Genomic DNA, 57671 nt, shown 5'->3' with positions numbered 1-57671 from the left:
CTGCACGCGCCCTCGATCGGGTCGCATACCTGCCGAGGTCGCGATGGTCTTCAGCACCGTCGACTTGCCCGATCCTGACGTTCCGTACACGACCAGCGAACCGTCGCGGTCAGGTACGAACACCGCCGACTCCTGCTGCTGCTTCTCCGGCACGTCCATCAGAGCGATCGGAATGCGGATGTCGCCGTCGTTCGGCAGACCCTTCAGATCGACGACCGCCGCCAGATCGTCGAGCCATGGCCGACGAGGACGCTGCAGGGATGCCACCTCGCTCGCGCGGATGAGCGTCGACACGATGCGCTTCTGGTCGTTCGGGCCGAGGTCCTCCTCGTGCGTCTCCGCTTCTGCAGACCGCTCGGGCTCCCATTCCGCGCTGGACCCGAATCGCAGCTCCCTCACCCGCACATCGGCCACGGCTGCGTCGTCGTCGTTCGTCCAGCCTCCCGCATAGGCCGACTGGAACGGCACCAGCCTGCCCGGCCCGGTCTTCGCGATGGCGCGGCCGGGGATGGCCGCCGAGAACGTGGCCGCGATCGGGTCGTCGACCACGTCGCGCGAATCGGCTTCATCCGCCATGCGGAGCGCGATTCGCAGATTCGTGTTCGCGCGCAGGTTGTCCTTGATGACTCCGGCGGGGCGCTGGGTGGCCATGATCAGGTGGATGCCGAGGGATCGACCGCGCTGCGCGATGTCGACGACCCCGTCGACGAAGTCCGGCATCTCGGATGCCAGCGCGGCGAACTCGTCGATCACGAGCACGAGCGCCGGAGGGCACTCCGGATCCTGGCGCTTCTCGAGCTCGAGGAGGTCCTTCGCCTTCTTCCGGTTCAGCAGATGCTCACGGTGCTGCAGCTCGGCCCGCAGGCTGGTCAGCGCACGACGCACGAGATGAGGGCTGAGGTCGGTGACCAGTCCCACGCAGTGCGGCAGCTCGACGCAGTCCGCGAAGGCGGATCCGCCCTTGTAGTCGACGAAGAGGAACGTGACGCGGTCGGGGCTGTGCGCTGCGGCCATACCGAGCACCCATGCCTGGAGGAACTCGGATTTTCCGGCGCCGGTCGTTCCGCCGACCAGTGCGTGCGGACCGTGCGTGCGCAGGTCGAGCGCCATCGCATCGCTCGCGCCCTGCCCGATGATGGCACGCAGATTGCCCGCCTTCTTGAGCCTCGGTCTCGATGCCTGCGACCTGTCGACGATGGTGTTGTTCTGGCGCCAGCGCTCGATCACGATCTGAGGGTCTTCAGCGATCGCGGGGTCCACGAGCTGCAGGAACATCACGGCGCCCGGGATGTCGGAGGCATCGTGCACGGCAGTGCTGGCATCCAGCACCGGCGACATACGTCGCGCCAGCATGTGCATGTACGCGTTCGAGACGCCCTCGACCTGCACGTGCTCGAAGTTGTCACCGGTGCGCACGAGCCCGACCTGGGCGTCTTCGAGACCTGCCGTGACGTCGATGTAGCTGCGGCAGACCGCCGGGAGCGATTCGACCGTGGGTGAGACGAACACCGCGTGGACACCGTGGTCGGCGCCGCGGTCGAGCACGTCCGTGAGGCGCCCTCGGTCGATCGGGGCATCGCTGCTGACGAAGACGATGACCGATACCGGCGAGGTGTTCTTGTGGTCGGTCGCGGCCCGCGCGACATCCGTGCCGTAGAGCAGCGGATTCCAGTCGTCCTTGAACGGACCCCGCGGCTCGCCACTGTTGGCAACCCCCGCTGCCGCGCGCTGCACGTAATCCTCGAGAGTGCTCAGCAGTGCGGCGCCGGTGGGTGCGGAGTCGGCGAGCGCGACATCCCGGAACGGGCTCTTCTCACTCGACGTGTGCGGCATCCATTTGAGCCAGTCGAGCTCGGCCGTCCACGCGGAATCCGAGAATGCGACGGCGACGACGTCGTTCGGCGCGTGCAGCCCGAAAAGCTGCACGGCGATGCCGCGCATCGCGTCGGCGGCGGCGGCCTGGGGCCCGGCGATACCGATCGAACCGGCGTCCGCGAGCAGTTCGAACACCGGGACATCGTCGACGAACGCGTACCGCTCCTGAAGTCGCTCGACGCGCTCGATGAACTCCGGCAGGCCATCGGGTGTGTCCGTCTCGGCGATGGTGTTGCGTGCCGGCAGTCGACAAGTACCCAGTCGCAGACCGAGGAAGTTCCAGTGCTCCGGTCGTCTGGTCCACAGCATCGGGCCCAGTCTCATGGCATGGTCGAAGACCTCGGCGACGGGAGGCGCCTCGGCATTGCGCGCCTGCTCCTCTTCCGGTTTGCCGCGGAAGAAGTCCTCTTCGAGTTCCTCGTACTGCCTCTCGAAGAGCATGAACTCATGGTTCGTGCTCTTCTTGGCCTGCACGGACTGATTGATGATGTTCCCGAGTGCCATGAGCGGCGTCATCACGATCATGAGCAGTGAACGCGGATTGCCGTTCAGCATGTACAGCGCGACGCCCATCAGGATCGGGGTGATCAGGATCGGCCACGGGAACATCTTCCCGATCTTCTCGGTCGGCAGCCGCGGCGGCTTGAACCCCGTTCCCGGATAGCGCACCTCGACCCGGGGACTGCGGTTGAAGAGCAGTCCCCCGCCGCGCTCGATGATCGGCTCCTCGGCCGCAGTGCCGTCGAATGAGCGGGCGAGGCGCAGGACGAGCGTCGTCGCGCCGATGATGAAGGGCTCTCCCTCTTCGAGGCGGACCCTCTGCACGGCGACGCCGTCGACGAGCACGCCGTTGGCCGAGTTGAGGTCGGCGACCTCGATGTGCTGGCCGGCTTCGATCCTCGCGTGGCGTTTGGAGACCATGGGGTCGGCGAGCACGACGTCGCTGTCGCTGTCGCGCCCGATGACCACCTGGCCGGATGAGATGGGGAACTCCTGGCCTGCGAGCGGTCCTGCGACCGCGCGGAGCACGCCCACGACCTCGCGCTGGCCGGTGGAGACGTAGTCCGGGCCGTAGTTCAGGATGGATGCCGCGAAGCCGGAGCCGATCGCCGCCTCTCCGATCGGGATGTCGGGCTGCAGCGGGACGAGACGCTCGGCCGTCGGAGGGGCGACGGCCAGAGTGAGCACATCGCCGTCGGCGACAGGCACCGAGCGGGTGGGATCGGCTTCGGCGACGTGGCGCGCCACGTCGCCTGCAGTCGCGGTCGAATCCGTGGTGATCACGATGTCGACCGGATCCCCCGCCTGCCGATGCAGGGTCAGTTTGAGTCTCATTCGTCTCCCTCAGTCACGCCCGGACCACGACCGCGCTGCGGTCGCCGAGACGAATCGTGTCTCCGTCGACCGACACGACCGGCACACCCGCTTCGATCACATACTCGATACCCGCCCGCATCAAACCGGATCCGTTCGTCGAACCGCAGTCGGTGATCTCCAGCCCGCCGTCGACCGGACGCACGAGCAGGTGGGTCTTCGAGAGCGATTTGCTCTCATCGTCGAGCGGCACCGGCCGCGCGGTCGGAAAGACTGCGGGGTCCGGATTGCGCCCGAAAAGGAGCGGCTCGGTGACCGCGACGCTTGCACCGGTGTCCAGGCGCAGACCGAAGTGCCAGGCCGGGGCGGGCTGCAGCGGCGCGGGCTGCAGGACGGCGGGCTGCGGCGGGGTGTGCTGCGATGGAGCAACAGGTGCCGCCTCAAACGAGGGCTGTGCTGCTCCGACGGGAGGGACGCCTTGCGCGGGATCGACGGGTCGCTCGTCATCGGATTGCCGGTAGCCGCCGAGCACGGGCTTGCCGAGCTCCGCCGGTGCCGGCAGGGACGGCGGCGCCGTCTGCGGCAGCCCGATCTCGGGCCGGGCATCCGGAGTGTGCGGGCGGGCGATGCCGATGACACCCGCGCTGACCCGGTTGCCTGGACGGTACGCCGGCTGCTGTGAAGGATCGGTCGGCGTGGCCAGCGACGGCAGCACAGATCGCTCGCGCGCTGGCTCCGCCTTCACGAGCTTCCGCGCGACGCGCAAGCGCTTCTGGTCGTAGGGGTTCAGCCCCTGCCTCACATCGATGAGCCAGACGTGCGTCGCCTTGTCATGCAGTCCGCGTCCGCGGCGCTCGGAATCGAACGTCGGCGACAGCAGGAGGATCACCGGTCCGAGCAGCGGGATGATGTTCGATGCGCACACCAGCAGGTAGCGCAGCAGCACCCAGCCGATACCAGGACGCTCCAGCGTGCGCACGTTCACGGTGCGGATGCCGACGATCGTCTTGCCGAGAGTGCGTCCGCTTCTGCCGTGCAGCACCAGCTGCAGCACGCTGAGCACCAGTGTCAGGAACGTCGTGACGGCGGCCATGACCACGGCCAGCACGAACCCGGGATGGTTCATGAAACCGTACGGCGATATCGACCCGTCCGCGAGTTTGAGCAGCAGGGGGACGGCGCCGATCCACAGCGGCAGCTGGACGACCACCCAGATGGCCACATCGCAGACCACCGCGAGGGCACGGCGTCCGAGCGGGGCACGGAGCAGCCCGAGCGCCGCGGCGTACGCGGGATCCGGTCGGCCGTTCTCGTCCAGCCCCTCGATCGTCTCCTTCTCCTCGTCGACCTCCCAGATCAGGCCGTCGGGCGTCTCGCGCCGCCCCTCGATACCGGGCGTCATTGCACGCACTCCCTGACGGGCTCAGACGCACGCCCGTCACTGCGTCGCAGCATGACGTCCACGCACACCTGTCCGGATGCCGCGCCTTCGAAGGTCACGGTCGTCTCATCCGTGGTCTCCGGGGTTCCCGTCTCGGTGAGGTCAACCGTGTTCCACAGGTAGAGGTCGCCGTCTTCGGGTGCCGGGTTGGTCCAGCTGAAGGTGATCGTCGTGCCGGTTCGGGTACCGGCGAGCTCGTCCACACGCGGCACGGCATCGGACACCGGATCCTGTGGGACGACCTCGTCCTGGGTCGCGACTGGATCCGGCTCGCCCGCGCCGGAGAGCAGGCTGATGCCGACTATCGTGCCGGTGACGAGCACCACGGCGACGGCGACCAACGTGACCCACAGCCCCACGCGACGTCTGCCGCTCTGCGCTGGCGCCCCGACCGGCGCGGCGGGAGCGGGAGCTGCGGCCGGCGGCAGCTGAGGCGAGACGGTCCTGGGCGGCCGCATCACCGTAGGCTCATCGTCGACGGGCGCGGATGCCGGGCCCGCAGACGTCGGACGCATGACGGTGTCCTCGACGGAAGACGCGGAGGACGTCTGCTCCGCCGGTGCGAACTGCGGACCGGGAGTGGATGGCGCGGCCTGTTGCGCGCCGCCGAACGGACGAGTGGTCGCGGACGGCCGGGTGTTTCCGGCATCCGGTTCGATGCTGACGATGTCGCGCACCCGGGTCAGGCCGTCCGCCTCGTCCTCGAGGTCTTCCGCGACAGGGTGATCGTCGATGATGTCGATCGGAGTGACCGAGTGTGTGAGCTCGATCTGCACCTTCTGCAAGGCACGCGCGAACGCGACGGCGCTGGGGTAGCGCGCGTCGGGACTCTTCGACATGGCGCGCTCGATCACTCGCTGCAGGCTCACCGGTGAGTCAGGGCGGGCCAACGGCTGCAGTGGTGCGCGTTCGATGCGCTCGATCAGGTCGGCTCCGGAGTTGCGCTCACCGGGGCGCTCGAAAGGCGACCGTCCTGCGAGCAGCGTGTAGAGCGTGGCACCGAGCGCGAAGACATCAGAGCGGGGTCCGCTCTGCGGCGGATCGGCGAAGAACTCCGGGGGCGACCACGGGATCGACATGCCGGTCGCCTCGGTCACCGCTCCTGACGTCGATGCGATGCCGAAGTCTGTCAGCGCCGGCCGGTTGTATTCGGTGACCAGGATGTTCGCCGGCTTGATGTCGCGGTGCAGCACGCCGGCGCGATGCGCGGTCTCGACCGCTCCCGCGACCTGGATGCCGACGCGCAGCGCCTCCGCGACGGAGAAGGGCTCCTTGCGTGCGCGGACCTGGAGGTTTGGCCTCGGGCAGTACTCCATCACCAGATACGGCCGGCCATCGGCGGCCACGCCGGCGTGGTAGATCGTCACGATAGCCGGATGCGTCGACAGCATCGCCATCACGTTGGCCTCGTCGGTGAACTCCTGCGCGGCGCTGCTCGAAATCCTCTCCGCGAGCAGCACCTTCACGGCGACCTTGCGCCGTGGCATCTGCTGTTCGTAGATGAAGACGTCGGCGAAGCCGCCGGTGCCCAGCGGTGCGACGTAGGTGAAACCGGGAAGCTCCGGCGGCGGTGAGGGGGGTCTGCTCACGGAAGATCCTCGAAGGCGACGGTGACGCCGTCACCGAGGTCCACGACGTCTCCTGAGAGTACGAGCGTCTGCTCGCCTGGGTGAAGGCGCAGCGGATCGGCACCGGATCGGAGGAGCGTCGAACCGTTCGTGGTGTGCAGGTCGACCACGACGACTGTGTCGCCCTCCGGGCGGATCTCCAGGTGACTGCGGGAGATGTCCTGCTGAGGGCTCTCCACGGCGATCAGATGCGGCAGGTCAGCACCGCTCGCGCGAGTGGAACGTGGACGGCGTCCGATGATGACGGTTCGATCGAGTGTGACGACCTGCCCCGTCGAGACACGTACGCGTCCGACTCCTCCTGAGACCACCGGAAGCACAGTGGTCGGCGCATCCGGCTCTGCTGTCGGAACGTTCTGGCGGAGCGCTCGCGCCTCGGCTGCGGAGATCGTCGCGCCGTCGTGGTCGCCATCGGCCGCCCCGACTACGGGCGTGCCGGACGGAGCGGGAGGCGCCGGCGGAATCGTGGCCGGGCGCACGATCGCATTCGACGATGCGATCGTCGCGCCGAACAGCTGCTCGAACTCGTCGATGTCACTCGTCTCCGAGATGTCGGTCGGCACCAGCGTCGCGCCGTCGACGTCGTCCTCGACGGATTCCTCGGCGGCGTCGCCGGATCCCTCGGCGGGCACCTCGGGGATCTGTTCGGTCGCCGGTTCCGGTTCGGACTGCGCGGAGGGCTCGTCTGCAGCGGGAGCCTCCTCGGCCACGGGCTCCGGTGCGGGCGCCTCAGGCGTCGGTTCGTCGGCCGCCTCGGCAACGGGTATCACTGCGGGCAGCACGACATCGGGGGCCGCGACGTCAGGCGATGCCGTGTCAGACCCAGCCACATCAGGCCCTGCCGTGTCAGGCACTGCCGTGGCAGGCACTGCCACATCAGAGGGCTCGACATCGGCGCTGACGTTCGTGGCCCGCACGACGCCGCCCATGATCGGAAGGGGCTCGCTGCCCACGCCGTCGCCCGCGTCGATCGCGATGCGGCTCGTGTTCGCGACGAATCGCTCACTCCACGTCGTGACGTTGGTACCGGTGAAGCTCTCACTGCCCTCGGGCCCGGTGAGCTGAACGGTGACGTCGCCGCGCACGGCGATCCTCGCATCCGGTCCTTCCAGCACCACGGCCGCGAACGGCAGAATCGCCGCGAACGAGCCCGCGGCGTGCTCCGTCACAGCATCGATCACCGCGGCGAGGTCGCCGCCGCTTCGCTGCCGCTGCCACAGTGACGCGATGAGCTGCTCCGGTGCATCGGGAGAAAGGGCGATGAGCGCGCCCGGTGCCACCAGCACGTACCAGTCCCCGGGTCGGTAGGTCGTCTGCATCAGCTGATCCCTCCTGCGGCGGCCTCGCGGGGCCGGGTGTTCTCATCGAAGTCGTCGTCTGCCTGCATCGGCATGCCCGGTCGCGATGCGACGAAGACCGCGTCGACGACCACGACCGTGATGTTGTCCCTGCCGCCGGCGCCGACCGCCTCGCCGACAAGGGTGGCCGCAGCCGTCTGCGGGTCGGACTCGACGGTCAGGATCTCTTGGATCCGCGCGTCCGGCACCTCAGAGGAGAGCCCGTCCGAGCAGATCAGGATGCGATCGCCGAGCTCCGCGGGGAACATCCAGAAATCGGCATCGCCGGTGCTGCCCGCCCCGATGGCTCGGGTGATGATGTTGCGTCGGTGATCGGAGACGGCATCGGCGATGCTGAGCTCCCCTGATTCGACGAGCTCCTGGACGACGGAGTGGTCGACGCTGATCTGCTCGAGCTCGCCCCGCGACAGACGGTACGTGCGCGAGTCGCCGATGTTGAAGCTCAGCCAATAGCCCGTGCCGTCGACGTCCGCGAGGACGACACCGCTGAGCGTCGTGCCAGCGCGCCCCGTGGCCATGACCGAGAGCCCGTCGACGGCCAGACGCGAGCGGCTGAGCGCATCGAGCACATCGTCGAGCTCCAGGCTCTCCCTGCCGGTGAATCGGGCGAACTCCTCGACCACCGCAGCGCTTGCGCGCTCGCCGGCCTCGTGTCCCCCCATCCCGTCGGCGACGATGAAGATCGGTGCGCTCGCGAGCATCGCATCCTCGTTCAAGGTGCGCCGCACCCCGGTGTGCGTCGACGACCCTGCCGACACGATCAGTGGAGCGGTCATGCGTACCCTCCGATCGTGACGATCCGGTCACCGATCTCGATCGCATCGCCCAGGCGGATGCGGACCGCTTCTCCTGGCGTGCACGGGATGCGCTCACCGTCGCGCACGATGACAGTGCCGTTCGTGGAATGCCGGTCCTTGACCCAGCCGCCGGAGACTTCGGCCGCCGCTTCGAAGTGCGTCTTCGACAGCGACAACGTCTCGTCGCGCACGATCACGGCCACGGCGCCCTCTTCGGGTGCGGGGTTGCGTCCGAACAGGGTGCGCTGCGAGACAGTCACTCTGGTGCCGTCGTCCCAGGTGAACACGAGACGGTGGCCGGGGATGCTGATGCGGGTGTCCTCGATGTCGCCGAGATCGTCGGACGGAGCCTGAGCGGCGACCGCGGGCTGGGAGGGCGCCGCTACCGGCTGCGCAGTCGGCGGCTCGGTCGGCGGCGCGGTCGGCGGCGTGGTCGCTGCGACCGGCGATACCACCGGTGCGGCCGCCGGAGGTGCGGCCGGCGCCTCGGCGCTGCGCTCCGGCGGGCCGTCCTGCGTGATGCCGGGCACGAATGCGATCAACGAGTTCTCGCCGCTCGTCGGCGCCGGTGGCTGCGCGATCGTCGGCCGACCTGCCGGCTGCTGCGGGGGCGCCTGCGGGATGAGCGGCGCTGGCTGAGAGGCAGGCTGAGCAGCCTGAGCGGCAGGTGGCGCAGCCTGCGGAGGACGCGGTGCAGGAATCGTCTCGTCGAGCGCGGGTGCCCCCGGTGTCGGAGTCTGCCCGACGAGAGCCGCGTATGCGATCGACTCCGGCGAAGAGTGATTCGGCGCGGGCGTGAGACCCGGCACTGGGGGCACGCCGCCTGGCATCGAAGCGAGGGTGTGCGAGGGGTAGGTGGGCTCCGGAGTTCGGCCGGGCAGCGGTGGCACGGCGTTCGGCGCCACCGGCCGCGGAGGGATGTTCATCGCCTGCGTCGCGGGTGCAGCCGCCGGCGCGCCGACCGTGCGGGCATCCAGCATCAGCGAGCGTGCGACCTTGTCATGCCAGCCCTGAAAGCGCCCTGAGCCGTCGAACAGCGGTGTGAAGTAACCGACGACGATGGACGCTGCCAGACCGAAGATGACGTTGCGCAGCAGCGCCCGACCGAAGCCGAGTGGGGCTCCGTCGGCCTCCTGGACGAGACGCAGCCCCTGTGCACGCATCCCGATGGAGCCGCCTGCGGCCTGCATGAAGGTGTAGAAGACGAGCCAGCCGACCAGCACGAGCCAGACCACCGGGCCTCCGACAGCCAGCACCCCCAGCATCCCATCCGGTCCGGCGAGCACCGCGAAGATCACGAGAAGGATGCCGAGAACGATGCCGATGCCGGCCGCGATCGCGGCGTCGATGATGTATGCCACGGCACGCCGCGACGTCGGGGCGACCGTGCCGAACGCCAGTTGTGTCATGGGGTCTCACTCTCGGGTACGTCAGAAGTACTGTTCTTGATGGTGCCAGGTTCTCGGCGAACGCGCGCGGCAGCCGCCGTCTTGAGTCCCTGTAAGCCGGTCGACAGGGCGGAGCCGACCAGCAGCGAACGCAGGCTCAGCCGCGCCTTGGTCCGCTTCCAGAATCCCGCTTCGCTGCCGAGGCCGACCACGATCTCATCGACCTCCCGCCAGAACGCCTCGACGTCCTCGGCGCTCGGGTCGGTCGGGCCGAAGACCTCGGCATCCGCCCTGTCGGCGAGCGCCGTCACGGTCGGCACGGCGAGCGAGTCGGAGACGAGCACCGCCTCTTCGCCGCGTGTGGCTCCTGGCGCGAGTCGCGCTCCGTAGTCCACGGCACGGTCTGTGAGCTCATCCCATCCGCCGGCGATCCGATCCGCCGTCCGCTCAGCTGTCCGGCGCGACCGACGTCTCGACGCCTTCCACGCACCGATGATGATGAACGGTGAGGCGAGCAGGGCCAAGATGGCGAGCGTTATCCCGCCGATCACGAGGATCGCGAGGATGATGCCGGCGATGTTCAGCGACTCGTCCTCCGCCTCGCGGTCGTCAGGCAGCGTCGGGGGAAGGTCGACCGGCTCCTGCGGCGGGGGCGGTGGCTGCAGAACCTGCGGCTTCGGATCCGCCCGTGGCTTGGTGTTCTGGTCGTTCGGGACCTGGTCCTCGGGAGGCGTGGCGTCGAAGGGAACCCAGCCGAACCCGTCGAAGTTGACCTCGACCCAGGCGTGGATGTTGTCACCGGTCGCCGCGAAGGTCGCCTCGCCTGCGTGTTCCTCATCGGGGTAGAAGCCCATCACGACGCGTGCCGGAATGCCGAGCTCGCCGGCGAGCAGCGCCATCGTGACGGCGTACTGCTCGTCGTCGCCGATCATCTGATCACCGGCGATCAGAGTCGACACGCGTTCGGAGGTGTGACCGGATCGCGAGGTCACCTCGCCCTCGAGGCCGTGGCTGAAGAACCCGTCCTCGGACAGGAATGACGCCAGCGCCTGCACCTGCTCGATGGGCGCCTCCGCGTCCGACACGACCTCGGCTGCGAGGGCGGTGAACTCCTCTGGCACATTGTCGTTCTTCGGCAGCCGCACCCCGCCGAACTCCGCTTCTGCAAGCTGTTCGTCGCTGTACTCGGCGGGAAGTGTCGCCTCGACTGTGTAGCTGTCGCCCTTGCGGAGGCCGGGGGTGGTCACGGCGGTGGCTGATCCCGTGCTGTAGTACGTGCCGCGGCGCAGCGCGTCAGCGTCGTCGCCTGCGAACCGGAACTCGGAGACGAGACCTGCCTGCGGCACCCAGACGTCGGAGTACTCGTCGATGTCGAACCGCAGCGTCACCGGCACGCCCTCGGCGTCGGGAGACATGTTCGAGCGAATCGGCGTGAACGCGCTCGACGAGCCAGGACCGCCGTCGACGACGTTGATGACCTGTCCGTCGAACTCGTCCATGGCAGCGAGGCGGACGCGGGCGCCTTCCGGCAGTCCGCGCACGGTGAACAACGTGCTTTCGACATCGTCGCGCACGTGGCCGCGGAACGACTGCAGCGCGCTGGGGTAATCGCGAACATCGAACGGCGGGATGATCGTGTCGCGCAGCACATGCCGCACCTGGGTCGGCGCGGTGAACGCGCTGGTGGACACGCCGACGCCCGCCGCGACGGCCAGCACGACCGCACCGGAGAGCAGCCTCCGCATCCGCATGTGGTTCGCCCGTGCCGGGTCGACCTCACCCACCGACACCGCAGCGTTCTGCGGGGCCCAGATCTGGCGCACCGCCAGCCAGGAGATGCTCACCAAGGCGAAGACGGTGCCCTGGATGACAGGAGCGGCCGGCTGCGGCGTGCCGAGCGCGATGACGACCGCGAGCAGCAGCCCTGCCGGGATCAGCGCCCATGTCGGCTGCGCGAAGCGCAGGGCGAGGGATGCCGTGACCACCGCGGCGACCAGCATGAGCAGGAACGGCACGATGAGGAACCCATCCGCACCGGAGACCGGAGCGACGGTCGTGAGCAGCTGCTTCCACGATGTGACGACTCCGACGGCGAGCTGCTGCAGCGTGTCGATCGACGGGATGACGCCGACGATCGCGGTGTGCGGCAACGCGAGGGCACCTCCGAAGAGGAAGTACGCCAGCATCGTGAGCCCGGCGATGATGAGGATGCCCCACCGTCGCCACGCCGCGATCGCGGCGATCGCGATACCGAGCAGGGCACCGCCGATCGCCGCGCCGAGATAACCGGGTCCGGCGAAGCTCGGCCAGAAGCCCGCAGCAGAGACGCCCAGCAGTACGAGGACGGCCGCGATGTCGAGGATCCAGCGGCGAACGGGGATGGTCGACGATGCGGGGATGGTCGACGCGGCGGACGCGCTCATGCGAGGACCTTCTGAAGTGCCAGGGGAATCTGCTGCAGGGCGCCGACGCTGACGACATCGGCCTCACCGATGCGGCGAAGGGCGGGCGACTCGGCTGTGCTGTCGGCGACGACGACCATCACGCGAGCGCCGAACGGAAGCCGCGCGCAGGCGAGTCGCAGTTCTTCATTCGAGACCCTGGTGCCGCACACGAGCACGACGACGCTCGCCAGCGGCATCGTGGCGGCGATCACGCCGCTGAGGTCGGAGATGCCGCCGTCGCGCGGCTTGCTGGCCTCGACGGCGGCGAGGGAGTCGAGCAGCTGCTTGCCGGTGCCGGCTCGCAGTTCCCGGCCCTGCACTCGCACGTCGACACGCTGCGAATCACGGATCGCACGCAGACCGACGGAGCCCGCGACCGAGATCCCGAGCTCGAAGTCCTCGGAGGTCGCGTATTCGCCGCTCGAGCGGGAGAGTCCGATGACGAAGTGCGAACGTCGGGTCTCCTCGTACTGCCGCACCATCATCACGCCGGTGCGTGCGGTGGAGCGCCAGTGCACGTGACGCAGGTCGTCGCCCGGCTGGTACTCGTTGAGCGCGTGGAATGACACGTCGTCGCGCGAGAGGTCGGCGGCGGGAAGCCCTTCGAGATCGCGCAAGAACCCGAGCGACTGGCCGTCGAACAGCACCGTCTGCGGGTGCACGAAGAGATCGACGGGATCATCACGCCGGTGCGCACGCTCGAACAGGCCGAACGGGTCGCCGCGGACCACGCTGACCGGCCCCACCTTCACGACGCCACGGCGCTGGGTGGGGATGGCGAACAGCTCCTCCGCCTTGTCGCCCGGTCCCAGGCGTTGGATGCCGAACTCACCGCGCCCGGCGCCGACGGGCAGCACGACACGGGAGGGGAGGATGGCGCGGCTGCCGGGGTTCGACAGCGTGAGTGCGCCGACGGCGCGTTCACCGACGACGACCCGTGTGCGGGCGAGGTCGAGGGTGACGTCGTACTCGGTGCGTCCGATGAGGAACATGGCGCACAGCATCAGAGTGAGCGCGACGATGACCGCAGTGAGGGTCAGTTCGCTCCAACCGAGGCTCGCGCCGACGATCCAGAACACGACGGCCAGCGCCATGAGCACCCAGGCCATCGGCCGGATGACGCTCGCGATCTTCTGCAGACGTGCGCCGATGCGCGCACCGATGACCGCCGCGATGTCTCGCCATCCGGCGTCACGGTCGGTCGTGGGTGGCGCCGCCAGCGTCTCTGCGGTCATCAAGCCGCCGTTCGCGCCTGAGGTGCCGCCACCGTCTCGAGAACGCGGCCGAGAACGACATCCGCAGTGGTGCCGGCGAACTCGGCCTCGGCGTCGAGCAGCAGACGATGCTGCCATGCAGGAGCGACGAGCGTCTTGATGTCATCCGGCAGAACATAGTGACGGCCGTGGACCGCAGCCCACACCTTCGCGAGACGGATGATCGCGATCGCTCCGCGCACCGACACTCCGAGCCTGACACCGCTGTCGTTGCGTGTGGCCTCGGCGAGTTCGGCGACGTAGCGCAGCACGGCCGGCTCGACGTGGGCCGTGGCTGCGAGGTCTGCCATGTCGGCGACGGCACTCGTGGTGATCACTGCGGACAGGCTCGACGAAGGGTTGCGATCGGAGGCGCCCGCGAGGATGCTCTCGGTCACCGCGAGGTCGGGGTAGCCGATCGACGTCTTGATGAGGAAGCGGTCGAGCTGCGCCTCTGGCAGCTTGTACGTTCCGGCCTGCTCGATGGGGTTCTGCGTCGCGATCACGAGGAACGGGCGGCCGGCCTCGTGGGTGACGCCGTCGACCGTGACCTTCGACTCCTCCATGACCTCCAGCAGAGCCGACTGCGTCTTCGGGGAGGCGCGGTTGATCTCGTCCGCGAGCACGATCGACGAGAAGATCGGCCCCTTGTGGAACTCGAACTTGTGCGCCTGCTGATCGTAGATGGTGACACCCGTGACGTCGGAGGGCAGCAGGTCGGGTGTGAACTGGATCCGCGAGCTGGTGCCCTGCACCGTCGCGGCCAGCGCCTTCGCGAGACTCGTCTTTCCTGTACCGGGTGCATCCTCGAGGAGCACGTGGCCTTCGGCCAGCATGGATGCCAGAACCAGGCTGACGATCTCGCGCTTGCCCTGCACAGCCTTGTCGATGTTGTCGACCAGGCGTGTGAAGGTGCCCTTGAACCAGGCGGCCTGTTCGGGGGTCATGGTCATTTCAGTTCGTTCCTCTGTGTTCGCGAAAGTTCATCGAAGCCGTCCTACGGTCTGGCCCAGAAGTTCTTCTCGGTGTCGACAGACCCACCCCAGCCGACGATGTCGACCCACACATTCAGACCATCCTGGCCCTGGTAGCAGCCGATCTCCTTCGAACCCGAGCCGTCGAAGTTCACTGTGTACGTGTGGCCTCCGATGTGGTTGTAATGGTCCGAATTGCACCAGACCTGAGCCGAGCCGATATCCATGTTCTGCCAGTTGACGACGAACTTCAGGCAGGGGCCGTTGTTGCAGCTCGCGCCATAGCTGCCCTTGGTGACCCATACTCTGGGGTCGGGCTTCTTGTCTGTCGTGGCGGAGGCGGATGCGACGCTCGACCAGCCCGCCTTGTTCTGGACCCGCACGTCAAGCACCCACGTCTGCGAGTACGGGTTGCCGACCTGTCGACTGCCGGTGTTGCCGACGTTCTCCCAGCCGCTCCAGTTGCCATTGTGATCGCGGATGCGAATCTGCGTGGCGGTGAGCGGTGCTCCGTTGTCGCCGTTGTTGCTCCAGCTCAGCGTGATGTTCGAGCCGTTGTTCTGGGCTCTCGCATTCGGCTGCGGCGGGAGGCCGTAGGGCCTCGCCGTATTGGACTGCGCCGATGCGACACCCGTGTAGCTTCCGGTGCCGGTGTTGGACAGTGCGCGGATCTGCAGCCGGTAGTCCGTGCCGTTGTTGAGCCCGCCGATCGTGTCACCACTGAGGCCCTGCCAGTTGCCGCCGTTCAACCGGTACTGGTAGCTGATCTCCGAGTCCCTGGCGCCGTTTCGCTGCTCCGCCGTCAACCTGTACGACGAGGTGATGACGATCGACCGATCTTCCGCTCTGATTGTCGGCGTGTTCGGGGCATCCGGCCTGATCGCGCCGCGACGCTCCGCCGACGGAGGACTCCACGGCCCCCAACCCGCCTTGTTCTCGGCGTGGACGATATACGTGTACCCGTCCTCGGACGTATCCACGACCACCGCCTGGCTGGTCTGCCCGGCACCGACGTCGATGGTCTTCACGGTCGATCCGCCCTTGAGCACCTGAATCTGGTAGCGATCGATCGCATCGCCGTTGTTGTTCGGCGCAGCCCAGGTCACCTGCATCTGCGCCTGATCCTCGACCGGCGCCAGCTCAGCCGTCGTCGGCGCTGCCGGCTGCATCGGCGGACCTGCCGGGATCTCCGCGAGCGACCAGCCGCTGTAAGTCGACGGCTCAGGAGCCCGGTTCACCGCCTGCACCCTGACCTGATACGACGTGCCGTTCTCCAGCCCTTCCCAGGTCAGCGAGTTGCCGGTCACGCCGGTCTTCTCAGTGATGCCGGAAGGCGGGGCCGGCGAGATCTGAAGGTTGTACGACTCGACGGGTGAGCCCGGTGTCGTCGGTGTGGTCCAGGCGACCTTGAGCGACTTGTCGCCGAAGACGAGAGTCGGCGCGACCGGGGTGTCGGGGCGCGCATCAGGGCGCGCGACCGACGATGCGCCCGACGGTTCTGAGTCACCGACGCGGTTCGTCGCGACCACCTGGAACGTGTACTCGACGTTGTTCGTCAGCCCGTCCAGCGTGCACGTCGTCGACGCGCACTGCTTGCTGTACGCGCTCCCCGAGGTGCTCGAGACGGTGTAATGCGTGATCTCGGCGCCGTTGTTCGATGGAGCCGAGAACGACACCACGACCGTGCGGTCCTGCACGCTCGTCACCTGCGGGCGTCCCGGTGCCTCCGGCACACCCTGCACCGTCAGCACGATGCGGCCGTCGACATGCCTGTCGGCATCCTCGGTGGCATCCTCGATCGTGTACCTGACCACGAGAGTGCCGACGAATTCCCTGTCAGGGGTGACCCGCACCTCATCGCCCTGGACGGTGGCGCTTCCGTTGCCGGATTCCGGAGCGACGGAGACGAGCTTCAGCGGGGTCTCGGGGAACGGGTTGAAGTCGTTGGCGAGCACGGGCACCGAGATCGTCTCGCCCTGATCCGCCTCGTCGATCGTGTCGGTGTTGGCCGTCGCCAGTGCGCGCGTCGATGCCGTGACGTTGACGATCACTGTGCCTTCGATCGGCTCCGTCTCGCCATCCGTGATCCTGACGGTCAGCGTCTGGCTGGTGCCCTTCTTCACATTGGATGCCGCTTCGACGTTGAGCATCGCGCCGTCGTCGATGCCGGCCGTGAGGCCGTTGCCGGGGTCGCCGACGAGAGAGAACTCGTGCTTGCCGGCATCCTCCGGATCGGGATCTGTTGTCAACGCCGCCAGATCGAGTGCCGTGGCCGCTTCGCCGGGCGCGACGTTGATCTCGGCGCGGGTGAACGTCGGCGGCTGGTTCTCCGGGGGCAGCACGGTGATCGGGATCGTCAGTGTGGCCTTGCGTCCTTCCGGATCATCGGGACCGGTGCCGTCGGTCACCTCGAATGTGATCCCGTCCTCGCCGTAGTACCCGGCCTTCGAGGTGTAGACGAGGGTGCTGGCGTCCTTGACCAGATCGGATCCGTCGGCGTTCGACGCACTCACCTTCGCGTGCTCGGTGATCTTGACCGATCCGCCACCTGCGACCATCACGTACTCGTCCAGTGGCAGCTCTTTGGTCTCACCGCTGACGACTTCGACGGGCTTCGTCGACGTGAGCGACGGTCGCAGATCCTTCACGGCCGGCACGAAGATGAACGCCGACGTCGACAGGTCGTCGCGGTCGGTGAGCGTGTACCGGATCAGCTGCATCTCGTCGCCGACCGTGATGCGCACCTTGCCGTCCTCGAGCAGAGTGCCTCCCGCGCCTACCTCGACGTCCAGCCCCTCGGTCGTGCCATCCGGGTCCTCATCGTTGGCGAGGATGTCCACGTCACTTGTGAGCTCGCCGTCGATGAGGTCCGACGGCAGCACTCGGTCATCGCGGGCGATCGGGGCGAGCAGTGGCACATCCTCGTCCACGGTGATCTGCAGCACCGCCTGAGCCGTCGCACCACGCGCGTCGCTGATCGTGTACTGCAGAGATGTCTCGACCGCGCGATCCGGTGCCTGCACGAGGACGCGATCCCCTGAGACGCGGGCTTCGAGCCCCGAATCCTCCGGCATCACGAGGCCGTCCTTGACGAGTGCGATCTTGTCGCCCTCAGGATCGGAGTCGTTCAGCATCACAGGAACCGCGATCTCGCGCCCCGGCCGCACCACGACAGCATCCTTCACCGCATATGGCGCCTGATTCATCTCCTCCGCGGGTGCGACACCGACGCGGATCGTGGCCGTTCCCTCCTTGCCGAGGCGGTCGCGCACTCGGTACGAGAACGTGTCTACTCCCGCCGAGTCGGCGTACGCCTCATAGACGAAGTAGTTCTGCGCGACCTCGGTGATTCGGCCCTTCTTGGGGTTCGAGGCGAGGCCGATCAGCTCGACGGAGTCGCCGTCGGCGTCGATGCCGTCCAACGGCACGGCGATGTTCGCGACATTGCCGCTCAAGACGCGCGTCGTGATGTCCTGCGGGCGCGGAGCGGCATTCTCGTCCTGCACTGGCACGATCTGGATCGTGATGTATCCGCCGACCTTGTTCCCGCGAGTGTCCGACACCTCGTACGTGGCGTAGACGGTCTTGGCTTCATCACCGGCCTTGAAGCGCACCGTATCCTGAGAGACGAAGATCTCGCCGTCCTCCGGGTCGACGAATGGTTCGACCAGCTCGGGCTCGAGCGACAGCGCATCGCCGATCGGACTCGTGTCGTTCTCGAGCACGGGGATGGTCACGACGTCGCCGACACGCACCACTGCCTGATCCGGCGTGGTGACCGGCGGGAGGATCTTGTCCGGCGCGGGGATCGGGATGACGACCACCTCGCCCTCGGCCGTCTTGGATCCGTTCGAGATCCGATAGCTGATGCGCACCTGTTCATCGAGAGCGCCCTGATCCCCGATGCGCAGCGACTCGTGGTTCAGCACCGAGACCGATATGCCGCTTCCGGGCTCCACCGTCACCGACTGGATCACGAGGATGCCGCCGGACGGGTCGGTGTCGTTGTTCAGGACGCCCAGCAGCACCTCACCACCGGTCGGCAGAAGCGCGACGTCGCGCACCGCGACCGGGGGCAGATCCTGCTCGCTCGCGTCGGCCACGTCGATGCGGACGATCCCTGGCACCCCGTTCGGCCCTGCCGCGACCTCGTACAGGACGTAGTACACACCGGGCGCCGGCGCACTGAAGGTGAAGGTCTTGTTCGGATAGTCCGGAAGGATCGTCGCCCCTGGCGTCTCGTCACCGTTCACCCTGGTCAGGCGAAGCGGCTCCTGACCGGAACTGGAGTCGTTCGCGAGAGGCGAGACCGTCACCTGCTCGCCGACACGGGTCATCACGTGATCTGCGTTCGTCTTCGGCAGCGTCGACCCCGCGGGACGCACATCGAGCACGAGCGTGCCCGTCGCGATCTCGCCGAGCGCATCGGCCACGGAGATCTCGACTTCTTTGCGGCCCTGCAGGCTCGCCGTGGCGCGATAGGTGATCTGTCCATCGGTGGTGAATTCGACTTCGTCACCTGGTGCGGCGATGACCTCCCGCAGGTAGATGTCGTCGCCCTCGGGGTCGATCCAGTCCGGCAGGATGTTGTAGGAGACGGTTCCGCCGGTCTCGATCGCCAGTGCCGTCGTGCGCTTCGGCTTGGGGGCGGTGTTCGTGTCCCAGTCCTTGACAGAGAGATTCACGTTCGCGGTGTCCGTACCGCCGCGACCGTCATTCACCTCATATGCGAAGGACGCCGCGCCCGAGGCATCCTCTCCCACGGCGATCTGAAGCGAGCCGCCGTCGTAGATCGGCTGCACCGTGCCGATCGAGGGCTGCTGCTCGGCGATCGAGGCGACCAGCACGTCGCCGTCGGGGTCGTTGTCGTTGTCGAGAACGGGCAGCGCCGTGGTCTGACCCGGCCGTACCCCGAATTCGTCGTCCTCTGCGACGGGCGGCGTGTTCACATCCGTGCGCACCGGGAGCGTGGTCTCCACGGTCTCCTGCGTGGTGTCCTCTTCGTTCTCGGTCTCGCCCTCCGGGGGCGTCAGGTCATCCCAGTTGTCGACCTGCTGAAGGCTCTCGTCGGTGAGCCACGCTGCGCCGCCGACGGTGTCGTTGAGGATGATGACGTCGCGGTTCACCCGGAAGGTCAAGGATGCCGAGGATTCGGCACCGGGTACCTCTTCATTGATGTCGTCGTCTTCGCCGGGGCACTCGCGGACGAATGTGCCGGTGCCCGACCATGCACCGTAGCGGCAGCCGAGCAGCGACACCGGAGTCGCCGGGGTGCCGTTGCTGCCGCCTGCCTTCGTCACGACCGGCTCGCCACCGTCGAGTGGCACGTCGATCAGCTGCGATGCAGTCGCCACGGTCACGGCATCCGTCGCCGCGGAGGCGTACTGCAGCACTGCGGAATCGGCTTCGGGGATCTCGGTTCGGAACCCGCCAGGAGTCATCAGGGCGCTATCGGCCGGGGACAGCACGACCGGGGTCGAGCCGACCGCTGTGATGGACGGAGCGACCGAGGTGTCGATCTCGCCCAGGTCGGCGGACTGAGGGTCGAGCGCTTCACCCTCGTTGTCGACCGGGATGGTGACTACTTCGGCGTTCTCGCCGGAGACGGCGTACACCGTGCCGTCCTGCCCCACCGTGACGTCGGAGTTCTTGCCCAGTTCGACGAGCGGGTCGGCTCCCTGCAGCTCGAATCCCGAGATGCCCTTCACGGGCACGACCCAGAGGTCGCCCGAGTCGGTGTCGAGGATCGCTGCCGTCTGCGCGCCGAGCGCGACCTTCGCCGATCCGGGGATCGTGGTGCTGTCGCCGAGTGAGACGCGGGCGGAGTCGACGGCGGTGAGCGTCGCGTTGCTGCGGTCGGTGACGAGCACGGTCGAGGCGTCCTGCAGGATGTCGAAGCCCTCGCCTGTGGTGCGCAGCCCGCCGTCGAGAAGAGTGGACTCGTTGTTGAAGTGGCCGACCATGAGGGCAGAGGACTTCGTGATCCAGACGCCGCCGTCGTTCAGATCGACCTTCGTGGTCGGATTGCCCTCATACGCGAAGGCGAGTGTGCCGATCGCGACCACCGCTGCCGTGAGACCCGCAACGGATGCGGCGGTCTTCGGCTTCGCGCGCAACCATGACAGCGCCTTCATCGTCAGTTATTCCCCCGGTTGACCTCTGCATACGTCGTCATCGTCGTTCTCTGGCCGCTTGCGGCAGGACGCACCGGTACATCCTAACCGCCGGATGCGAAGCATCCCACGGGCAGAAATACCCATCTGATCAGGCGACCCGCCAGCACCCCTCGACGTGATCGTCGACCATGCCCGTCGACTGCATCAGGGCGTACATCGTGGTGGCGCCGACGAAGCGGAATCCCCGTGCGCGAAGCGCCTTGCTCATCGTCGTGGATTCCGGCGTCACCGCCGGCACGTCATCGAAGGAGCGAGGGCGGGCGCCGGCGGGCGGCGCGAACGACCACATCAGCTCGTCGAGCTCGCCAGGAGCCATCTCGGTCACGAGGCGCGCGTTGCCGATCGTGGCGAGGATCTTGGCGCGGTTGCGGATGATTCCGGCATCCGCCATCAGACGCTCGACGTCATCGTCGTCGAAGGCGGCGACGCGCTCTGGATCGAACCCGGCGAACACCTCTCTGAACCGCGGACGCTTGCGCAGGATGGTGATCCAGCTGAGCCCTGCCTGGAAGCCCTCGAGCGCCATCTTCTCGAAGAGCGCGCGGTCGCCGTGCAGCGGTACTCCCCACTCCTCGTCGTGATACCTGGCGTATTCGGCATCCGTCCCTGTCCATGCGCAGCGAGCGCGTCCGTCAGCACCGGTGAGGAGGGAGGTCATGGCACCACGCTATCCGGCCGGTCGGACAGTGGTCGCCGGGCACACCTGCACGACCGGGGAACACTTGCACGCCCGATTCGCCGGATGCATCGTGCATCTGTATCCGGAGCGTGCAGGTGTGCCGGCGTCAGGACTTCTTCTGCTGCTTCCGCAGAGCCTTCTCCGAGATCGGCGCCTGTCCGGATGCCGCGAGCTCGGCGTAGAACGCGCGTGCCTCGTTCTGACGCTCCAGCTCCGCACCGCTGGCGATGGGGGCGCGCACGTGCTCGGGCTCGTAGCCGAAGGCACCCACCAGGTCGAGCGCATGCGGGCGCAGCCGCAGGCAGAGGCGGTCGATGTAACTCGACACCGCGGCAGCGCGCTGCGTCGACAGGCGACCGTTGATGATGTGCCAGGCGAGGTGCTTCTCGACCAGCTGCAGTCCGAACAGGTCGCGCAGCCAGGTGAGCACCTGCTTCGTCCCCTCGTCGGGGATGCTGTTGACGGCATCTGTGAACGCCTCCCACTGCAGCAGCTCCCCGTGCGCGCGGGCGGCTTCGATCAGGTCGGCCTGATTCTCGTTGAACAGCTTCTCGCCGAGCACCTTGTCCTTGCCCGCCGGGCGCAGACGACCGGCGATATCGGCGATCATCTGCTGCACGCGATCGGCCAGCAGCTCGTGCTGCTGCTCGGCCCGCAGGCCGTTCTCGACAGAGCGCGCGGTCGAGCCGAAGTCGGCGATGTTCTGACCGAACCGGCGGAGGCCGGCGCCGTGGAACACCTTGCCCGCGGTCTGTCCGACGGCGTACTTGGCGAGAGCCGCGGCATCCTTGTCCTTGAACTGCCCCGCGAAATCCGTCAGCAGGCGCTTGCCCACCAGCTGCAGCAGGACGTTGTTGTCGCCCTCGAACGTGACGTAGATGTCGAGATCCTGGCGGAGTCCGACCAGACGATTCTCGAACATGTAGCCGGCACCGCCGCAGGCCTCCCGGGCCTCCTGCAGAGTGTCGAGCGCGTGCCACGTCGACAACGGCTTGAGCGCTGCCGCGAGGGTCTCGAGATCTTCGCGGTCGTCTGGGGTGTCTGTGCGCCCGGAGAAGACCCCGTCGAACTTCTGCAGGAACTCGTCATGCGCGAAGATCTGCGCGTAAGTGGTGGACAGGCGTGGCAGCAGGCGCCGCTGGTGCTTGCCGTAGTCGAGCAGCACGACCTCCTGCCCGTCTGCGCCGTCGAACTGGCGGCGCTGGGTGGCGTAGGTGATCGCGATGTGCAGGCCGAGGGCGGAGGCCCAGGATGCTGCGCCGTCGAGTGACACGCGTCCCTGCACGAGGGTGCCGAGCATCGTGAAGAAGCGACGACCGGGGCTTTCGATGGGGCTCGTGTACGTGCCGTCCGGTGCGACGTCGCCGTACTTGTTCAGCAGGTTCGTGCGAGGGACGCGCACGTGATCGAACGAGAGTCGGCCGTTGTCTATGCCGTTCAGACCGCCCTTGAGCCCGTCGTCCTCACGGGTGATGCCCGGCAGGTCATCGCCGTCGTCGCCGCGCAGCGGTACATAGAAGCAGTGCACGCCGTGGCTGACGCCGTTCGTGATCAGCTGCGCGAACACAGTCGCCGCGATGCCGTGCAGCGCGGCGTTGCCGAGGTACTCCTTCGTCGCGCCGCGGAACGGTGTGTTGATGACGAACTCCTCGGTCTCGGGGTCGTACGTCGCGGTCGTGCCTGCTGCCGCGACGTCGGAACCGTGCCCGATCTCGGTCATCGCGAAGGCGCCGGGGATGGAGAGATCCATGACCCCCGGCAGCCATTTCCTGTGGTGCTCTTCGGTGCCCAGCTGCAGGATCGCCGAGCCGAACAGTCCCCACTGCACGCCGGCCTTGATCTGCAGACTCGGGTCGGCCGCGACGAGTTCTTCGAAGCCGGAGATGTTGGCTCCGTTGTTGTCCTCGCCGCCGAACTCCTTCGGGAAGGCCCGGTGCACGGCCTTGTTGTCGACGAGGAGGTGCAGCTGACTGAGCACGCGCTCGCGGTGCTCGTCCTTGCCGAGTTCGTCCATCCGCCAGAACGCCGGGTCCTTGATCATCGCGCGCGCGGTGCGGCGGGTGTCAGCCCAGGTTCCCAGCAGAAGGTCGTTGACCCGGTCGACATCGATGCGGGGCGCATCGTCGTCTCCGGGTGTCGTTGCGGTGCGGACGGCGGCGTCGACCATGAAAGTTCCCCTCAAAGAGAAGTAAGGATGCTCCAACCGTAGGAGTCCTCCAACGCGCAACCAAGCGATGTGTGCGCAATCTCCAAGACACCCGCGTCACGCAGTCCGGTCGAGTTGTCGCGAGGCCACAGCCGGGCTCCCGCGGGCGGCGGCGCGCCTTCAAAGGAGGAAAGTGTCGGTCTCGATCGATCGTGGCCGACACTTTCCTCCTTTCATCGGATGCGCTCCGCTCAGAACGCGACGTCGATCGTGCCGTTCGACTCAATGACCTCTCGCACTTCGTCGCTGGAGAACGCGGCCTTGAGCGCCTCGGTCGCCTCGCTGTCGGCATCCTCTTCCCGCACCGCGACGTGCAGCGCGAACCGGTCGTCGAGCTCGGTGATGAGGCCGTCGTCCGCGGGGTTGAGACCGAGCGCGGCGATGTGCGATGGCCATTGGAAGACCAGGTCGGCCTCCTCGTACGCCGAGTTCAGCGACGCGATCGGCACCTCGAGGAAGTCGACGTTCTTCGGGTTCTCGACGATGTCATCCAGCGTGGAGACGTAGAGGTCGACATCGGGGTCGAGGGCGATGACACCCTCCGCATCGAGGAGCTTGAGAGCGCGGCCGAGGTTCGACGAGTCGTTCGGCACGGCGACGGTGGCGCCTTCCGGCAGGTCGGCGATGTCGTCGAGCGTCTTCGAGTAGAACGCGATCACGAAGTTGTAGACCGGCTGCACGGCCACCAGAGCGGCGTCGTTCGCGACGTTGAACTCCTGCATGTACGGCTCGTGCTGCGAGAAGTTCCCGTAGGCATCGCCGTCGTTCACGATCGTGTTGGCTGTGATGTAGTCCGAGACCTCGACGAGCTCGATCTTGTAGCCGTCTTCGATCGCCTCGCCTGCAGCCTCGACGACATCTGTCATGGGCGCGGTGACGGCGGCGATCTTCAACACGACAGGTTCGGATGCCGCGGCATCCGTGCCTTCGGACGGCTGACCCGCCGCGCATCCGGCCAACATCAGGGTGGCTCCGATGCCGGCGGCGAGGATGCCGATACGTGCGGTTCTCATTGGTCCTTCTCTCTTCGTAGGTGTCTTCTCAGCGGTGATCGAGTCGTTCCGATGCACGGTGTCCGACCGCCTGGAGCATCAGCACGCAGACGACGATGATCGCGATCGTGATGTACATGAGCGCGTCGTTGTACTCCTGGTAGCCGTAGCGCATGCGAAGTCGCCGATGCCTCCGCCGCCCACGACACCGAGCACGGTCGAGTACGACAGCAGGCTGATCGCGGCGGAGGTGAGGGCGTAGACGAGTCCGGGGCGGGCCTCGGGCAGCAGGACGCGGAATACCGCCTGCGGGAGCGTGGTGCCCATAGCGACGGCGACACGGGAGATGCCGGGCGGGATCTCCCGCAGGATCTGCTCGACGAGCCTGGCGTAGATGGCCACGGCGACGAAGCACAGCGGCAGCGTCGAGGCCTGCGTACCGAAGCTCGTGCCGACCACGGCTCGAGTGAAGGGGATGAGGAAGACCACCAGAAGCAGGAACGGGAACGAGCGGACGATGTTGATGTACATGTTCGCGACGGTCCAGATCGGGCGGTTCTCGGCGATGCCGCCGCGCTGCGTGAGGAACACGACCATGCCGAGCGGCAGACCGATCAGCACGGCGGCAGCCAGGGACACGAGCATCATGTACCCGGTCTCGGCGAGGGCCTCTGCGATGTCGCCGCCGTATTCGGAGAGCAGGTCGGTGAGCCAGCTCATCACATCAGCTCTCGCTTGACCTGCTCGTGATAGCTGGGCATCGCACGCAGATCGGCCTTCTTCACGGTGAAGAGTTCGCGCATGCGCCCCTTCTCGAGCAGCAGCGCCCGATCGCAGATCGCCTTCACGACATCGAGGTCGTGCGAGATCACGACGATCGTGGTGCCGAACTTCTCGCGGGCGTCCAGCAGCACACGGAGCACCTCGGCCGTCGTACTGGCATCCAGTGACGACGTCGGCTCGTCGCAGAGCAGCAGGGGCGGGCGGGTGACGAGCGCTCTGGCGAGACCGACGCGCTGCTTCTCCCCTCCACTGAGTTCCGCGGGGTGATGGTCGGCGCGATGCGTGAGTCCGACGAACGCGAGCATCTCATCCACCGCAGCGCGCTCTTCGGCACGGGTTCGGCGGATGCCGGCCCGGCGGCTGATCTGGAGTCCGAGTGCGACGTTCTGACGCACCGTCCGGCTGCTGAGCAGGTGGATGCCCTGGAAGACCACGCCGATGTTCCGGCGCAGCATCCGCATCTCCCTGCGACTGCGTCCGGCCACCGGTGCCCCCTCGACGCGCACCTCGCCGCGGTCGGCGGTGGTGAGTCCGCTGATGAGTTCGAGGAGCGTCGTCTTGCCCGCGCCGCTCTCACCGATGACGCCGAAGATCTCACCGCGGTCGATGCTCAGATCGATGCCGTCGAGCGCCGGGGGCTGATCCGGGCGGTCGTCGTAGCGCTTGCTGACGTCGCTGAACTCGACGATCGTCGTGCTCGAGATATCCATCGATGCGTGCCGCTTCCTTCGTTCGCGGCTTCATCGCCCGGAGTTGGTGTACTGAGTCCAACTATAGTTGAGCTATGAGCATGAGGTACCGGACAGAGGCGATCAATCGTGACGGCGGAGACGGCATCGCCGGCGTTCCCGACGGCCTGAGCGTGACCGTCGCGTCACCGCTGAACCCCGACCGCGATCCGGCCGGGACGAACCCCGAGCAGTTGTTGGCGCTGGCATGGGCAACGTGCCTGAACGCGACGGCGCAGGCCATCGTGGCTCGCCGCAGCCGCACTGCCGTTCGCGTCGAGGTGGAGCTGCACGATGCCGCAGCAGGGCCCGGGTTCGAGTTCCATGTCGACGCCTATATGTCGGTCGAGGATGCCTCAGTCGAGGAGGCCCAGCGCGTGCTCGACGCCGCCCATACCCGCTGCCCTGTCTCGAAGCTCATCGGGGGCGCTGCCACGGTCGCCGTGCACGCCGAGGAATTCGCGGACGTGGTCGTATCGGGCCGTTGAGACGAGTGGAGCTCGCCGCGGGCCGTTGGGCGAGCGAAGCGAGACGAAACCGCCCCGTCTCACCCGGCCGTCAGTTGGCCGCGACCACCGCGAGCACGGCGTCGCCGTAGGCCTCGCGCTTCTTCTCGCCGATGCCGGTGATGCCGTCGAGGTCTGTCATGGATCCAGGACGGATCTCGGCGAGCGCACGCAGCGTCGCATCGCCGAACACGATGTACGCCGGCTTTCCGATCTCTCGCGCCGTCTCGGCGCGCCACACCCGCAGTGCCTCGAAGAGCGAGCGATCACCCTCGGCCACGGCATCCGCTGCCGCCGACGTCTTGCGCGCACGACTCGCGCTGACGCGCCCCATGGTGTCTTTGCGCAGCGGCACCTGGGTCTCGCCGCTGAGCACTCCGGCCGCCACCTCGCCGGGGGCGAGCGTGCCGTAGTCGCCTTGGGCGACGAGGATGCCGCGGGCCAGCAACTGCCGCACGACGCTTCGCCAGTCCTGGTCGGAGAGGTCGGCGCCGATGCCGTAGGTCGCGAGGCCGTCGTGCTTCTGCTGGCGGATGCGGTCGTTCGATGACCCGCGCAGGATGTCGATGAGATGGCCGGCGCCGAACGCCTGATTGCGCTCGCGCTTGAGCCGCACGATCGTCGACAGCAGCTTCTGCGCCGGCACGAGCCCGTCGAACGTCTCGGGCTTCTCCAGGCATGTGTCGCAGTTGCCGCAGGGCGCTGATTCCTGACCGAAGTAGTTCAGCAGGTTCTGCCGTCGGCACTCGACTGTCTCGCACAGCGCGAGCATGGCGTCGAGATGCTGACCCATCCGCATCTTGAAGGTGCGGTCGCCTGGGCTCTGGTCGATCATGCGGCGCTGCTGCACCACGTCGCCGAGGCCGTACGCCATCCACGCCACCGCCGGCTCGCCGTCGCGGCCGGCGCGACCCGTCTCCTGGTAGTAGCCCTCGACGGACTTCGGCAGGTCGATGTGGGCGACGAAGCGCACATCCGGTTTGTCGATGCCCATGCCGAATGCGATCGTCGCGACCATCACGACGCCGTCTTCGCGCAGGAACCGCGACTGGTTCGTCGCACGCACCTCGGCAGGAAGTCCTGCGTGATACGGCAGAGCGTCGAGCCCCTGGGCTGAGAGATACGTCGCGGTCTGCTCGACCGACTTACGGCTGAGCGCATAGACGATGCCCGCGGCGCCGTCCGGCATCGAGCGGATGAACTGCACCAGCTGCTTGCGCGGGTCGACCTTCGGGACGATCCGATACTGGATGTTCGGACGGTCGAAGCTCGCGACGAAATGCTGGGCGGTGTCCAGTTGCAGACGCTCGGTGAGCTCCTTGTGGGTGGCGCGGGTCGCTGTGGCGGTGAGCGCCATGCGCGGCACTCCGGGGAACCTGTCACCGAGGTCGCCGAGCGCGAGGTAGTCGGGGCGGAAGTCGTGGCCCCACTGCGACACGCAGTGGGCCTCGTCGATCGCGATGACGCTGAGCACGCCGCGCTGCAGCAGCGCCGTGGTCTGCCGGTTCGACAGCCGCTCGGGGGCGACGTAGATGAGGTCGAGTTCGCCGGCGACGTACGCCCGCTCCACTTCGGAACGTTCGGATGCCGACTGCGTCGAGTTCAGATAAGCGGCGTTGACGCCGTTGGCGCGCAGCGCATCGACCTGGTCATGCATGAGGGCGATCAGCGGGCTGATCACGAGTCCGGTGCCCTCGCGGACGAGCGCGGGCACCTGATAGGTGACGCTCTTTCCGGCGCCGGTCGGCATCAGCACGACAGCATCCCCGCCGGCGATCACCTGATCGACGATGGATTCCTGGTCACCGCGGAACGCGTCGTAGCCGAAGACGGTGTGCAGCGCTTCGCGCGCGGTCGCGTAGCGCGCGGGCGTCGCGCGACGGATGCCGGGGGTGGATGCTGTCGCGACAGGCGTCGTCGGGCTCTGACCCCAGTCGAGCGGCGGTTCGTAGCCGGCGCCCTGCGGTTCCCAGTCCATCTCTTCAGGCGGAGGAGCATCGTTCCACGGCTCGGGTTCGGTCGGATCCCACGGCAGATCCTCGTACGGGTCACGGGATGTCTGCGGCATCGCTCCAGCGTAACGACCCCTGCCGACGCCCGCCGTCCTAGGGTGGGGATAACCGGCGGCGACCCGAAGGAGCATTCATGACCGACGACACCACAGTCACCCGCAACGACGAAGCCTCTCGCTACGAGATCCGCGTCGGCGACACCCTCGCCGGTTTCGCGAAGTTCGATCAGCGACCCGGCGAGATACGCTTCATCCACACTGAGGTCGATCCCGCATTCCAGGGCAAGGGCCTGGCGAGCATCCTCGCTGCCGACGCGCTGGCGGATGCCGCGGCATCCGGCGACACGATCGTGCCGTACTGCCCGTACATCGCGAAGTACCTGAAGACGCACGAGGTCGATGGTGCGGAGATCCGCTGGCCGCAGCTTCCGACCGACCCGACGGATGCCGTCGGCCAATGATCGGCCGGCGCAGCATCTCGCTCGAGCCGCGCGAGGTGCCGCTCGGCGGTGTGCGGGGCATGAATGTGCTGCGCACACTCCCCAACCGCGACCTGCCGACGGTCGGAGCGTGGTGCTTCCTCGACCGCTTCGGGCCCGGACCGGTCAGGATGCGCGTCGAGCCGCACCCTCACATCGGGCTGCAGACGGTCACGTGGCCGCTCGTCGGCGATATGCGCCATCGCGATTCGGTGGACAGCGACGTGACGCTGAAGCGCGGGCAACTGAACCTCATGACTGCCGGGCACGGCGTCTCGCACTCCGAGTATTCGCTCGGCGAAGAGGCGATCCCGCTGGATGCGTTGCAGCTCTGGGTCGTGCTGCCGGAGTCAGCGCGACATGGTGCGGGTGGGTTCGAGCAGCACACGTCACTTCCCACGGTGGCGATCCCGGCTTCCTCAGGTTCCGATGCCACAGCGACGGTCGTGCTCGGTGAGTTCGCCGGCATCCGCTCGCCGGCGACCGTGCACACGCCGATCGTCGGGGCCGAGATCGCGCTGCCGGCAGGGAGCCGCGTCACCCTGCCGCTCGATGAAGCGTGGGAGCACGCGATCGTGCTGGTCGAGGGTGATGTCTCGATCGACTCACGCCCGGTGGTGCGTAACGAGATGTTGTACCTCGGGGACACGCGCTCGGAGGTCTCCGTTTCGAGCGCCGAGGGCGCGCTGCTCTTCGTCCTCGGCGGCGAGCCGTTCGAAGAGGACCTGGTGATGTGGTGGAACTTCGCCGGTCGCACGCACGAGGAGATCGCGCAGGCGCGTGCCGACTGGGAGACACCGGATGCCGCCACCGCACGCTTCGGACACGTGGTGACCCACGGCGCCGAGCGGATTCCCGCTCCCGAGTTGCCGAATGTGCGGCTGAAGGCGCGACGGCGGCGGATCTGAACGAACACCCCGCAGGGAGAGGCGCCGCGCACCTGCGCGCGGCGCCTCTCCCGTTTACTTCGCGTCGACCGAGACGATCGTCCGCACCGCAGAGTCGCCGTACTGCACGACGCCGAGGTACTTCGTGCCCGCCGCGAGGCCGCTCCAGCTGAGCTCGTAGCTCGTCGCCTCACCCTGCGTCACCGCGATCGGGTTCGGCGTCGCCGTGAGCGCGCCCTCGCCGCCCGGTGCCACGTTGGCGTAGGTCATGTCCCACGTCATCGGCGCGGTCGTCGAGTACACGTTCGCGACGATCAGGTACGTACCGGCCGTCGGGGTCGGGAGCGTCACCTGCTCGTCGGCCGAAGCCGTCGCCGACTGCCACCGCTGGTAGTAGCGCAGATCATCCGGCGCGACCACGCGGTATACCGTCAGGTCGAGGTCGCTGCCCTCGTCATCCGACGAATCCAGGTCGAACCGCGACAATGAGGTGCCCTCAGGCACGTCGACGATCCACGCGACGTCCTTGTTCACATCTCCCGAGTTCTCGTCACCCGAATGCCCCTCGACGGGATGGGCGGGATCGGTGAGCAGCTGGAACGGCGTGAGACCGGCGAGGTTCAGCGGCAGCTCACCATCCACACCCGGTGTGATCTCGACGACTGCGCTGCCGTCGACGCCGGTTCCGGTGACCTCCGCCGGCGCATCCGCCGTCACAGGGAACACCGCGATCGGCGAACGCACCGAATTCGACTCGCTCGACCAGGTGAGCGATCCGGTCGCCCACTGCTCGACCGGTGCGCTCTCGTTGTCGAACGTGACCGTGTAGGTGGCCGTCTCGCCGGCGCCGCCGAAGCTCAGCGTCGACGGCTCGACGGTGGCGTTAACTCCGGGCACGTCGACGCTCGCAGTGAACGTTCCCGCCTCGGTCGACGTCACCGTACGGGTGATCGTCTGAGCGCTGGCGAGCGTGCCGACCGAGATCGACGCGAGGTTGAGGTCGCTGCCGTCGATCGGTTCGACGCCGTCGAACTCTGCGAGTCCCTTGCCCTCGATGAACGCCGCCCAGTCTGTGACGTCGTTCAAGTACAGCATCCCCGGGTCGAAGAAGCGGGTCGGATCGACCTGACCCGCGCCCTGCGCGAACGGATCGGTGTTCGCCGAGCCATCTGCATTCACGGTGTCGTAGGCGGTGGTCATCATCGCCGACTTCACCTCTGCCGGCGTCGCGTTCGGACGCTCGCCGAGATACAGCGCGCCAAGACCCGCGATGTGCGGTGACGCCATCGACGTGCCGGACAGGATGCCGAAGGTCGGCGCATCCTTGCTGCCGCTGTTCGTCGCAGCGAGGATCGCCACGCCAGGAGCAGCGATATCCGGCTTCATCACGTCACTGCCGTCGGCATGCACCGGCCCGCGGCTGGAGAATCCGGCGATCTGAGGCACAGGAGTCGTCTCACCGGTGGTGTTCTCCCCGATCAGCGAGATCGGCCGGTCGACGCCGCCCCGCACGTACGCCAGGACGGCCTCGCGATGTGCGGAAGCGAGATGCACCGTGGGGCTGACGTGGAAGTCGTTGTCGAGCGAGTCCGCCTCACCCGGAACGTTCACCAGGACCATGCCGGTGCCGCCCGCGTCCTTCACGACCTGCGATTTCTCCGCGCGAGCGTTGCTGCCGCGATCGCAGACGACGATGTGCCCGGCGACCGCCGCGGGGTCGAGCGTGCCAGGCAGACACAGCCGGGAATCCGTCGCTCCGGCGAGCGCCGCGTCACCTGCGTAGATCGACGGTCCAGTGACCGTCTCACCGAACGGGACCGAGACGGATGCGCCGGCCTGAGCGAAGCCGTCGAAGGTGACCGTGCCCTCCCAGGTCGGGATCGTGGATGCCGCGACCGAGGTGTACCAGGGCGATGCGTGGTCGGTGGTGACCGGATCCGGTCCGTCGTTGCCCGCGCTGACCGCGACGAACACTCCGGCCGCTGCGGCGTTCAGGAACGCGATGTCGTCCGGCGCCAGCACCGTGGTGGCGGCTCCGCCGCCGATCGAGTAGTTGATCACGTCGACGCCGTCGGCGACCGCCTGATCGATCGCGGAGATGAGGTCGCTGAGCGCGCAGATGTCATCGGCGGTGACCGACGGATCCGGACCGACGTAGCAGGCCTTGTACACCGCCACCTTGGCCGCCGGCGCCATACCCGAGACAGCGCCGAGCCCGACTCCGTTGACCGCAGCGTCGACGCCGAACGCACCGGCCGCCGTGCTGGCGGTGTGCGAGCCGTGCCCGTCGCCGTCGCGCGGAGACAGGTAGTCGTACTGGAAGTCGAACCCCGCCGCCGTCGCGCCTGACGAGAAGTACTGCCCGCCGATCAGCTTGGTGGAGTAATCGTGCTTGTCCCAGTCCTGCCCCTGCACGATCTCGCCGCGGAACTGGCCGCCGTCGGACTTGTCGAAGTAGACATAAGACCCGTCGCTGTATGCGTCGGCGCCACTCTGCTTCTGCTTCTTGAGCTTGCTGCCCGCGAACGAAGGATGCTCCGGCGCGATGCCCGTGTCGATCACGCCGACCACGACGCCCTCGCCGGCGTGGTCAACGCCTCCGGTCTCCTCCCAGACTCCGCCAGCGCCTGTGGCATCATCGCCGAGCCCCAGGAAGTCGGTGGAGGTCTGCGCATCGGGATGCCGGATCTCATCCGGGAACACTCCTAGCACGTCCTTGGACGCGCGCAGCGCATCGACCTGTTCGCCGGTGAGATCGGCGCTGAAGCCGTTGACCGTCACCTGATATGTCGCGTCGGTCGTGACGCCCTCTGCCTGCGCGAGCTTGCGCTGCTCGTTCGCGAGATGCGCGATGTACTTCTGCGAGTCCGACGAGTGGGCGTCGAGCTGCTTGCCCGGCTTCGGCTTGGTACTGCGCAGCCCGTTCGCGTCACCTTCGTAGGTGGCGAGCGGATCGGCCTTCAGCATCACGATGTAGTGCCCTGGAGTGCCCTCCACTGGTGCGGGGTGTGTCACCCCCTCGACGCTTGCGAAACTGGCGGTTGACGAGGATCCGATGACGACTGCGGCCACTGTGACGGCCACTGCCATTCGGAAGGGTGATCGACCCATGCATCTCTCCGATGGTCTGCGAACTGCGGCTGCGTTGCCGCACAGTCGATCAACTTAGCGCCCCCTGCATCGAGCGCACCAGATGTCCATATGGCAAGCGATCTACGACTTAAGGAGAGGTTCGGGAAGCTATACGGAGACTTTTCGGGGAGACGCTCACTCGCGCTCAGGTGCGTGTAGGCGCGTGCAGGCCGGATGCGACGAACGGCGCTGTCCGAGCGACAAAGCGGGTGTCCGCAACGTGTCTGCGAGCGGCAGCAGGCGGTGCGACGGTGGCGCGCGAGTAGGCTGGAGCGGTGCCGAAGAACCGTGTGCTGTCGACTCGCGTGCTGCTGATCTGCGCCGCGGTCGGCGTCGCGACGGGGCTCGTCTCGGCGGGCGCCGGGTACCTCAGCATCATCGTCTCGGCGGGCGCTCCGGTGCTGTACGGCCTGGTGCTGGGGTCGCACGTCCTGCCGGGGATCGTGGCGCAGTCACTCCTGCGCGTCCCCGGTGTCGCGCTCATCACGCACGTCCTGGCGGCGCTGGTGTCCACCGCGTTCGCCCCGGCCTGGGTGCTGCGCTACATCGGCACGGCGCTCCTGATCGGCGTCATCCAGGAGGGCATCACGGCCATCGGCCGCTACCGCTACTGGGGGCTCGGGCGCTTCATGATCTCGGCCGTCATCGTCGGCGTCCTCCTCGCGGTCCCCATCAGCTTCGCCGCCGACATCGACAAGTTCGAGCCGTGGGCCTTCGTGCTGTACCTCGTGATGTTCATCGCCGGTCCGGTGGCCTGGACCTTCATCGGCGTGCGGATCGGCAGCGCCCTGCGCAGAGCTGGCGTCGTCACCCGGGTCTGAGGTTCGCCACCCTCACGTGTTCGCGGCCGCGTGTGCACATCAGGTTAGGCTCAGCTAACCTGGAACCACACATTCCACCGGACCACCCGTCCTCGAGCCCGTTGAAGGTCGCCGTGCGCGCATCCGCACCCCTGCTTCGCGTGCGTGACCTTTCGCTCACGCACGTCGGCAGCGCGCAACCTTCGCCGAACGGTGTCAGCTTCGAGGTGCAGCCGGGCGAAGTCGTGCTCGTGCTCGGTCCGAGCGGCTCCGGAAAGTCCACGCTCACGCTCGCATTGAACGGGCTGATCCCCCAGTCGGTCCCCGCAGATGTCGAGGGCACGGTCGAGGTCGACGGCCGCAGCACATCGACGACACCGGTCGCCGAGCTCAGCACTGACGTCGCGATGGTCTTCCAGGATCCGGACGCCCAACTCGTCACCGGCACCCTCTTCGACGAGGTTGCGTTCGCGCTGGAGAATCTGCTGCTGCCCGTCGATCAGGTCCTGAGCCGCAGCGAGCAGGCGCTGCGCCGGGTCGGACTCTGGGACAGACGAACCTGGAATCCCGATCGCCTGTCGGGCGGCGGACGCCAGCGCCTCGCGATCGCATGCGCACTCGCGATGGGATCGCCATTGATCGTGCTCGACGAGCCGACGGCGAACCTCGACCCGTTGGGGATCGATGACGTCTACGACGCCCTCACCGACCTGGTCGCCGCAGGCGATCACGCCATCATCCTCGTCGAGCACAACCTCGACGCCGCCATGCGTTTCGCCACTCGCGCGATCGTGCTCGATCAGTCCGGTCGGCTCGCATTCGACGGTCCCGCAGCCGAAGTGATCCGCGGGCACACCGATGAACTCATCGCCATGGGCGTGTGGTTGCCTGCAGCGACACTGGCGGCGAGGATGCTGCGCGAGCGCGGCATCCTCGCTGATGACGCGCCACTGCCGCTGACACCGGAGGAGCTGGCCGAAGCCCTGGACGCCGCACATCTGCAGGGCGGAAGCACACTTGCAGGGCGAGACGCAGCAGATTCTTCCTTCATCCGTGCGACCACCCTGCATCCGTCCCCACGCTCCGGGCATCCGTCCCCACGCTCCGGGCATCCGTCCCCACGCTCCGTCGATGAGGAGCCGATCGTCCGCGCCAGGAGCCTGACGGTCAAGCGCGGGCGGCAGGAGATCCTGCACGGCATCGACCTCGACATCTCCCCCGGGTCGTTCACCGCGATCGTCGGCGCGAACGGCGCGGGCAAGACCACGCTGATCCAGGCGCTCGCGGGCGTCGTGCCTCCGCCGAAGCGGCGAGTGATTGTCGACGGCCTCGATCCAGGCGCGGCCTCGCCGCGGGATCTCGCAGCCCGTATCGGCTTCGTGTTCCAGAACCCCGAGCACCAGTTCATCGCGCACAGCGTGTTCGACGAGCTCGCGCACGGACTCAGGCTCAGGCACACGCCGGAACCCGAGGTGCGCGAGCGCGTCCAGGAGATGCTCGCCCGGTTCGGACTGGACGCGAAGGCCGACGCGCATCCGTTCCTCCTCTCCGGAGGGGAGAAGCGGCGGCTTTCGGTCGGCACCGCACTGATCACGCGTCCGCGAGTGCTCGCGCTCGACGAGCCGACGTTCGGGCAGGATCGCGCTCGGGCGGCCGAGCTCCTTCGCCTGCTGCGGGATCTGCAGACCGAGGGCACCACGATCATCGTGATCACTCACGATCTCCAGCTCGTCGCCGACCACACGACGCACACCGTGATCCTCGCGGACGGGCTCGTTCACGCCGCCGGACCCACGCCCGAGCTTCTCTCGACGGCGGGAATCTTCGAATCGGCGGGGCTCCGCCTTCCGGCGGTGCACCGCGTGCTTCAGCAGACGGGCATCGCAGGCTCGCTGCTCCGAGACTTCACCTCCGAGGCCAGCCGATGACCACGATCACCTCCCCCGTGCCCGTCATCGATCCGTATGCGCCGACAGCACCGGCATCCGCATGGCGCTTCCTGCACGCTCTGAACCCGCTGTCGAAGGTCGCGGCCGTGGCACCCGCGATGCTGCTGCTCGTCCTCGTTCGCGACCTCGCGACTCCGGCGTCCTTCATCGCTCTCGCGTACGCCATCATCCTCGTCGGCGCTCGGATCACTCCGCGCACTGCCGCGCTGCTCTTCCTCGCCGTCCCCGTAGGGGTCGTCGTGATCGGGTTCGGGTTCTCGGTGTGGGTGGATGCCGCCCTCGTCGACGACACCGCACCGTTCCTGCAGATCGGCAGCTGGACACTCTTCAGCGGAGCAGTGGAGATCGGGTTCGCCACCGCCCTGCGGCTCGGCGCCATCGCCGCGCTCGCCCTGGTCGGCGGACTCACCACGAGCGGTCCTGACCTGGTGCGATCCAGCATCCAGCAGCTGCGCGTGCCGTACCGCGTCGGCTACACAGCACTGGCCGCGTTCCGGTTCGTGCCGCGATTCGGCCACGAGCTCGCGGTGATCAGAGCGGCGCACCGCGTGCGAGGTCACCACGGCGGGCGCGGTCCGATCGCGCGGATCGCTCGCGGCTGGGGGTACATCGTGCCGTTGCTGGCGGGAGCCATCCGGCACGCCGAACGAGTGGCACTGGCGATGGATGCTCGCGCCTTCGGCGCGCACCCCACCCGCACCGAGCGTCACCTCGTACCGTTCCGCTCCCGCGACATCGTGTTCATCGCGTTGTTCTTCGCGGCATCCGCAACGATCTTCATCGCCCTGTTCCCCTGGCAGCCCGCCTGAAAGGCGCCCCATGGCATTCAGCAAGATGGTCAAGCCCGAAACGACCGAGCTTCTGCACCTCGAGGTGCTGCGCTCCGAGCGGCTCGCGGCGCACTGGGCACGCATCACACTAGGCGGCGGCGAGATCTCGAAGTTCCGCCCGATGGGCTATGACCAGTGGTTCCGCCTGTTCATCCCAGTCGGCGGGGAGGCGGGCCTTGAGCGGGTGCCGGCGAAGGCCCACAAGATGTTCGGGTATCTGAAGTTCCTGCGCATCCCCGACGGCGAGCGCCCGGTGATGCGCAACTACACGGTGCGCGCTTACCGACCTGCCACCGCCGGTCGGGGCGCCGAGATCGACGTCGACTTCGTGCTGCACGGCTCGGCGGCCGACGGGACGGCAGGGCCGGCATCCCGCTGGGCGGAGACCTGCAAGCCGGGCGAGCACGTGCTGATCATCGACGAAGGGCTGACGTTCAACCCCGAACGCGGCACCGATCACGTGGTGCTCGTGGGAGATGAGACGGCGCTGCCGGCGATCGCGGCGATCTGTGCGTCGCTGCCCTCCACGGCGAGGGGTCTGGCGATAATCGAGGTGCCCTCCGCTGAGGATGCGCTCGAGTTCGAGCATCCGTCCGGGGTGTCGCTCGAATGGATCACCCGATCGCATTCGACGACGCCGGGTCTTCTCGCGCTCTCGGCGCTCGGAGAGGCAGTACTGCCGTCGGCGCAGTTCCACGCCTATGCCGCGGGTGAGCAGTCGCTGGCATCCGGGGTGCGCAAGCTGTTGGTCGGCGAACGAGGAGTCGACAAGAACTGCGTGAGTTTCTGCGGATACTGGAAGATCGGGGCGGCGTCGCCTGCATCCAAGGCCGCCCGCGAGGCCGCCGCGGAGCCGGTGGCGTGAACGGCTCGGAGAGCATCAGGCGCCGTCCGAGAATTCGACATCGCTGCTGCTGACCTGCGCCGCGCTCGGCGTCGCCGGTGGACTGCTGCTCGCGCCGGCCGACGGGGTCGGTCGACCCTGAACACGCGGTTCCCCGTCGTCAAAGGAGGAAAGTGCCGGTTCCGATGCTCCAGAACCGACACTTTTCTCCTTTGAGGCCGTGTGAAAGCCGAGCTCAGCGCTTGCCGGCGATCTGACGCGACACGATGTCGCGCATGATCTCGTTCGTGCCGCCGTAGATGCGGTGCACTCGGGCGTCGAGGAAAGCGCGGGCGATCGGGTACTCGGTGATGTAGCCGTAGCCGCCGTGCAGCTGCACGCAGGTGTCGAGGATCTCCCACTCGCGCTCGGTCGTCCAGAACTTGACCTTCGCAGCCTCTTCGGCAGTGAGCTTGCTGTCCTTGTACGCCAGCAGTGCGCGGTCGAGGTACGCCCACATCACGTCGACGGTGGTCGCCACATCCGCCAGCTTGAACCGGGTGTTCTGGAAGTCGATGATCCGCTCGCCGAAGGCCTCGCGGTCCTTCGTATAGTCGACGGTCCACTTGAACGCGGCCTGCGAAGCGGATGCCGCGGCGATGCCGATCGACAGTCGCTCCAGCGGCAGGTTCATCATGAGCTGCAGGAACCCCTGACCCTCCTGGCCGCTGATCAGGTTCTCCTCGGGGACGAAGACGTCGCTGAACGAGAGCTCGGCGGTGTCGTGACCGTGCGAGCCCATCTTGTTCAGCTTCTTGCCGTGCTCGAAGCCCTCCATGCCGTTCTCGAGGATGAGAAGGCTGAACGCGTCAGGACGGTTGCCCTCCCCCGTCTTGACGAACGTGACGACGATGTCGGCCGTCTTGCCCGACGAGATGAAGGTCTTGGCGCCGTTGACGATGTAGCCGCCCTCGGTCTTCTTCGCGGTGGTCTTGATGCCGCGGAGGTCGGAGCCGGCCCCTGGCTCGGTCATTGCGAGGGCGCCGAGAACCTCGCCGGTGGCCATGCGCGGCAGCCACTTCTCCTTCTGCGCCTGCGTGCCCATGTGCACGAGGTACGGGATGGCGAGGTCGTCCTGGATGCCGAAGGCGCCCGCGAGCGAGCCCGCACCCGCGCCGATGACCTCTTCGTTCACGATCGTTCGGAAGCGGTAGTCCTGCAGCATGCCTGCGCCACCGAACTCCTCCGGCACGGAGAGCCCGATGATGCCTGCCTCGCCCGCGGCGAGCATGGTCTCGCGGTCGATCTCGCCCGCGGCATCCCACCTCTCGATGCTCTCGTTACTGACGTGGCGCTTGACGAAGTCCTTCACCAGGTCGCGGAAAGCCTCGTGGTCTTCTTCGTAGATGTCGCGTTCCATGCCGTCCTCCCGAACGTGTCAGTGCGTCGTTGCTCCCGTGATTCTAGGGCGGAGAGCGGATGCGGGGACAGCGCGTTGTGAGAATGCATCCCACCACACGTGGGACTGCGTACCGCGTTTGTGGGATGCCACAGAACGGGCTCAGTGCGGGTAGTCGGGAGCCGCAGGCAGCGCGAAGAACTCTTCCAGCGTGTGGAAGCCGCCCTCGTGGTAGGCGGCGGCGAGCTGGTGCCCGACGTAGCGCAGATGCCAGGGCTCCGGCATGTATCCGGTCTTGTCGCTGGCGCCGCTCTCATAGCGGACGACGTATCCGTACTCCCACGCGTGCTCCTGCACCCAGGCGGCCTGCGCCGTGCTGCCGAACGAGTCGATGTCGCCGCAGCCGTCGTCGCACGCGACGACATCCACTGCCAGCCCGGTCTGGTGTTCGCTGAATCCCGCTCGCGCCGAGCCCTTGTCTGCGCCGACGACGCCCTCGGAGGCGACGAACCCGGAATACGTCGACATCTGCAGGTTGTAGGAGCGGTAGCCGTTGTTGATCCCGATCATGCCCGCACCGGATGCCTCGGCCTCTCGCGCGAGTGCGTTCAGCCCGTCACGCGCATCCGGGCGGAGACGATCGGATGACGTCGTCGCCGCAAGATCGACTCCGGAGAGCGCCGCAGGTTCGAAGTCCAGCGGCTCCAGCGGTCGGGCCTTGTTCACGACCAGCCAGAGTCGGGCAGGATCGCTCAGCGATATGCAGGGCGCGTTTCCTGCCACGACGGCGTCCCTGAACGCCGCACCCCCGCCGAATGCAGCGATCGCCGCCTCGTCGTCACCCGCCGCGAGCGCATCGGCGACGACAGGGTCTGCACACGGATCAGACGCCACGACTCCGCCGACGTCGACGCCGGGGAGTTGAGCAGCGACGACCGGCACGGGAGGCAGTTCGGCCTCCGCCACAGCCGGCGCATCGGCGATCGCCCACAGCATGCCGAGGGCCGTCACCAGAAGACCGATGGGCAGTGCGATGGTCAGCACGCGTGAGGGTCGCGACGCGTGCCGGGGGTGATGGGCGCCGCTCATGCTTCCATTCTGCCTCGAACCCGGAGGCGCGCCAGCCGGGCAGTCATCGAGCGGCGCTGTCACCTTCGGTATGTCGCAAGTCGGCGAGCCGCATCGCGAGCGAGGGCCTTCGGCGTCCGGGAGTTGATCAGATAGAAGACTTCTTCGAATCAGGCTTGACTTAACATCGCGCATTTGTTCGAATGAATGCATGCGGTGGCAGGGACAGACGATCGATGACGCGGACGACGCCGCGCTGCCCGGCCTGGAGAATCGCACCGGCATCGTCCGTTCCGTGACGACTCCCGAGTTCGCGGGGATGACGTTTCACGAGGTGCTGGCGCGCTCTGCACTCAACAAGGTTCCCGGCGGCTCGCGGATGCCGTTCAGCTGGACGATCAACCCGTATCGCGGATGCAGTCATGCGTGCGTTTACTGCTTCGCCCGCGGTACGCACGAGTATCTCGACCTCGACGGCGGCGGAGACTTCGATTCGCAGATCGTCGTGAAGACGAATGTGGCCGAGGTGCTCGCGAAGGAGTTGCGGCGCGGCAGCTGGCAGCACGAGAGCGTCGCGCTGGGGACGAACACCGATCCGTACCAGCGCGCAGAGGGACGCTACAAACTGATGCCCGGCATCATCCGCACTCTCGCGGAGTCCGGCACGCCGTTCTCGATCCTCACCAAGGGCACGCTGATCCGCCGAGACATCCCGCTGCTGGTGGAGGCTGCGAAGAGTGTGCCGATCGACATTCAGATGTCGATCGCGATGTACGACGACGCACTGCAGCGCTCGATCGAACCGGGAACGCCGAGCACCCAAGCGCGCCTGGATACCGTCCGCGCGCTCGCCGATGCAGGGTTCCGGGTCGGAGTCTTCCTGATGCCGATCCTCCCGCACCTCACCGACTCCGTCGCTGCCGTCGATCATGCGTTGCAGCGCATCGGCGAGACCGGCGCCGACCACGTCATCTACGGCGCCCTGCACCTCCGCGCCGGAGTGAAGAGCTGGTTCATGCAATGGCTGCAGCGCGAGCATCCTGAGCTCATATCGTCGTATCGCGGCCTGTACCCCGGGGCCGCGGCTGACGCTCCGAAGCCGTACCGGCAGTGGCTGGCGAAGCGGGTCCGCCCGCTGATCCGCGCGCACGGGCTCGACGCCCGCCATTCCGACGAGGCCTATCCGGCGCGGCGGCTCACACGTCCGGCCTCCGCGCGCGCGGCTGTCGCTGCTCCTCCAGTTCCCACGCTGTTCTGACGGCGCTTCCGGCGGCCCGGCGCTGGTCAGAGCCGGGCACCCCGACGCGTAGGCTCGATGACTATGGCAATCGGCGCGATGATCCACACTTTCACGGTGCAGCTGGCCGATATGGATCGCGGCGTCTATGACGAGCTCACGCTCCGTGTCGCCCGGCATCCGTCCGAGACGGACGCGTACATGGTCACCCGAACTCTCGCCTATTGCCTCGAATACACCGAGGGCATCACGTTCGGCGCCGGCATCTCGTCCACGGAAGAGCCCGCGGTGCTCGTGCGCGATCTGACCGGCAAGGTCACGGTGTGGATCGAGGTCGGGGCGCCAGACGCCGAACGGCTGCATTACGGCAGCAAGCTCGCCGACCGGATCGCCGTCTACACGCATCGCGACCCGGCCAAGGTCATCGCACCATGGCTAGGCAAGCGCATCCACAATGCCGAGGCCATCCAGGTGTTCAGCTTCGACCCCGGCTTCATCGACGATGCCGCCGCAGTGCTCGAGCGACGCAACACCATGACGCTGACCGTTACAGAGCAGCAGCTGTACCTCGATCTGAACGGCACGACGCTGAGCTCTGCAGTGCACGAGCACTCCGCCGCCTGATCACCGCTGACGCTACGGGCGACTCAGCCGCCGCATAACTCCGGAGCTTTTCCGCCGATCCGCGATTCTTCCGTGTGCCGCGCGGCCTCCGGGGCATGACCTCCGGAGTTATGCGGGCACCGATGCCGTTCATAACTCCTCACAAACAACGCAGAAGGGCCCCGGAACTCGCTTCCGGGGCCCTGATCCTCAAGATTCTGAGGAGTTGCGAACGCTGTTACGCGGTGATCTCGGCGTTGCTGGGCATGCGCCCGGTGATCTCCTCGATGATGTCGTCACCGATCCGAGCGGACTCGAACGGTGCATCGATCTCGGCACGACCCAACAGCTCCGTCATGCGGCGCTGGCGCTGGCGCGTGATGAGCGTGACGACACGGCCCGCACGACCTGCACGCCCGGTGCGACCCGAGCGGTGCATGTAGGTCTTGTACTCATCCGGCGCATCCGCCTGGATCACCAGGTCGATGTCATCGACGTGGATGCCACGAGCGGCGACGTCGGTGGCGACCAGAACCTGCACGCGACCCGAGGTCATGCGCTCGAGATTGCGCGTGCGCTTGGCCTGGTTGAGGTCACCGTGCAGCGCGGCCGCGGGGATGCCGGCGTCGTCGAACTGCTCGGCCAGCGTCTCCGCGTATGCACGGGTGCGGGCGAAGACGAGAGTCTTGCCTGCACGGTCGACCATCGACGTGAGGATCTCGGCCTTGTCGCGGTGTTCGATCACGAGCACGCGGTGGTCGATCGTGCCGGAGTCCTGGTCTTCGCCGGAGACTTCGTAGACGGCAGGATCCACGAGGAACTCGTCGACCAGGGCAGCGACTTCACGGTCGAGCGTCGCCGAGAACAGCAGCTTCTGGCTGCCCTCCTGCGTGTGGCGGAGGATACGCTGCACCGGCTCGACGAATCCGAGCTCGCACATGTGGTCTGCCTCGTCGAGCACCGCGATGCGGCAGTCCGAGAGGTCGAGCTTGCGCTGCTTGATCAAGTCCTCGATGCGACCGGGCGTGCCGATCACGATGTCGACGCCCTTCATCAGCGCGCCGACCTGGCGCCCCTGCGGGACACCACCGTAGATCTGCGTGGTGAACAGCCCGACGCTGCGGGCGATCGGCTGGATGGTGCGGTCGATCTGCAGCGCGAGCTCACGCGTCGGCGCGAGGACGATCGCACGAGGCTTGCGGCCGTACTCACGACGCTTGCCTGCCTGCGACTTCAGCACGCGCTCGACGAGCGGTGCACCGAAGGCGATGGTCTTGCCGGAGCCAGTGCGGCCACGGCCGAGCACGTCACGTCCTTCGAGGATCGACGGGATCGTGGCGGCCTGGATGGCGAACGGCGAAGTCGCGCCGAGATCCTTCAGCACCTCGACGATGTTCGAGCCGATCCCGAGATCGGCGAACGTGACACCCTCGACCTCGGGGGCCGCGACCGTCTTCGCCTCAAGGCGCTCGTGCACGACGTCCTCGGTCTTCTCGAACGGGGCTGCCGACGCCTTGTTCCAGTCGTCGCGGCTCGCGCGCGGCTCACTGCGACGATCGTCACGACGAGGACCACGGTCATCACGACGCGTGTCATCACGACGAGGACCGCGGTCATCACGGCGAGTGTCATCACGGCGGGGACGGTCGCCCTGGTCGCGAGAACCGGCCGCTGAGCCTGCCGAAGCATCCCGACGGGGGCGCTCGCTGCCTGCCCGAGGGCGATCCTCGTAGCGCGGACGGCCATCCGTACGCTCGCGGTCGTCGCGACGCGGACGATCGTCGTTGAAACGCGGACGCTCGGCGCCGCGGTCGCTGTTGTATCGAGGGCGGTCGTTGCCCCGGTCGTCGCCACGATTGTTCGAACGGTCATTGCCGTAGCGGGGACGCTCAGCACCGCGGTCGCTGTTGAAGCGCGGGCGGTCACCCTGGTAGCGAGATCCGGTCGTCGAACCGCCGTCACGCCTCGGACGGTCATCCTGACTGGCACGGTCGTCGCGAGGCGGACGGTCGTCGTTGTAACGCGGACGCTCGGCGCCGCGGTCGCTGTTGTATCGAGGGCGGTCGCTCCCACGCTCGCTCGGACGGTCGTTGCCGTAGCGGGGACGCTCAGCACCCCGATCGCTGTTGAACCGCGGACGGTCGCCCTGGTAACGAGACCCTGTCGACGAACCGGCATCGCGACGCGGACGGTCATCCTGGCGGGCGCGATCATCGCGACGCGGACGATCGTCGTTGACGCGCGGACGGTCGGCACCACGGTCGTTGTCGTACCGCGGACGCTCAGCGCCGCGGTCGCTGTTGAAGCGCGGACGGTCGTCGTTGAAGCGACGTCCGTCGGTGCGCGGACGCTCGCCCTGGTGGTGCGGCGTCTCACGACGACCGGACTCGGCACGATTGCGGATGCCGCGTGCCTCATCGCGACCGGCGCGTTCCTGATCGCTCCAGCGACGCTTCGGTGCACCGGTGTCAGCCCCAGCCGGGCGGTGTCCGCGGTGGCTCGGGCTCTTGCTTCCTGGACGGCGATCGAAACCGCGGTCAGAGGTCGGCGAAGACGAGCTCGACGAAGGGCGCTTTGCGCCGGCATCCGAACGTCCGCCATCGGGGCGACCTGCGTGACGGTCGTGGAACGAGGTCTTGTTCGCGCCGTAGCGCGGCTCGAAGTTGCGCGAGGGCCTGCCGCCCTGGGGTTTCTTGTTCTTGGGCATGGGTGTGTCCTTCTGGGTTCTCTGCACGTAACAGCACCGCGCTGCGCGCGCGGGGAAACCCGGACATCCGTCGGCCGGGGGCCATTCATGTGATGGTTCATGCGCGTTGATCAACGCTCACCATCGGCCCCTGGGCTCACACTTCCAACAGATAAACGCCCGCGCCATGCGCGGCTGCCCGAAGCCGACCACTCCAGTTTAGCCGAAGCGCCTGAGAGAGACCCCCGTACGATGACATGGTGACCTCGCAATCCCCCACCGGCATCCAGATCCATCTCCAGCGTGGTGCCAACACGGCGCAGATCGCCCAGGTCGGCGCTTCGCTCCGCGGCCTCACCGTCGGAGGCATCGACCTCATCTCGCGCTACCCCGAGAACATCCCCACGCCGTCGTGCTCCGGCGTGGTGCTCGCGCCGTGGCCGAATCGCGTACGCGACGGCGCCTGGGACGACGACGGCACCGCTCAGCAGCTCGCGATCAGCGAGCCGAAGCTGAACAATGCCAGCCATGGGCTGCTCCGCTTCACCGCTTATGAGATCGAGCAGACGGATGCTGCCGCCACTCTCCACGCGACGATCCATCCGCAGACCGGCTTCCCCTACGAGATCGAGACGACGGTCACTTATGCGCTCACCGACGCCGGCGTAAAGGTCACGCACACGCTGACGAACCGATCGGATGCTGCGGCCCCCGCCGCCCTCGGAACGCACCCGTTCGTCACCATCGGCGATGTCGACCCGCACGATCTGGTGCTCACGGTGCCGGCCGAGACGCAGTTCACCACCGACGAGCGGATGCTGCCCACCGGCACCTCTCCTGCACCTGAGGCGTTGCGCGGAGGCGTGCGGCTCGGTGACATCACGCTCGACACCGGCTTCACCGACCTCGACCGCGATGAGGACGGACATGTGCGTCACACCCTCACCGCCCCCGACGGCCGACGCGTCACACTGTGGCAGGGCGAGGGCTTCGACTTCGTGCAGGTGTACACGACCACGAACTACCCGGGACATGCACTCGCCGTCGCCATCGAGCCCATGACGGCTCCGGCTGACGCGTTGAACAGCGGTCTCGGCATCCGCCGCCTCGCCCCAGGCGAGACGTGGAGTCTCACCTGGGGCATCGAACTGGGCTGATCCGCTACGCCACGTGCAGCTGTCCGAGCTCCTAGGTGCAGCGGGTGAGCGCGACGTAGAGTCCGTTCCAGCCGCGAGGCTCGGCAGCGATGCCGTTGGCATCCACGAGCAGCGTGGCATCCTACTCCAGCCCCTTGGCATCGGTGGCGGAGAGCACCGTCGCACCTGGCAGCGCAGCCCGCAGAGCAGAGACGCGGCGAGCGCGTCGATGAGAGGGATCTCACTGCTCGCCCAGCCGTTCGGCTCCCGGAGAACGGCCGCGCGCTCGATGTCGGTGAGCTCGGGCACCCAGCGCTGCAGCAGCGCGTCGTCGGCGAGCAGCCGACGAAGCTCTGTCGTCGTGTCGAGTACCGGCCACCACTGATCCAGTAGCGCAGCCACTCCGCTGTCGGCGGCGATCCGGTCGCGCAGCCGCTCGATGTCCTCTTCGGAGAGCACCCCGTCGATCTCAGCCCCGGTTCTGCCGTCGGCCACGGCGCGATCGTCGGAGCGTTCCAGCCCAGCGTCGACACCCGTGAGGATGTCCTCCAGCCCCTCTTCCATCTGCGCCAACATCTCATCGTTGCGTTCGACGATGGCGTCAGTGAGCAGGTCTGCGATCTGCTCTTTGAAGATGGTCCGCGCTGCATGGTAGGAGCGCCCGGATGTGGCGGAGGCGTGCGCATTCGCGATCCTCTGCTCATCGAGCGCGTATCTTTCGCCTTCCCACAGCAGTTCGAGTTCGGTCGGCCACGGAACCAGCGACGCCGCATACTCCGACAGTGCCCGCTGCCAGAACGCCCTGGGCAGCGAGCCGGGAATGCGTGAAGAGGAGGTACGCCACTCGATGAAGCGCCACCACGGTCTTGCCGGTACCCGGTCCGCCCTGCACCACGAGCGGGCCGTGCGCGTCGGCACGGATCACGTCGTCCTGCTCACGCTGCAGGGTTGCCGCCGCCGCGCCCATACGACCGGTTCGGCGCTCGTCGAGCGCGGCGAGCAGCGCGCCTTCGCCGACGAGATCGCTCGCCATCGAACCGTCGAGCGGTTCGTCATCGACGCTCAGCACCTTACGGTCACTTGTGCGGATGTGCCGACGCCGAGCCTGGCCCTGGGGATCCACCGCTGTCGCGGTGCAGAAGGCACGTGCGGCCGGCGCGCGCCAGTCGATCACCAGAGGATCATCCTCCTCGGCATCTGCACCGGGGATTCCGACCCGCCCCAGATGCCTGACCGTCTTGTCGAGCGCGTCGAGCCGGCCGAAGATCAAGCCCTGCTCCGCGTGCCTCAGCTCCGATCGCCGCTGCGCCATCATGCGCATCCTCGCGTGATGCACGGCATCCGCCGCGGGAATCGCAAGATCGGCATCGAGCTGACGTAAGAGGTCATCACGGCGCGTGAAGGCCTCATCGAGGATGGATTGTTCCTGTGTTACTGCTGTCTCGTTCGCGATCTCGTCCTGGTCGGGCAGGGTGGTGACGTCGTTCAGGGACACTGACACTCTTTCTGTGCACTGGATGAGGGCAGCGCACTGGGCGCTCAACAGCGCCGGGTCGCGGAGTATTCCTGGGAAGCAGAGTATCCCTGGCGAAGCGTCAGTCGACGGGGTTCGCTGCAGACAGGCCGTGCTGCTCTCGCAGTTCCCGACGCGTCAGCCCGTGCGCAGCGTCTGTCGGCGCATCCGGATCGGGGTCGTCGACGGGCGGCTCACCGCCAGCATCCGGTCCGCCCTTGCGTGCCCGCCGCCGTTCCTTCGCGCCTTCGACGAGGTTGTAGAGCGTCGGAAGCACGATCAACGTCAACACGGTCGACGAGACCAGCCCGCCGATCACGACGATCGCCAGCGGCTGCGAGATGAACCCGCCGTGCCCGGTGATGCCCAACGCCATCGGAGTGAGAGCGAAGATCGTCGCGAGTGCCGTCATCAGGATCGGGCGCAGACGCTTCTCTCCACCGGCCATGACCGCGTCACGCGTCGACAGGCCCTTCTCGCGGTACTGGTTCACGAGGTCGACCAGCACGATCGCGTTCGTCACGACGATGCCGATCAGCATCAGCACGCCGATCAGCGAAGCGACGCCGAGTGGCACACCCGTGACGATCTGCAGCAGGATCGCACCGGTCGCCGCGAACGGCACCGATACGAGCAGCAGCAGCGGCTGACGCAGCGACTTGAAGGCCGCCACCATCACGACATAGACGATCAGGATCGCCGCGAGCATCGCCAGCCCGAGCTGTGTGAAGGAGTCCGCCTGCTGCGAAGCGACGCCGCCGACCTCCGCACTGGCGCCGTCGGGCAGGTCCACCGCCTCGAGAGCCGAGGTGACCGATGCCGTCGCGACAGCGAGGTTGTCGGACGCCGGTGGCACGGTGATCGTCGACGTGCGACGGCCCTGCTCGGTGGTGATGGAGGTCGGCCCCTCGCGCTGTTCGACGAGCGCGATGTCCTGCAGCGTGGTGATGCCGCGCGGGCTCGGTATCACCAGCGAACGAAGCTCATCGATCGTGGCCGGCGGCTGGGTCGCGGCGATGTACACCGTGAGAGCCGTGTCATCCAGTTCGACGGAGCCGATCTGCTGCGGGCGCATCGTGCCCGACACGAGCGTGCCGACCGCGACCTCGGAGAGCCCTTGCTCGGCCGCCGCCTGACGGTCGACGACCACGGCGATGTAAGGCAGCGATGCGGCCAGGTTGTCCGTGATCGCGCCGATGCCCTCCCGCCCTTCGAGTTCTGCCTTCACGGCTTCCGTCGCCTCGGCCAGAGCCTCACCGTTCGGCGCCGTGACATTCACCTCGATGTCGCTCGAGCCGAAGCCCGCAGAGGCGTTGACGCTGATCTCGCCGACGTCTTCCAGATCGTCGACAGCATCAAGAACATCAGCGCGAAGCTGCTCTTGGTCGACGTCCGCCGACGTCATGATCGAGTACGTCACGCCGGCACCGCCGGAGAAGGCATCCATGAGCAACGAGCCGCTCGAACCGATCGAGACCTGCACGTTCTCGATGCCGTCGATGCCCTCGATCGCATCCTCGACGACCGACGCCGCGGCATCCTTCGTCTCCAGGCTCGCCGTCGGACCGAGGTCCTGCGTGACGGTCATCGTGTTCTGGCCCGTGTCGCTGAGGAAGTTGATCTTCATCAGCGGAGCGGCGGCGAGTGTGCCGCCGAGCACCACGACCGCGAGGATCACTGTGACGACAGAGTGCTTCAGCGTCCAGCCGAGGATCGGGCGGTACAGCTTCTGCAGGGGTGTCGGCGGAGCATCCTGATGCTCGGGGTCGATCACGTTGCCGTTCTCGTCGACCAGCTCCTTGCCGGGGCGGAGGAACCAGTACGCCAGCACAGGCACGATCGTCAGCGCGACGAGCAGGGATGCGACCATCGCGATCGTCACTGTCATCGCGAACGGTCGGAACAGCTCGCCGACCATGTCGCCGACGAACACGATCGGCAGGAACACCGCGACGGTCGTGATCGTGGAGGCGGTGATGGCGGACGCGACCTCGCGCACGGCGAGACGGATCGCATCGCCCTTGTCGGCATCGCCCACGTAATGCCGCTTGATGTTCTCGATCACGACGATCGAGTCGTCGACCACGCGGCCGATCGCGATCGTGAGCGCGCCGAGAGTGAGGATGTTCAGCGAGTAGCCGAACGCCTGCAGACCGATGAACGTGATCAGCACGCTGGTCGGAATCGAGATCGCAGTGACCAGCGTCGAGCGGATCGACAGCAGGAACACGAGGATCACGATCACGGCGAACACGAGCCCGAGCATGCCCTCGGTCGCGAGCGTCTCGATCGACTGCACGATGAACGGCGCCTGGTCGAAGACGACGGTGAACTCCGCGTCAGGGAAAGCTTCCTGCAGCTCGTCGAGCTCCGCGATCACGCCGTCGGACACCTCGACGGTGTTCGCGGAGGGGAGCTTCGTGATCGATATCGAGAGTGCGTCCTCGCCATTCACACGGGAGATCGACGAGACGGCGTCGGATTCCAACGCGACGGTGGCTACGTCGGCGATGGTTGCCGCCGTGCCCACCAGCGGGAGGGCTGAGATGTCGTCGACCGATGTGATCTTCGCACCGGTCTGCACCGTCAGCGTCTGGCCGTCCTGGGTGATGTCGCCGCCGGGGAACAGCGTGCCGTTCTGCTGCAGCGCGTCACGGATCGCCTGGCTGCTCACACCGGCCGCGGCGAGTCTCGCGTCGTCGGGAGTGATCGTGATGCGCTGCCCGATTCCGCCGACGATCTGGGCGGCGTTGACGCCCTCGACGTCCTCGAGGTCGGGGATCGCGACGCTCTCGAGATCGGCCTGAGCGGTATCGGCGTCGTCGAATCCGGTGACGGCGACCTGGATCACCGGGAAGTCGTCGATCGACACCGACAGCACCTGCGGCTCGACATCCTCCGGCAGCTGTGAGGAGATGCGGTTGATCGCCTGCTGCATCTTCTGCTCCGCGGTGGCGAGATTCTCGCCGTACGCGAATGTCGCCTGGATGATCGAGGCGTTCGTCGAACTCGTCGCGCTCGTGGACTCCAGGCCGGGAACGCCCTGGATCGCCGTCTCGATCGGCGTGGAGACGTCGTTCTCCACGACCTCGGGGGACGCGCCGGGGTAGGTGGTCATGACGATGAGCGATGGCAGCTCGAGCGAGGGGATGAGCTCCTGCTTGAGGTTCGTCAGTGCCAGCCCTCCGAACACGGCGGCCACGATCGTGATGAGAGCGATCAGCGCACGGTTGCGCAGGCTGAGGATGGCGAGTTTCGACACGGTGATCTCTCGGTTGTCTCTAGGCGGTGGACGGCGGTGCAGGGGATGCTGTGCGTTCGGCGGTTCCGAGAATGCCGCTGAGCGCGGTCTCGATGAGGTGCTGATCGAGCGGCTGTTCGTGGATCTGCGCGTGCCAGAGTACGCCGTCGATGAAAACGGCTGCTGCCCTGGCGCGGTCGTCGCCGTGAACAGGAGCGAAGATTCCGACGAGCTCATCGGTCCAGTGCTGCGCGAGCTCGCGCAGTCTCGGATCGTGCACGGCCGCGGTGACCACCGCGCGATCAGCCTGCACGGCCGTCGCGTCGGCGAGCGCCGTGTGGATCAGTTCGGCCAGCAGAGCAGGGGTCGCGCCACGCTCGCTGATGACCTCACGGATGGCCGCCATCTGCTCCGCGACGTGCGCGGCAAGCTGCTGAAGGGCGGCGTCGCGGAGATCGTCGAGAGTGGCGAAGTACTGGGTCGTCGCGCCGAGTGGGACATCGGCGCGGGCGGCGACCATGCGATGAGTGATCGCATCTACACCGACCTCGGTGATGAGTTCGGCGGCCGCTGTGACGATCGCGAGGCGTCGGCTCTCGGGATCGCGTCTGCGGCGAACGGCTTCAGCCACGATCCTCCCCCTCTGGACTGCAGTACATGTACTTTTGTACATTCTCCTGTTTGTGAGGATGCTGAGCGTGCCGATCCGTCGTCGCGCCAGGCGCGAGCGCTGCGTCAGAAAGCGACGCCGATGGCGAGGCCGGCGAGCGCGGCGACGACCGAGATCGCGAACGTCCCGAACAGGTGCGCCGCCGCTGCCGGTCGCTCGCCGTCCTTCCACAGGGCGATGGTGTCGAGCATCGCGGTGCTGAGCGTGGTGTATCCGCCGAGCAGGCCCGCACCCACGATGAAGGCGGCATCCGGCAGCGCCGCGGTGACGATGCCGAGAACGAACGATCCGGTGACGTTCACGATGACGATGCCCCACGGGAAACGGCGACCGGCGAGGCGGCTGACGCCGATGTCGGCGAGATAGCGCAGGGCGGCACCGGCACCGCCGGCCAGCGATGCAAGGAGGAAGATCAACGGCGTCATCGTTCGTCCCGTCGTCTGCCGACGCGCATCCCGATGACCGCCGCTGCGATGCCGAATGCCAGAGTGACGATCGCATACAGACCGGCGAGCAGCGGCGTCTCGGTCCAGAGCTGCACTGTGCCGACGGCGAAGGCGCTGTAGGTGGTGAAGCCGCCCAGGATGCCGGTGCCGAGGAACACACGCATGTCCGAGCTGCCAGGAAGACGCGCGGCGAGGACGCCGATCAGCATCGCCCCGATGAGGTTCACAGCGAGCGTCGCCACGGGGAAGCCCCCGTCATCCGGAATCGACAGCGCGATCGCGAGCCGCGCCGCGGTGCCGAGCGTCCCGCCGAGCGCGACGAGAAGCAGCCGGCGGAGAGTCACGCGGCCACTCTATCCTCGTCGATCCCTGCCACCGCGTCACAACGATGTCAAGGCCATGGGGGCAATGTCCTGAGCGACGTTGACTGGCCGCATGTTGCCACTGTGGAAGCTCGAACCGACCGCGCCCCTCGGCTCCCCTTTCGAACCGGGCTCTCGACACGATGTCGTCATCGTCGGCGCAGGACTCACGGGCCTTACGACCGCCGTGATGCTCGCTCGCAAGGGAATGGACGTGGCAGTGATCGACGCCGGTGGTGTCGCCGAGCTCACGACCGGTGCGAACACGGGCAAACTCTCATTGCTGCAGGGGCAGACCCTGGCCAAGATCCGCCGGAACCATACGACCCCACTCGTGAGGGCGTACGTCGACGCCAACCGCGCGGGCATGCAGTGGCTGACCGCATTCGCCGATGGCGCCGGAGTCCCGTACGCCGTGCGCACGGATCACGCCTACGCGCAGAGTCCGAGCGGACTCGATGCCGTGCGGGCTCAGCACTTCGCGGCGCGTGAGGCGGGTCTGGCGACCCGGATACTGGCACCGGCCGACCTGCCGACGACGCCTTTCCCGATCGTCGGAGCTGTCGCGCTCGAAGATCAGGTGACGATCGACCCCATGCTCGTCGCGCAGGCCCTGGCCCGAGAGCTGCTGGATGCGGGCGGAACACTGCATACCGGCATCCGCGCCACCGGCGCCCACGCTGTCCCAGAGCCGCGCGTGGAAACCGACGACGGGCCACTGTTCGCCCAACACGTCGTGCTCGCAACAGGGACGCCGATCATCGACCGCGGCCTCTACTTCGCGAAGGTCCGCGGCCTCAGGTCGTACTGCGTCTCCTTCCGCGTCCCGGGGAATGTGCCCGAGGGGACCTTCATCTCGGTGGACGGCCCGACCCGATCGATCCGCCCCGTCTCGACCGACGACGGCCCTGGAGCGACGGCGCAGCTCGTCGTCGGCGGCAACGGGCACCCGGTCGGACGCTCGGATGGCGAGACAGCGGCGATCGAAGATCTCGTGTCCTGGACCCGGCAGTACTTCCCGGATGCCGAGGAGACCCACCGGTGGTCGGCTCAGGACTACGAGTCGCACAACCTCATCCCCTTCGTCGGCGCGATGCCACGCGGGTTCGGGCGCATCCGCTTCGCCACCGGCTACGCCAAATGGGGGCTGTCGAATGCTCCCGCCGCCGCGCTGCGCCTCTCCGCGGAGATCATAGGCACCGACCGGCACGATCGACCGAGCTGGATGACCGCGATCGGCACTCGACTGACCGTGCCGGCCGACATCGCTCGGGGAGCAGCCGAGAGCGGCAGGGTCGCGGCCGCTCTCGCGACCGGGTGGGCCAGTGCCGAATCCCGATCCGTGCCGGTCCCGCGGCCGGCCGAGGGCACTGGCATGGTGGCGAACCGGGCAGGTCGTCCCGTCGCCGTCTCGACAGTGGGCGGTGTCACTCGGGCTGTCGACGCCGTGTGCACTCACATGGGAGGGGTGCTCGACTGGAACGACGCCGAGTGCACGTGGGACTGCCCACTGCACGCCTCGCGCTTCGCACCGGACGGCACACGCATCGAGGGTCCGGCGCTCCGCGATCTGCAGAGCCTCCCGCGCTCGGGTGGGGACTGACGTTCAGCGCTGCGAGCCTGCGTCGTCCCAGCCCACCTGCGGCGTCTCGCAGTTCTCGCGATAGACGTACTGTGACGGGTGTTTGCGCTGGCTGCTCGACCAGTCGATCGCCGGACGCCGCTGGTCGGGCGGCAGATAACCCAGCCGGTACACGGCCATCAGCTCCAGATCATCCGGGACGCGCAGCAGACGCACGATCTCGTCCCACCGGCCAGGAACCTCCATCGGGAAGGAGATGAACTGGATGCCCATGCCGAGTTCGACCGTGGTGAGCCAGACGTTCTCCATCGCCGCACCCATGCTGAACACCGAATAGAACGACGACAGCTGGCCAGGGCGGTACTCGCCACGGTCGAGCATCACTCCCAGCAGCAGGGGGGACCCGGCGACGAGCTTGCGGTTCTCGGCACCCAGCGTCTTGGGCACCCCGAGGGTGTTCATGAGGGTCTGTCCTCGCTTCGTGAACACTTGGCTCGTGAACGGCCGGAGCACTGCGGGGAGCTTGTCGAACAGCATCCCGCTGCGCTTGTGCTCCATCTCGCCCTCGCTGAAGCGGAAGTATGGCTTGTATCGCTCGAAGAACGTGCCGTTCGACATCGCCTCGGTCATGCTCTCCCCCGAGATGCGCGCGATCTCGTCGATCGTCGCGCGACTCTCGATGACGACGAATCGCCAGGGCTGACTGTTCAGCTGCGACGGCGCACGGCCTGCCGCCTCCAGGAGCAGTCGTTGATGCTCCTCCGAAACGGGATCAGGCAGAAACGCCCCATTCGTGGTCTTGCGGCGGCGGATGGCGTCGAGCAGTTCCATACGGTCACTCCCGGTCTGCGGGTCGGAGCGCGCACACGACGCTCGCGACGATGAAGGGGGCGGCGGCGAGCGCGACGAGCGGATGCCGTCGGCTGTGCGTCGGCACATACGGGACGGACGCGAGCGGAACCACGCCCGGTACCAGCATCAACGCGGCACGCCTGCTCGGAGCCCGAGGGCCGCCCCACCAGGCTGCGCTGAGCGCGGCGGCCACCGCCGTGCAGGTCGTGATGTACAGCGCATGGTGCAGCCACCGGAACCTGCGCGTATCGACGAGCCTCGTCGCGACCGCCAGGCCCAGACTGCAGTTCGCGGCGTAGCTCAGCGCGGCGGCGACGAACAGCGGCGCCGCGCTCGTGGTGGTTCGGCCGCTTGCCATGCATAGACCCTAACGCCGCTCCCGCCGCAGTCGTTCGAATCGCGCAAAGGGCTCCATCCGTTCACGGATGGAGCCCTTTGCGCTACTTGAAGACGAACGAGCCCGGCCTACAGGTTGGCCTCCGCGTAGATGCGGAGCGCATCACGGACGAACTCCGCTCCTCGAGTGCCACCGTCAGCGGTGGCGTAGTTGGCGCCGAATCGCGGATCGGCGACGTACATCTCGCCGAGTCCGATCACGTAGCCCTTGACGTCGCCCTGCGGCGCGGATGCCGGAGTGCCGGGCACACCTGTCAACCACTCGACGTGACGCTTGGCGATCGCCTGCGCCTCATCGGATGCCGGATCGGTATCGCTCTCGGCGGCCGCGATCCAGTCGCGTCCGAGGTCGGACACGAGCTGCTGCCATTCGGCTCGCTCGGCATCGGTCATGCCGCGCCACCAGCGGTCGCTGTCGGCGTATGCCTTCTCTCCCCAACGATCCTCGACCTCCTCCTTGTACTGGGTGTGGTCGAAGCCGTCGAACATGTTCTCTGCCATGAGGGATCCTCCTTCTTTCAATGCGTTGATGGTGTTCTCGACCGACACGATCTGCCGCGCCAGCCTGTTCTGCTCCTCGCGCAGGTGCGCGAGATGCCTCTCGAGAGCGGATGCCTCAGCAGCCGCGCCGCTGTCCGTCGATGCCTCGAGGGCCTGTGCGACCTGCGGCAGCCCGACCCCGAGATCGCGCAGCAGCAGAATCCGTTGCAGTCGCACGAGCGCACTCTGGTCGTAGTGCCGATAGCCGTTGTGCGCGACGCGCGACGGCCTCAGCAGCCCGATGTCGTCATAGTGACGCAGCGTTCTGCTCGTCGTTCCGGCGTGACGAGCGACCTCTTGGATCGACCAATCCTGCGTGCCCACGGCATCCTCCGTTCGTGTCGATAGGTCCACGATAAAAGTTGACGCTGCGTCAATGTCAACTCCGATCAGTCGAAACCCGCTGAAGTCATGCCGTAAATCAAACGACCGGTGGGGGATCCTTGAGCACTGAAATCACGACGTCCGAAGCGCCCGGAATCGCCAGGCGCACCGTATTGAAGGCCTCGGCTTGGTCGGTGCCGGTGGTCGCCGCCGCGGTCGCCACGCCATTGGCGGCAGCCAGTACTGCTGTCGACCTCGAGCTGGCCGGTTTCGCCGGAGACACGTTCACCGGGCTCAGCCCCGATCTGCTTCGCGCATACTCGATCAATGTCACGTCGGGGTCGATGTGAGCGGCGACATCGGCGCGCCGGATCCCGGTAGAGCGTTCTCCGTTCCGGTGAACATCGGCATTCCCGCCGGCCAGTCGCTCGTACTGGCCTTCGACGTCACGACGATCGGGAGCGCCTCCGGCTGGGTGTGGCCCGGCGGTAGCGCGGGCTTCTCGGCGGATGTCACCGACCGCGAGCCGTCCAACAACTTCACTTCACCCTGAAACGCGCGCCATCCAACGGCGCTGGCGAACGGCACCCCGCTGCACAGCGGGGTGCCGTTCGCTGTCTCCCTGGCATCCTCTTGACAAACTCGCGATATATCGTGTTATAGTTCCTGAACGCGATATATCGCGACTCATCAACCACAGGAGAGAACATGACCGAGAAGTGGCTCATCGCCCCCGGCGAGGAACGCGTCATCGACATCGCGCAGGCGACCCGGCTCAAGGTCGGTCTGGTCGGCGGACAGGTGGACGTCATCGCCCACGACGAACCCGGCATCCGCATCGAGGTGCACGGCGTCACCACCAAGGACCTCCGTATCGAGTCGGACGGCAACGAGATCGAGATCGATCACCCGCAGCTGGGCTGGGACAACTTCCTCGAAGTGTTCCGCAACTTCGGCTCCGGTGGTCCCCGCGCAGAGGTCAGCGTCGCAGTCCCCCGCAGCATCGCGCTCACGCTCGGCGTGGTCAGCGCGGGCGCGCTCATCTCCGGCCTCACCAACGACGCCCGGCTGAACACCGTCTCCGGCGACCTCATCGTCGACACTCACACGGGCGATCTGACCGTGAACTCGGTCTCGGGCGACGTGCAGGTGCGCGGCCTCACCGGCTCCGCGAACGCGAACAGCGTCTCCGGTGACGTCGCCATCACCGGCTCAGTGCGCAAGGGGACCGTTGACACTGTCTCCGGCGCAATCCTGGTGGATGCATCGGGCGCCGTGAACACCATCAACCTGAACACCGTCTCCGGCAACAGTGTGATCCGCCTCGAGGAGACACTGCCTGCCAACTATGTGGCGCGCTCGCTGAGCGGACGCATGCTGATCGACGGCATCGATCGTGGAAACTCCGGCCCGACCAACTACACCGGATCGACCGGAGAGCTCGCCGGCTCGTTCGTCGACGTGCGCAGCAACTCGGTCTCCGGCGACATCACCGTGCTGCGCCAGCCTCTCCTTACCGTCGCCGACGACGAGGAGTGGGACTCATGACCCCCGCCGTCTTCTCGCACGGCGACCTGCGTCTGTACCTGCTCTCGCTGCTGGCAGAGGCTCCTCAGCACGGCTACGGCATCATCCAGGCACTCACCGACCGCACCGGCGGCACGTACACGCCGAGCGCCGGCACCATCTACCCGCGGCTCGCGAAGCTCGAGGAGGAGGGGCTGGTCTCCAAGACGGTCGACGGACGCACCACGATCTACTCGATCACGGATGCCGGCCGCGCCGAGCTGGCCGGCCGCGAGGGGGATCTCGCCGGCATCGAATCCGATCTCGCCGACTCGGTGCGCCTGATCGCGAACGAAGTGCGTCAGAGCGTGCAGGATGCCATGAAGAGCCTGCGCGCAGACTTGGCCGCCGCCGCCAACGACGAACGGACATCCGGCCGGGGCCGCCCCCGCTCCACCGCGTCGCCGATGTCCGACGAGCGGGTGTCCAGCCGCGAGGAGCTGCATCGCGCAGACGCGTCGATCAATGCGTTCCGCGCCCGCGTGCGCACCGACCTTCGCACCCACGTCGCACGCGGCGGCGCACTCCCGACATCGGTCGTCACCGATCTCGAGGCGTCACTGGATGCCGCGGCTCGCGCCATCACGCAGGCGCTGA

Annotated in this window: 43 protein-coding genes (2 of these 43 only partly in view); 15 read left to right on the top strand and 28 right to left on the bottom strand. The window is 67.3% G+C overall.

Translation table 11 applies throughout. The annotated features are described in order from the left end of the window. From HDC95_RS08780 to HDC95_RS08710, 15 genes are all read right to left on the bottom strand, one after another. On the bottom strand, positions 1 to 3210 hold the 5' portion of the coding sequence (locus HDC95_RS08780; protein WP_259063025.1) for an FtsK/SpoIIIE domain-containing protein. It extends 1353 nt beyond the left edge of the window; 3210 of the gene's 4563 nt are visible here — the first part of the coding sequence; it begins with the start codon at positions 3208 to 3210; its stop codon lies off the left edge, out of view. Positions 3211 to 3223: 13 nt separating this feature from the next. Next, positions 3224 to 4591 carry an RDD family protein gene (locus HDC95_RS08775; protein ID WP_259063024.1) on the bottom strand — a complete coding sequence of 456 codons (1368 nt, stop codon included), beginning with the start codon at positions 4589 to 4591 and terminating at the stop codon, positions 3224 to 3226. After that, positions 4588 to 6219, bottom strand: a complete 1632-nt coding sequence (locus HDC95_RS08770) for a serine/threonine-protein kinase (RefSeq protein ID WP_259063023.1) — start codon at positions 6217 to 6219, stop codon at positions 4588 to 4590. The genes HDC95_RS08775 and HDC95_RS08770 overlap by 4 nt, the downstream gene beginning before the upstream one ends. Further along, a complete protein-coding gene (locus HDC95_RS08765) occupies positions 6216 to 7577 on the bottom strand; it encodes an FHA domain-containing protein (protein ID WP_259063022.1) in 1362 nt (453 codons plus the stop codon). Before HDC95_RS08765 ends, HDC95_RS08770 begins: the two co-directional genes overlap by 4 nt. After that, complete coding sequence (locus HDC95_RS08760) at positions 7577 to 8392, bottom strand: PP2C family serine/threonine-protein phosphatase (RefSeq protein ID WP_259063021.1); 816 nt, start codon at positions 8390 to 8392, stop codon at positions 7577 to 7579. Before HDC95_RS08760 ends, HDC95_RS08765 begins: the two co-directional genes overlap by 1 nt. Then, on the bottom strand, positions 8389 to 9822 hold the full coding sequence (locus tag HDC95_RS08755) for an RDD family protein (protein WP_259063020.1): 1434 nt from the start codon (positions 9820 to 9822) through the stop codon (positions 8389 to 8391). The genes HDC95_RS08760 and HDC95_RS08755 overlap by 4 nt, the downstream gene beginning before the upstream one ends. Next, positions 9819 to 12224: a transglutaminase family protein gene (locus tag HDC95_RS08750; protein WP_259063019.1), complete on the bottom strand. Its 2406-nt coding sequence runs from the start codon at positions 12222 to 12224 to the stop codon at positions 9819 to 9821. Before HDC95_RS08750 ends, HDC95_RS08755 begins: the two co-directional genes overlap by 4 nt. Beyond that, positions 12221 to 13480, bottom strand: coding sequence for a DUF58 domain-containing protein (locus HDC95_RS08745; RefSeq protein WP_259063018.1), 1260 nt, complete (start codon positions 13478 to 13480; stop codon positions 12221 to 12223). Before HDC95_RS08745 ends, HDC95_RS08750 begins: the two co-directional genes overlap by 4 nt. Beyond that, positions 13480 to 14451, bottom strand: coding sequence for a MoxR family ATPase (locus HDC95_RS08740; protein WP_259063017.1), 972 nt, complete (start codon positions 14449 to 14451; stop codon positions 13480 to 13482). The genes HDC95_RS08745 and HDC95_RS08740 overlap by 1 nt, the downstream gene beginning before the upstream one ends. Positions 14452 to 14495: 44 nt before the next feature. After that, positions 14496 to 20606 carry an Ig-like domain-containing protein gene (locus HDC95_RS08735; RefSeq protein WP_259063015.1) on the bottom strand — a complete coding sequence of 2037 codons (6111 nt, stop codon included), beginning with the start codon at positions 20604 to 20606 and terminating at the stop codon, positions 14496 to 14498. Positions 20607 to 20736: 130 nt separating this feature from the next. After that, the gene (locus HDC95_RS08730; protein WP_259063014.1) at positions 20737 to 21306 is read right to left on the bottom strand and encodes a DNA-3-methyladenine glycosylase I; all 570 of its coding nucleotides are present in this window, start codon (positions 21304 to 21306) and stop codon (positions 20737 to 20739) included. A gap of 127 nt (positions 21307 to 21433) precedes the next feature. After that, entirely contained in the window at positions 21434 to 23494 is a 2061-nt protein-coding gene (locus HDC95_RS08725) for an acyl-CoA dehydrogenase (RefSeq protein ID WP_259063013.1), read from the bottom strand. A gap of 230 nt (positions 23495 to 23724) precedes the next feature. Next, positions 23725 to 24546 carry a MetQ/NlpA family ABC transporter substrate-binding protein gene (locus tag HDC95_RS08720; protein WP_259063012.1) on the bottom strand — a complete coding sequence of 274 codons (822 nt, stop codon included), beginning with the start codon at positions 24544 to 24546 and terminating at the stop codon, positions 23725 to 23727. A gap of 78 nt (positions 24547 to 24624) precedes the next feature. Beyond that, a complete protein-coding gene (locus HDC95_RS08715) occupies positions 24625 to 25245 on the bottom strand; it encodes a methionine ABC transporter permease (RefSeq protein WP_259063011.1) in 621 nt (206 codons plus the stop codon). Next, a complete protein-coding gene (locus tag HDC95_RS08710) occupies positions 25245 to 26018 on the bottom strand; it encodes a methionine ABC transporter ATP-binding protein (protein WP_259063010.1) in 774 nt (257 codons plus the stop codon). The genes HDC95_RS08715 and HDC95_RS08710 overlap by 1 nt, the downstream gene beginning before the upstream one ends. 74 nt (positions 26019 to 26092) lie before the next feature. On the opposite strand from HDC95_RS08710, the gene HDC95_RS08705 reads away from it, so the two are divergent. Then, positions 26093 to 26524: an OsmC family protein gene (locus HDC95_RS08705; RefSeq protein ID WP_259063009.1), complete on the top strand. Its 432-nt coding sequence runs from the start codon at positions 26093 to 26095 to the stop codon at positions 26522 to 26524. A gap of 70 nt (positions 26525 to 26594) precedes the next feature. Here HDC95_RS08705 and recQ read toward each other — a convergent pair whose 3' ends face one another. Then, positions 26595 to 28610 (bottom strand): DNA helicase RecQ, encoded by a 2016-nt coding sequence (gene recQ / locus HDC95_RS08700; RefSeq protein ID WP_259063008.1) that lies wholly within the window; start codon positions 28608 to 28610, stop codon positions 26595 to 26597. A 77-nt stretch (positions 28611 to 28687) separates the two neighbouring features. Between recQ and HDC95_RS08695 the strand changes: the two genes are divergently transcribed. Further along, positions 28688 to 29014 (top strand): GNAT family N-acetyltransferase, encoded by a 327-nt coding sequence (locus tag HDC95_RS08695; protein WP_259063007.1) that lies wholly within the window; start codon positions 28688 to 28690, stop codon positions 29012 to 29014. Beyond that, entirely contained in the window at positions 29011 to 29940 is a 930-nt protein-coding gene (locus tag HDC95_RS08690; protein ID WP_259063006.1) for a pirin family protein, read from the top strand. The genes HDC95_RS08695 and HDC95_RS08690 overlap by 4 nt, the downstream gene beginning before the upstream one ends. 54 nt (positions 29941 to 29994) lie before the next feature. Here the strand turns inward: HDC95_RS08690 and HDC95_RS08685 are convergent, their stop codons facing one another. Then, positions 29995 to 32934, bottom strand: a complete 2940-nt coding sequence (locus HDC95_RS08685; RefSeq protein WP_259063004.1) for a S8 family serine peptidase — start codon at positions 32932 to 32934, stop codon at positions 29995 to 29997. A gap of 392 nt (positions 32935 to 33326) precedes the next feature. Between HDC95_RS08685 and HDC95_RS08680 the strand changes: the two genes are divergently transcribed. The 4 genes from HDC95_RS08680 to HDC95_RS08665 all read left to right on the top strand — a co-directional run bounded on the left by HDC95_RS08680 (position 33327) and on the right by HDC95_RS08665 (position 37495). Beyond that, positions 33327 to 33872 carry an ECF transporter S component gene (locus tag HDC95_RS08680; RefSeq protein WP_259063003.1) on the top strand — a complete coding sequence of 182 codons (546 nt, stop codon included), beginning with the start codon at positions 33327 to 33329 and terminating at the stop codon, positions 33870 to 33872. Positions 33873 to 33985: 113 nt separating this feature from the next. Beyond that, positions 33986 to 35779 carry an ABC transporter ATP-binding protein gene (locus HDC95_RS08675; RefSeq protein ID WP_259063002.1) on the top strand — a complete coding sequence of 598 codons (1794 nt, stop codon included), beginning with the start codon at positions 33986 to 33988 and terminating at the stop codon, positions 35777 to 35779. Continuing rightward, on the top strand, positions 35776 to 36609 hold the full coding sequence (locus HDC95_RS08670) for an energy-coupling factor transporter transmembrane protein EcfT (protein WP_259063001.1): 834 nt from the start codon (positions 35776 to 35778) through the stop codon (positions 36607 to 36609). The genes HDC95_RS08675 and HDC95_RS08670 overlap by 4 nt, the downstream gene beginning before the upstream one ends. A gap of 10 nt (positions 36610 to 36619) precedes the next feature. Further along, complete coding sequence (locus HDC95_RS08665) at positions 36620 to 37495, top strand: siderophore-interacting protein (protein WP_259063000.1); 876 nt, start codon at positions 36620 to 36622, stop codon at positions 37493 to 37495. Positions 37496 to 37709: 214 nt separating this feature from the next. Here HDC95_RS08665 and HDC95_RS08660 read toward each other — a convergent pair whose 3' ends face one another. Together HDC95_RS08660 and HDC95_RS08655 are read right to left on the bottom strand one after the other, a co-directional pair. Further along, complete coding sequence (locus HDC95_RS08660; RefSeq protein ID WP_259062999.1) at positions 37710 to 38873, bottom strand: acyl-CoA dehydrogenase family protein; 1164 nt, start codon at positions 38871 to 38873, stop codon at positions 37710 to 37712. 141 nt (positions 38874 to 39014) lie between these two features. Then, positions 39015 to 39941, bottom strand: coding sequence for a D-alanyl-D-alanine carboxypeptidase family protein (locus HDC95_RS08655; protein ID WP_259062998.1), 927 nt, complete (start codon positions 39939 to 39941; stop codon positions 39015 to 39017). A gap of 190 nt (positions 39942 to 40131) precedes the next feature. On the opposite strand from HDC95_RS08655, the gene HDC95_RS08650 reads away from it, so the two are divergent. Both HDC95_RS08650 and HDC95_RS08645 read left to right on the top strand, forming a co-directional pair. Then, positions 40132 to 41178, top strand: coding sequence for an Rv2578c family radical SAM protein (locus HDC95_RS08650; RefSeq protein ID WP_259062997.1), 1047 nt, complete (start codon positions 40132 to 40134; stop codon positions 41176 to 41178). A gap of 63 nt (positions 41179 to 41241) precedes the next feature. Beyond that, positions 41242 to 41781, top strand: a complete 540-nt coding sequence (locus HDC95_RS08645; RefSeq protein WP_259062996.1) for a YaeQ family protein — start codon at positions 41242 to 41244, stop codon at positions 41779 to 41781. 217 nt (positions 41782 to 41998) lie between these two features. Here HDC95_RS08645 and HDC95_RS08640 read toward each other — a convergent pair whose 3' ends face one another. Next, positions 41999 to 44467, bottom strand: coding sequence for a DEAD/DEAH box helicase (locus HDC95_RS08640; protein ID WP_259062995.1), 2469 nt, complete (start codon positions 44465 to 44467; stop codon positions 41999 to 42001). Positions 44468 to 44706: 239 nt separating this feature from the next. On the opposite strand from HDC95_RS08640, the gene HDC95_RS08635 reads away from it, so the two are divergent. Then, on the top strand, positions 44707 to 45603 hold the full coding sequence (locus tag HDC95_RS08635) for an aldose 1-epimerase family protein (protein WP_259062994.1): 897 nt from the start codon (positions 44707 to 44709) through the stop codon (positions 45601 to 45603). Positions 45604 to 46282: 679 nt separating this feature from the next. Here HDC95_RS08635 and HDC95_RS08630 read toward each other — a convergent pair. From HDC95_RS08630 to HDC95_RS08610, 5 genes are all read right to left on the bottom strand, one after another. Next, entirely contained in the window at positions 46283 to 47077 is a 795-nt protein-coding gene (locus HDC95_RS08630; RefSeq protein WP_259062993.1) for a UvrD-helicase domain-containing protein, read from the bottom strand. 100 nt (positions 47078 to 47177) lie between these two features. Beyond that, positions 47178 to 50357 carry an efflux RND transporter permease subunit gene (locus HDC95_RS08625; RefSeq protein ID WP_259062991.1) on the bottom strand — a complete coding sequence of 1060 codons (3180 nt, stop codon included), beginning with the start codon at positions 50355 to 50357 and terminating at the stop codon, positions 47178 to 47180. A gap of 19 nt (positions 50358 to 50376) precedes the next feature. After that, positions 50377 to 50967, bottom strand: coding sequence for a TetR/AcrR family transcriptional regulator (locus HDC95_RS08620; RefSeq protein WP_259062990.1), 591 nt, complete (start codon positions 50965 to 50967; stop codon positions 50377 to 50379). A 104-nt stretch (positions 50968 to 51071) separates the two neighbouring features. Next, positions 51072 to 51431 (bottom strand): CrcB family protein, encoded by a 360-nt coding sequence (locus HDC95_RS08615; protein ID WP_259062989.1) that lies wholly within the window; start codon positions 51429 to 51431, stop codon positions 51072 to 51074. After that, positions 51428 to 51796 (bottom strand): CrcB family protein, encoded by a 369-nt coding sequence (locus HDC95_RS08610; protein ID WP_259062987.1) that lies wholly within the window; start codon positions 51794 to 51796, stop codon positions 51428 to 51430. The genes HDC95_RS08615 and HDC95_RS08610 overlap by 4 nt, the downstream gene beginning before the upstream one ends. Positions 51797 to 51887: 91 nt before the next feature. On the opposite strand from HDC95_RS08610, the gene HDC95_RS08605 reads away from it, so the two are divergent. Next, on the top strand, positions 51888 to 53417 hold the full coding sequence (locus HDC95_RS08605) for an FAD-dependent oxidoreductase (RefSeq protein ID WP_259062985.1): 1530 nt from the start codon (positions 51888 to 51890) through the stop codon (positions 53415 to 53417). 3 nt (positions 53418 to 53420) lie between these two features. Here HDC95_RS08605 and HDC95_RS08600 read toward each other — a convergent pair whose 3' ends face one another. The 3 genes from HDC95_RS08600 to HDC95_RS08590 form a co-directional block, all read right to left on the bottom strand. After that, a complete protein-coding gene (locus HDC95_RS08600; protein ID WP_259062984.1) occupies positions 53421 to 54227 on the bottom strand; it encodes a nitroreductase family protein in 807 nt (268 codons plus the stop codon). Between the two features lie 4 nt (positions 54228 to 54231). Then, positions 54232 to 54606, bottom strand: a complete 375-nt coding sequence (locus tag HDC95_RS08595; protein ID WP_259062983.1) for a hypothetical protein — start codon at positions 54604 to 54606, stop codon at positions 54232 to 54234. A gap of 107 nt (positions 54607 to 54713) precedes the next feature. Further along, complete coding sequence (locus tag HDC95_RS08590) at positions 54714 to 55538, bottom strand: MerR family transcriptional regulator (protein ID WP_259062982.1); 825 nt, start codon at positions 55536 to 55538, stop codon at positions 54714 to 54716. Positions 55539 to 55627: 89 nt separating this feature from the next. On the opposite strand from HDC95_RS08590, the gene HDC95_RS08585 reads away from it, so the two are divergent. From HDC95_RS08585 to HDC95_RS08570, 4 genes are all read left to right on the top strand, one after another. Continuing rightward, positions 55628 to 55858, top strand: a complete 231-nt coding sequence (locus HDC95_RS08585; protein WP_259062981.1) for a hypothetical protein — start codon at positions 55628 to 55630, stop codon at positions 55856 to 55858. After that, on the top strand, positions 55855 to 56061 hold the full coding sequence (locus HDC95_RS08580; protein WP_259062980.1) for a hypothetical protein: 207 nt from the start codon (positions 55855 to 55857) through the stop codon (positions 56059 to 56061). Before HDC95_RS08585 ends, HDC95_RS08580 begins: the two co-directional genes overlap by 4 nt. 155 nt (positions 56062 to 56216) lie before the next feature. Next, positions 56217 to 57056: a DUF4097 domain-containing protein gene (locus HDC95_RS08575; protein WP_259062979.1), complete on the top strand. Its 840-nt coding sequence runs from the start codon at positions 56217 to 56219 to the stop codon at positions 57054 to 57056. Then, positions 57053 to 57671, top strand: partial view of a PadR family transcriptional regulator gene (locus HDC95_RS08570; protein WP_259062978.1) — the 5' portion only. 17 nt of this gene lie beyond the right edge of the window; 619 of the gene's 636 nt are visible here — the first part of the coding sequence; the start codon lies at positions 57053 to 57055; its stop codon lies beyond the right edge, outside the window. The genes HDC95_RS08575 and HDC95_RS08570 overlap by 4 nt, the downstream gene beginning before the upstream one ends.

Origin of the sequence: Microbacterium sp. AK031 (assembly GCF_024807145.1) — a bacterium.
GTDB lineage: Bacteria > Actinomycetota > Actinomycetes > Actinomycetales > Microbacteriaceae > Microbacterium.
Note: the sequence above shows the minus strand (reverse complement) of the source record. Positions and strands in the feature narration are given on the sequence as shown.

Excerpts from the sequence above, each read along its gene's own strand:
- HDC95_RS08725 (WP_259063013.1), bottom strand. The coding sequence starts at position 23,494 with ATGGTCGACGCCGCCGTCCGCACCGCAACGACACCCGGAGACGACGAT.
- HDC95_RS08735 (WP_259063015.1), bottom strand. The coding sequence starts at position 20,606 with ATGAAGGCGCTGTCATGGTTGCGCGCGAAGCCGAAGACCGCCGCATCC.
- HDC95_RS08715 (WP_259063011.1), bottom strand. The coding sequence starts at position 25,245 with ATGAGCTGGCTCACCGACCTGCTCTCCGAATACGGCGGCGACATCGCA.
- HDC95_RS08765 (WP_259063022.1), bottom strand. The coding sequence starts at position 7,577 with ATGCAGACGACCTACCGACCCGGGGACTGGTACGTGCTGGTGGCACCG.
- HDC95_RS08730 (WP_259063014.1), bottom strand. The coding sequence starts at position 21,306 with ATGACCTCCCTCCTCACCGGTGCTGACGGACGCGCTCGCTGCGCATGG.
- HDC95_RS08750 (WP_259063019.1), bottom strand. The coding sequence starts at position 12,224 with ATGAGCGCGTCCGCCGCGTCGACCATCCCCGCATCGTCGACCATCCCC.
- HDC95_RS08760 (WP_259063021.1), bottom strand. The coding sequence starts at position 8,392 with ATGACCGCTCCACTGATCGTGTCGGCAGGGTCGTCGACGCACACCGGG.
- HDC95_RS08575 (WP_259062979.1), top strand. The coding sequence starts at position 56,217 with ATGACCGAGAAGTGGCTCATCGCCCCCGGCGAGGAACGCGTCATCGAC.
- HDC95_RS08595 (WP_259062983.1), bottom strand. The coding sequence starts at position 54,606 with ATGGCAAGCGGCCGAACCACCACGAGCGCGGCGCCGCTGTTCGTCGCC.
- HDC95_RS08640 (WP_259062995.1), bottom strand. The coding sequence starts at position 44,467 with ATGCCCAAGAACAAGAAACCCCAGGGCGGCAGGCCCTCGCGCAACTTC.
- HDC95_RS08705 (WP_259063009.1), top strand. The coding sequence starts at position 26,093 with ATGAGCATGAGGTACCGGACAGAGGCGATCAATCGTGACGGCGGAGAC.
- HDC95_RS08650 (WP_259062997.1), top strand. The coding sequence starts at position 40,132 with ATGCGGTGGCAGGGACAGACGATCGATGACGCGGACGACGCCGCGCTG.
- HDC95_RS08615 (WP_259062989.1), bottom strand. The coding sequence starts at position 51,431 with ATGACGCCGTTGATCTTCCTCCTTGCATCGCTGGCCGGCGGTGCCGGT.
- HDC95_RS08600 (WP_259062984.1), bottom strand. The coding sequence starts at position 54,227 with ATGGAACTGCTCGACGCCATCCGCCGCCGCAAGACCACGAATGGGGCG.
- HDC95_RS08665 (WP_259063000.1), top strand. The coding sequence starts at position 36,620 with ATGGCATTCAGCAAGATGGTCAAGCCCGAAACGACCGAGCTTCTGCAC.
- HDC95_RS08755 (WP_259063020.1), bottom strand. The coding sequence starts at position 9,822 with ATGACACAACTGGCGTTCGGCACGGTCGCCCCGACGTCGCGGCGTGCC.
- HDC95_RS08710 (WP_259063010.1), bottom strand. The coding sequence starts at position 26,018 with ATGGATATCTCGAGCACGACGATCGTCGAGTTCAGCGACGTCAGCAAG.
- recQ (WP_259063008.1), bottom strand. The coding sequence starts at position 28,610 with ATGCCGCAGACATCCCGTGACCCGTACGAGGATCTGCCGTGGGATCCG.
- HDC95_RS08690 (WP_259063006.1), top strand. The coding sequence starts at position 29,011 with ATGATCGGCCGGCGCAGCATCTCGCTCGAGCCGCGCGAGGTGCCGCTC.
- HDC95_RS08645 (WP_259062996.1), top strand. The coding sequence starts at position 41,242 with ATGGCAATCGGCGCGATGATCCACACTTTCACGGTGCAGCTGGCCGAT.
- HDC95_RS08745 (WP_259063018.1), bottom strand. The coding sequence starts at position 13,480 with ATGACCGCAGAGACGCTGGCGGCGCCACCCACGACCGACCGTGACGCC.
- HDC95_RS08660 (WP_259062999.1), bottom strand. The coding sequence starts at position 38,873 with ATGGAACGCGACATCTACGAAGAAGACCACGAGGCTTTCCGCGACCTG.
- HDC95_RS08670 (WP_259063001.1), top strand. The coding sequence starts at position 35,776 with ATGACCACGATCACCTCCCCCGTGCCCGTCATCGATCCGTATGCGCCG.
- HDC95_RS08740 (WP_259063017.1), bottom strand. The coding sequence starts at position 14,451 with ATGACCATGACCCCCGAACAGGCCGCCTGGTTCAAGGGCACCTTCACA.
- HDC95_RS08775 (WP_259063024.1), bottom strand. The coding sequence starts at position 4,591 with ATGACGCCCGGTATCGAGGGGCGGCGCGAGACGCCCGACGGCCTGATC.
- HDC95_RS08720 (WP_259063012.1), bottom strand. The coding sequence starts at position 24,546 with ATGAGAACCGCACGTATCGGCATCCTCGCCGCCGGCATCGGAGCCACC.
- HDC95_RS08695 (WP_259063007.1), top strand. The coding sequence starts at position 28,688 with ATGACCGACGACACCACAGTCACCCGCAACGACGAAGCCTCTCGCTAC.
- HDC95_RS08655 (WP_259062998.1), bottom strand. The coding sequence starts at position 39,941 with ATGAGCGGCGCCCATCACCCCCGGCACGCGTCGCGACCCTCACGCGTG.
- HDC95_RS08605 (WP_259062985.1), top strand. The coding sequence starts at position 51,888 with ATGTTGCCACTGTGGAAGCTCGAACCGACCGCGCCCCTCGGCTCCCCT.